This is a genomic window from Variovorax sp. P1_H12_2, from assembly GCF_056405335.1.
This window is the reverse complement of the sequence record NZ_JBFUCI010000007.1, coordinates 1-40,889: the sequence shown is the minus strand read 5'-3', so window position 1 is coordinate 40,889 and position 40,889 is coordinate 1. Positions and strand designations below refer to the sequence as shown.

Genomic DNA, 40,889 nt, shown 5'->3' with positions numbered 1-40,889 from the left:
TGGTCGGCATGGGCGGAGAGCTCGTCATGGCCGAGCACGCCACCGGCAAGGTTGGACACGTGCACGATGTCCGGCGTGTTTCCGCCATAGGGATCGGATCCCAGCACAGGCACGTTGGCCGGCGGATGGAACACGCTGCCGAAGTAGCTCGCGAGCCGCGCGAACGCGTCGTCCTCGAGCAGCTGGTCCTTGATGACCAGCACGTGGTGCTCGAGCAGCGCCTGCTTGAGCGACAGCACCTGGCTCGCAGGCAACGGGCGCGTGGCGTCGAGGCCCGTCACTAGCGCGCCGAGTGCGGCCTGCAACGGCGCGATGCGAAAGGCGGTCGTCGGTTGGGCCGATGGGTCGGAAGCCGGTGGGCCCGGCCGGGAGACGTCGAGCGTCGAAGAGTGAGTCATGGCGGGGTCGAGGTAGGAACGCGACAGGCGCGGGGAGGCCTGAATTGTTCGGCCGATCGGGACTCGGCGATAGAAGCGATTCGAGTCTGCTTATGCGCACAAGGCGCAAGGCCGGCCGGCTGCTTTCAGAACAAGCCGGTGGTCGGTGGTCCCTCGCCCTTGAGATGCCAGGCGCCCGATGCGGCGGCCTTCCACTGGCGCGGATTGTGGTTGGCCACCGTGCGCGCGTTGCGCCAGTGGCGATCCATGTTGTGGCGCCGGTCGGTGGCCGAGGCCCCGCCGACGTCGAAGGCGAGTTCGGAGGCGCGCAGTGCGGCTTCCACCGCAAAGTACTGGGCCTGGGCGACCGCCACCGAGGCCTCGGTCAATGCGGCCTCGCCGAGTCGATCCGCCCAGGCGGCATCGAGCGCATCGGCGGCGCGCAGTACCGTCGCCGAGAGTCGCGAGTCACCGAGGATCACGCCGCCACAGAGACCTGCGCGGGGTGAACCGGGCGTTTCAGCCCCAGGTGCTCGCGCAGGGTACGGCCCTCGTACTCGGTGYGGAACAGGCCGCGACGGCGCAGTTCGGGCAGCACGCCGTCGATGAAATCGTCCAGGCCGCCCGGGAACCACGGCGACATGATGTTGAAGCCATCGGCGCCGCCTTCCTCGAACCACTGCTGCAACTGGTCGGCGATGCGCTCGGGCGTGCCGACCACCTGCTGGTGCCCACGCGCACCGGCGATGTGCAGGTACAGGTCGCGGATGCTGAGCTTGTCGCGCCGCGCGAGATCGACCAGCAGCCGCTGGCGGCTCTTCGGGCCATTGGTCTCGGGCAGTTCGGGCAGCGGCCCATCCACCGGGTAGCCCGAGAGATCGAAACCGCCGACCACGGTGGACAAGAGCTCGAGGCCGACCGTCGGATGGACCAGGTCCTGCAACTGCTGGAACTTCTCCTCGGCCTCGGCCTGCGTGCGGCCGACCACGGGAAATATGCCGGGCATGACCTTCACGTCATCGGGACTGCGGCCATGGCGCCGCACGCGGGCCTTGATGTCGCCGTAGAACGCCTTGGCCTCCTCGAAGGTCTGATGGGCGACGAAGATGACCTCTGCGGTGCGTGCGGCCAGGTCCTTGCCGGCCTCCGACGCGCCGGCCTGCACCACCACCGGCCGGCCCTGCGGCGAGCGCGAAACGTTGAGCGGCCCGCGCACCGAGAAATGCTTGCCCTTGTGGCCGAGCACGTGCAGCTTGTCGGGGTCGAGGTAGAGGCCGCTGTCCGCGTCGCGCGGGAAGCTGTCGTCTTCCCAGCTGTCCCACAGGCCCGTGACGACGTCGTGGAACTCGGCGGCGCGTTCGTAGCGCAGGGCGTGCTCGAGATGCTCGTCGCGGTTGAAGTTCTGCGCCTCGGCGCCGCCGCTGGAGGTCACGAGGTTCCAGCCCGAACGCCCGCCGCTGATCTGGTCGAGCGAAGCAAATTTGCGCGCCACGTTGAAAGGTTCGTTGAACGAGGTGGAGACGGTGGCGATGAGGCCGATGCGATCCGTCACAGCGGCGAGTGCGGACAGCAGCGTGAGCGGCTCGAAGTGGTCGGCGCGCGCGGTGCGCGAGAGCGAGGGAAGGTTGGTGCTGCGCACGCCCACCGCATCGGCGAGGAAGATCGCATCGAACTTGGCGGCTTCGGCCTTTCGTACCAGATCGACATAGTGGCGGAAGTTGCTGCCGGCATCGGCTTGCGCGCAGGGATGGCGCCAGGCGGCGATGTGGTGGCCGGTCTGCATGAGAAAGGCGCCCAGCTTGATCTGGCGCGTGGAAGCGGTCATGGTCTTTGTTCCGGGGAATGGGTCTTGAAATGGGTCTTGAACTGGGTTGCGCCGCTCACCAGGCGAGCTGCAGGCCGGCCGGCCCGATCGCGGCCGGCCAGCGGGGCGAGGCTTGCGCCGGTGCGGGCGGGGGCTCTGTCCGGACGTCGAGGAAGTCGCCGAGCACGTCGTCGCGAAGCCGGATGAAGCGCGGGTCGCTGCGGTTGCGCGGGTGCGGGAGATCGACATCGACGATGCGGCGGATGCGCCCCGGCGAAGGCTGCATCACCACTACCTGGTCGCCGAGGAAGACCGCTTCCTCGACGTCGTGCGTGACCAGCAGCATGGTGATGCGCTCCTTCTGCCAGATCTGCTGCAGCTCGTTCTGCAGACGCGAGCGGGTCAGCGCGTCGAGCGCGCCGAAGGGCTCGTCCAGCAGCAACACGCGCGGTCGGTTGACCAGGCCGCGCGCGATCGCCACGCGCTGTGCCATGCCGCCGGAAATCTGGTGCGGCCAGGACTTCTCGAAGCCCTGCAGGCCGACGAGCGCCACGTGCTCGGCCACCAGCGCCTTCTTCTGCGCGGCCGTGAAGGGCGCATTGCGCAGGCCGACGGCAATGTTCTGCTCGACCGAGAGCCAGGGAAAGAGACGGTGGTCCTGGAACACGATGCCGCGCTCGGGGCCGGTTCCGGAGACAGGCTGGCCGTCGAGCAGGATCTGGCCTTCGTACTGGTCGTCGAGCCCGAGCACGAGCCGCAGCAGCGTGGACTTGCCGCACCCGCTGGCGCCGACGATGCTCACGAAGCGGCCTGCGGGCACGTGCAGGTCGATGCCGTCGAGCACCTGCAGTTCCCCGTGCTCGCTCTGGCTGTTGGCGTAGCGCTTGCCGACGCCACGGATATCGAGTTCGTTGGAGGAGGGCGTCGTGATCTCAGTCATTCCATATGCCTTGCAGAAGTTTCAGGTGCGGCCGGTCCAGCGCGAGAGCCGTCGCTCGAGCCGTCGCGCGAAAGCGTTCATCAGCCAGCCGACCAGGCCGATCACGAACATGCCGAAGATCACCAGGTCCATCCGGAAATGCTCGCTGCCCTCGATCAGCAGGTTGCCGATGCCGCGACCGGCCACCAGCAGGTACTCGGCGCCAATGGTGGCGAGCCACGAATAGATCAGCGCCAGGTAGACGCCCGTGAAGATTGCGGGCATGGCCGCCGGCAGTACCACCTCGAGGACGGTCTGCCGGCGCGTGTAGCCGTAGACCCGTGCCACTTCGAGCAGCGCTGGCGGCGTGGTGCGGATGCCGTCGCAGGTATTCACCACCACCGGCACCAGCGCGGCGAGCGAGAGGAACACCACCTTGGCCACGTCGCCGAGCCCGAACCACACCGAGATCAGCGGGATCCAGGCGAACAGCGAGATCTGCTTGAAGGTGTTGAAGCTCGGCCCGACGATGCGGTTGAACAGCGGCGACAGCCCCAGCAGCGCGCCGAGCAGCAGGCCCAGCACCGTGCCGATCGCGAAGCCGGTCGCCTCGCGCGCCAGGCTCGCGCCCAGGGCACGCCAGAGGCGCCCGCTCGTGATCTGGTCGAGCGCGGTCGCGAGCACCTTGCCGGGCGACACCAGCAGCGCCGAGTTCACGAGGTCGAGCTGCGAGGCCAGCCACCACAGCGCGATGGCGGCGATCGGCAACAGCAGGCCGCGCCAGCGGCTGGTGTCGACCGGGCGCAGCGGCTGGATGGTCGCCAGCTCGGCGGCATCGCGCGAGATCTGAGCCGCCCCGTGCGCACTCATCGCGCCGCCCCCGGCCGGCGGCGGTTGGCCAAGGTCTCGACGGCATCGAGCAGTCGGTCGATCGCATAGCCGATGGCGCCGACCACGATGACCGCGGCCATCACGAGATCGAGCTGGAACAATTGGCGCCCGTAGACGATCAGGTAGCCGAGCCCTTCGCTGGAGGCCACGAGTTCGACCACCACGAGCGACAGCCAGGCCTTGGTGAAACCCAGGCGAAGGCCCGTGAACAGCGTGGGAATCGCGTGCGGCAGCACGATCTCCAGCACCTGCTGGCGGCGGCTGTAGCCATAGGCCTGCCCCACCTCGCGCAGGGCCGTGGGGGTCTGCCGAAATCCCTGCAGGGTGTTGAGCGCCACGGGCACCATCGCGGCCTTGGCGATCAGGATGTACTTGAGCGGCTCGCCAATGCCCACGAGCAGCAGCACGAAGGGCAGCCAGCCGAGCACCGGGATCTGCACCAGTGCGTTGAAGGTCGGCAGCACGTAGGTCTCGAAGCGGCGCGACAGGCCCATGGCCGAGCCCAGCACGAGCCCGAGCAGCGCGCCGCCCGCAAAGCCGACGAGCACGCGCTGCAGGCTGGCACTCACGTGGAGCCAGAGATCGCCGCTGGTCGCGAGGTCGCGCAGCGTCTCGTAGACGAACTGCGGCGAGGGCAAGACCTGCGGCGAGATCCAGCCTCGCTCGGCACCCACGGTCCACAGCGCCAGCAGGGTGGCGGGCAGCAGCCATGGCAGCAGGCCGTCGACCGTGCGCCGCCAGCGCGGCACCGGGCCGGCGAGCGTCGGCTTCCCGCGCCGCGCAACCGGGCGGCCCCGCGCCGCTTCCAGGCCGCCACCGGCAGCGATGGTCGCGTGCTCAGCGGCCATTGACCGCCGCCACCGACTGCTGCGGCCTGGCCTTCGGCTGGCCCTTGGCGTCGTAGGCGGTCCAATAATTCTCCAGGCCCTGCTTCTTGAGCGAGTTCCGCAGATACCGGGTGTCGAACCAGTCGTCCACCGTGACGGCGTGGCGGATCAGCTTGAGCTTGAGCGCGTCGGCCACGACCGCCTTGTAGCGGCCGAGGATGAACTCGTCCACCAGCGGCGAATTGCGGCTGGCGAGCGACTGCTTGTCGAACTCCGCCGCCCAGGAGGCGACGGGCACGCCGCTGCGCGACCAGACCCTGAAGAGTTCGTCGCGGTTCCTTTCTTCCGATGCCCAGTGGGCGGCGCGCACGAACACGTCGACCACCCGCTGCACCTCCGCCTGGTGGGCCTCTTCGAACTCGCTGCGCACCAGCAGCGAGGCCTGGCGGGTCAGCGCCGGGTCCTGGCCCTGGGTCGAGTAGACGATGCTGGCCAGCCCGGCGTCGCGCACCTTGAACCACTCGTAGCCGCCGAAGGCGGCGTCCACGCCATTGGAGACCAGCGCCGCCTGTGCGCTGCCGGCATCGAGGTTGACGACCTTCAGGTCGCGCTCCGTCAAGCCGTTGGCACCCAGCACGTTGATGGCCACGAGGTGGCCGTTGGTGCCGCGGAAGATCGAGACCTTGCGGTCCTTGAGATCCTTGATCGAGCGGATCGGGGAATCCTTCGGCGTCACCACGTAGAGGTTGTTGCGCGCGCCGCTGACCGCCAGCAGCTTGGTCTTCAGGCCGTTGGAGCGCCCGACGATCTGCGGCAGGTCGCCCTGGTAGGCGAAGTCGATCTGCTTGTTGGACAGCGCCTCGTTCACGGCCGGTCCGGCGCCCTTGAAGAACAGCCATTCGACCTGGATGCCGGAGGACTTGAACTCCTCCTCCAGCCAGTTGTTGACCCGCACCAGCCCGCCGGGCGAACCGCCGAAGGTGACCGGGTCGCCGCCGCCCGCGGAGGCCACGCCGATGCGGATCACCTCGGGAGGCGCGGCCTGCACCTGGGCCGCCTCCAGCGACAACAGGACCAGGACGGACAGGGCGGCGGCCCATCGGCGCAGGCGAGGCACAGCGGTATGCATGGAATTCCTTCGGGAGTCTTTGGACAGGGCGCAGGGTCAGGGCGTCGGCTGGCCCAGCTTGCGGCCGACCTCCGTGCCCTCGAAGAAGCGCGGATTGGCCTCGGTATAGAAGCGGTACGGGTTGTCGAACACCAGCGCCTTGAAGTCGCCCGCCGTGATCACGCCCTGCGCGACCAGGTCCCAGCTTTCGGCCAGCGGTTCGGTGAACTCCGGCACGTCCCAGTGGCCGACGTCGGACGACCAGATGGCGTTGATCTTCACGCCGAGCGGATTCACGCGGTCGTTGAAGGCCGCCGCCACGGTGCGGTCGTCGGCCTCGGAGCCGAAGTAGAAGCTGTTCACCCAGCGATCCCGGATGTCTTCCACGCGCTCGATGCCGGCCAGTGCGAAGTCGTCGATCTCGGATTCATCGGGCTCGCGGCTGTGCGGCAGCGCCGAGATGCCGAGACTGTCGCGCAGCAGCGTCGACTTGTCGATCGCGCGGCCCTTGAGCAGGTCGCCGCCGTAGCGCTCGAACAGGGACGCCAGCAGTTCGATATCGGCCTCTGCGGGATCGTAGTTGCGCACCGCGATGCGGTTGCGCTTCTCGAAGCGATCGACCAGGTGCGTGTAGACATGCGAGCCCCAATCGGCCCCGCCTTCGAGCAGCCCGACGCGCAGGCCCGGGAACCGCCGGGTCACCCCGCCGAAGAACAGGGCCTTCGCAAAAGCCTGCGAACCGTCGGCGAAATGGCCGATGTGGTTGTTCATGTAGTTGCTGATCGACTGCCGACCCGTCCAGCCCTGGCTGCCGTAGTGCGTGGTGACCGGCACGCCGAGCTCCACCACCTTGGCCCAGAACGGGTCGTAGTCGTGCTCGCTGTCGATGCCGTAGAAATCGATGTAACCCGCCTGCTTCGCCACCTCGGGGTGTTCCCTGGCCGGGTACTTGTCCGCGATCGCGCGGATCGGCCGCCGCACGCCGCCGGCGATGTTGATCACCTTCAGGCCCAGCGTCTTGACCGCGAACTCCAGTTCCTCGATGCCCTCCTGCGGCGTGTGAAGCGGGATGCCGGCCACGGGGGTGAGGCGGTCCGCATAGGCGCGGTACTGGTCGGCGTGGAAGTGGTTGATGGCGCGATGCAAGGGCTGGCGGAACTCGCTGCCCGCCGCGGCGGGCGACAGCACGTCGTTGGGGAACAGGACCGAGTAGTCGGAGCCCTGCTCGGCCAGACGCTCGTGCAGCAGCGCGGGCAGCGTGTAGGTCGCGAGGTCGTACGTGTTGCGCGTGACGCGCGCCCACCACGGCGCTCGCAGGGTGCGGTGGTACTGGCGCTCGTCGGGCGTCTGCTGGTACCAGTCCTTGCCGCCGCCGTTGCGCGTGACGAAGCGTCCGCCCAAGGCCTTGCGCAGCGCGTCCACCAGGGCATTGCCGCCATAGTGCTGGATGTAGTCCTCCAGCGCCGGTGCGTAGTCGTTGACGTGCACGTCGGTGTCGATCACCGGGTGCCGGAGGCCGGCCTTGACGGCGGCGGATCGCGATGCGCGCACAGGGCTCAATCGGTCGTTCACGGGTGTCTCCTTCGATGTGACTTGGATACGACTCGCAGGTTAGGTGCGAGCGTCGTGTCGCCCAAGGAAGGCTTTCGCGTTTGCTTAGGTGCGCCTCGCATATCAGCCAGGCGATGCTGGCGAGAGCGGCAAGTGGGCTGCGCCCCGACTGGCCACCGCCTGGACACGCGCGCGTCGCACCGCCTTGCAGGAGATCCGCCAGGACAGCGCGGCCTACTACGCCTTCCACGCGGAGGTCAGCGGCTTCCCGCTGGAGGTCGTGAAGGTCTCGCACCCGCTGTCGCAATTCCCTGAAGCGGCCTACCCCGCCGAAGGAGTGGCGCTGCTCGACGAGGTCAAGAAGTTCCTGCTGGCCGAGCACCCCGTGAGCCGCGACTTCGAACTCGCGCAGTGGCGCGTCCACGACGCCTGAGCGACTCACCGGCTCAGGAATGGCAGACCAGCCCGTCCTTGAGCAGCGTGATCTCGAACTGCAGATTGCCCGCGCGCGCAGCGCGAGCCTTGGCCAGGGTGCCATCGGCACGCCACTGGCGCAGCGCCGTGGCCACGTAGTCGCGCGACAGCGCGTCGCCGTCGGCCAGTCGAACCAATGCGTCCGAGCGCGCTTGCAGGCCCTGGACCAGGGGTTTGTAGAAGCGCCACTCCTCGTTGCGCATGAGCCGCTCCAGCACTTCACTGTCTTCGGCCAGTGCCGCGCATTCGCCCGCCATGAAGGCCGAGGCCGCATGCACCGACGACGGGTAGCTGCGCGGCTGTGCGCCATAGCGTTGCGCCACCGCGCCCGCGTAGCCGGAACCTTCGCCAACGCAGACCGATGCGCCGCGCAGGGCGGCCTCGTCCTGCAGCCGGCCGCGCCGCAGGCCCACCACGACGCCGCGGCCCGTGTCGTAGCTGCCTGGCGCCGCAGCGATGCCTTGCTGCGGCGCTTCATCTCTCGCCACGCCGGCGATCAACAAGTCGATGCGCCCGTCGCGCACGGCGGCTTCCCGCTCGTCCGCTGCCAGGCCGACCAGCCTGAGCTTCACGCCGAGCGCGTCCGCGAGCTGGCGCGCGAGCGTGGCGTCGAAGGCATCGGGCTCGGGCGGCGTGGGGGCTTCCGCTGGCGCGGGGCGCGGGTAGCGGCGCACGCCGACGACCAGTTCACCACGTACCACCGCACGCTCCAGCACGGGCCCTTTCGGCCGGTTGGCAAGCGGCGGTGCGGTCTCCAGCAGTCGCCGCAGCCATGTCGGCGATGCGGGCAAGCCCGGGTCGGCAGGGTCCGCGAACGCCGACGAGCCGCCGATGCTGCCGAGCGCCGCCAGGGCGACGGTCACCGCCAATACCGTCCCGGCGGCGGCTCGGCTCGGCGCCGGGGCAGCCTGCCTGCGTTCATTCATCGAGGCTCAACCCCTTGCGCCAGCGCAGCAGCCGGCGCTCCAGCAGCGCAAGCAGATAGTTCAGCAGCAGGCCGAGCACCGCCAGCATCAGGATGCCCGCATACATGGTCGGAATCTGGAAGGTCTCCTGCGAATTCAGCGTGAGGAAGCCCAGGCCCGAGTGCGCGCCGATCATCTCGGCCGCCACCAGCGCGGTGATGCTGTACGCGCCGGCCAGCCGCACGCCCGTGAAGATCGACGGCAGCGAGGCCGGCAGCACCACCTTGAAGAAGATGAAGCGGCGGGACGCGCCCATCGACAACGCGGAGTTCACCAGCAGCCGGTCGATCTGCTTCACGCCACTCACGGTGCTCAGCAGCACGGGCCAGAACGAGGCCCAGAAGATGATCGCCACCTTCGAGAGCTCGCCAATGCCCAGGAACAGGATGAACACCGGGAAGAGCGCGAAGGCCGACGTCTGGCGAAACAGCTGCAGCACCGGATCGACGATGGCGGCCAGGCGCTTGAAGCCGCCGATCAGCAGTCCCAGCACCACGCCCGCGCTGCTGGCGAGCACCAGCCCCCAGAGCGATCGCTGAAGGCTGGCCGCCACGTGCTTCCACAGCTGCCCGTTGTCGAGCAGTTGGCCGATGCTGGCCAGCACCGCCGAAGGCGGGCTCAGGTAGGCGTCGCTCACGATGCCCAGGCGGGGCAGGGCCTCCCACAGCAGCAGGAAGAGCACGATGCCGATGCCGCGCTCGGCCCAGCGGCCCGCGATGCGGAAGATGCGGCTGGGCGGGCGAATCGCCGGCGCGTCGAGCACCGCGCTCACGACGCCGCTCCTTCGAGCGACTTCGGCCGCAGGCCGGGCTGCCCGAGCTGTACCTCGTCCTTGAGCACCTCCCAGGCGCGATGCCGCAAGGCGGCGAACTCCGCCGTGTGGCGCAGTTCGGCGGAGCGCGGCCGCGCGAGCGGAATGTCGATGATGTCCTTGATGCGGCCGGGCCGCTGCGTCATCACCGCCACCCGGTCCGAGAGGTACACCGCCTCTTCCAGGCTGTGGGTGATGAAGACGATGGTCTTGCGGTGCTGCTCCCAGATGCGCAGCAGTTCGCCCTGGAGCACCTCGCGTGTCTGCGCATCGAGCGCGGCGAAGGGCTCGTCCATCAGCAGCACGTCGGGCTCGTAGGCCAGCGAGCGCGCAATGGCCACGCGCTGCTTCATGCCGCCCGAGATCTCGTGCGGGTAGCGCTCGCCGAAGCCGTGCAGGCCGACCAGCTCGAGGTACGCCTGCGCGGTACGGCGTCGCGCCGCCTTGCCCAGGCCGCGGATCTCGAGGCCGATGGCGATGTTGTCGAGCACCGACAGCCATGGGAAGAGCGCGTAGCCCTGGAACACCACGCCCTGGTTGCGGTTGATGCCGGCAATCGGCCGGCCGTCGATGGCGATGCGCCCGCCGGTGCGCTCGGTCAGGCCGGCCAGGATGGCCAGGAAGGTCGACTTTCCGCATCCGGAGGGGCCGAGCACCGACAGGAATTCGCCCTCGCGCACGTCGAGGTCGAAGCCCTCGAGCACGGCCACACGTTCGCTGGCCCCGCGCGCCGCATAGTCCATCCGCACGTCGCGGGCAGAGATCTTGATGCTCATCGCCTCAGGTCTTCGCCGGTTGCTGTGGCTGCTTTTGCGCGAACGGGTTGAACTCGTTCGTGTAGATCTCCTTCACGGCCACCTTGCCGGCCGGAATCTTCCCTTCGGATTGCAGGATGTCGACGTAGTACTGGATCGGCGGCTCGGTCACCACCAGGTCCTCCACATAGGCATAGCGATCGACATTCTTCAGGTCCATGTTGATGCGCTTGGCCACCAGCTTGCGCGCCTCTTCGGGGTTGGCATTGACCCAGTTGCCCGCCTTCGCCAGCGCGGTGACCACGTCGCGCACGGCCTCGGGATGCTCGCGGATGAAGCGGCCATGGGCGCTGTAGGGCGCCATGCCGCCGAGTCCGCCGTCGAGGTCGAAATCGCTCCACAGCCGCAGCAGCTGGTCCGCGTTCTCGGCCCGGCCCGAGAAGGGGGCGTGGATGATGGCCAGATCGGTGTTGCGCGTCACCAGCGTCTGCTCGGCCTGCTCGTCGGGAATGACCACGAAGTTGATCTTGTTCACGTCCACGCCATGCTGGCGCAGGTACTTCTTGGTGACGAACTCGGCGCAGGCGCCGAAGCTGTTGAAGCCGACGGTCTTGCCCTCGAGGTCCTTCGGCGCGCGGATGCCGGAGTCCTTGCGCACGAAGTACTTCATGTGCGGCGCCTCCTGCAGCGTCCTGCCGCCGGCGGCCACCACCTTCAGGTCGGCGCCCGAGGCGATGGCCGAGATCACCAGCGGCACCATGCGGCTGCCGAAGTCGATCTCGCCCGTGCCCACCAGCGGAATGATCTGTGGCGCCGCGATCTTGCCGACGTACTGCGGGCGCGTGTTCGTGCCCTCGAAGTAGCCGAGCTGGTCGGCCAGGTAGATCAAGTCGAACGAGGGGTTGTCAGGGTACTTGAAGGCCACCTTCTCGCCGGCCTTGCCGACCACGGCCGGGCCGCCGGCCGCAGCGCTCTTGCCGTCGCCCGGCGAGCAGCCTGCAAGCAGGAGGCCGCCGAGGCCGCCCGCGGCGGTCAGCGAAGCAAGGGTCTTGAGCGCCAGGCGGCGTGAAGGCAGCGCGCGGGCGCCGAGGCTGGAAGAGGGCGTCTCGATGGGCATGGCGTCGGGCTCCGCGGGCGGAGCGCAGGGACTGGTTGGGAAGCTACCGATCGTAGGAAGCACCACCCCGCGCACCAACGAAGAAAAGCGCGCATGCATATGCGGCCTGCGCTGGCGTGCAAGACGAAAAATTGCGGCGTCTCATTTGCCGATCGAAGGATCGGTGTCGCGTGACAGATGGCTCTGGCCGACCTTTCGGGTCGCCCGGCAGCACTCCGGGAGCGCAGGCCTTGGCCACGCATCTCGCCACTGTCCGCAGGGCGAAATGATGACGCCCTGTCCCCGGCCGGGAAACCCGCTGCGTCAGGCGACGATCACGCGATGGCAGGTCTTGCGCAACAAGGGCAGGGCGGGCAGTTCGCGGGCCTTGGCGTCGGTGACGACGACGTCGATGTCGGCCGTGCGGATGTAGGTCACGCGGCTGGCCTGTCCGATCTTCGCGTGGTCGGCCAGGATGACCACCTGCTGCGCCTGTTCGGCCATGGCACGGGCGACCGCGGCTTCGTGGTGCTCGAAGCTCATGGCGCCAAGCCTGGCATGCAGGCCCACCGGCGACAGCAGGGCGACGTCGGCGCGGTAGCGGTGGATTTTCTCGATCGTGGTGTCGCCGTGCGTCGCCTGCGTCTTCACGTCGATGTGGCCGCCCAGCAAGATGGTCTGGTTGCCCGTGAGGCGCCCTTCGCYGGCGCCTGCGAGCTTGAGCGCAATGCTCAGCGAATTGGTGATGACGGTCATGCCGCTGAGCGTGCCGATCTCCTCCGCGAGCATCGAGGTGGTGCTGCCCGCGTCCAGAAAGACCGTCTGCCCCGGCTGCAGCAGCCGGATCGCAGCCTTGGCGATGGCACGCTTTTCCCGTTGGCGCGCCACCAGCCGCACCGCCAGCGGCGGCTCGGGTTCCGCGCTGGTGGCGATGGCGCCGCCGTGGACACGGCGGAGTTCGCCCAATCCTTCGAGTTCGAGCAGGTCGCGGCGGACTGTCTCGCGCGACACCGCCAGGTCCTGCACGATGCGCTCGACGCTGAGCCGCGAGAACGTGGCGAGAAGGCTGCGGATGCGCAGGAATCGTTCGTCTTGAAGCATGGGGATGCCGGCGTGTGAAAAAGAAGGGTGCAGCGGGACGCCGTGCCGACCCGCAAGCGGACGGGCGCGGGACGGGTGCCATTGTGCCGATCAACGCACCCGTCGGGGCGAAGCCGAGTGTCAGGACAGCACGCCCATCGCCGGGTCGCTGATGCCGTCCGCGCCGGTTTCCACGCGGCCCGCAAAGCGCCGCAGGTAGGTTGTGCCGTCGTCCACATTGGCCGACACGCTGAAGTCGTACCAGTGCTTGCTGTAGGCCAGGTCCCATTGCTGCGTCAGCACCTGACCGGGCGCGAGCGCGAAATTCCACGGCCCGTCGGTGCGGTAGGCGGTGGGCGCGACCGCGACCGTGCAGCTGATGTTGCCGAGGTTGTGCATTTCCAGGTGCACGTCGCCGTTGGCGGTGTCATAGCAGACGCGGATCTCGGGCAGACCGGCACCGCCCGCGAGCGACTTCGGCAGCTTGCCGCGGAAGCGGCGGAAGTAGCCGTTGGGCCCGAACACCGACAGGTCGTAGCTGCCGTCGGAGGTCGGCGTCCAGCTGTCGTTGAGCAGCTTTCCCGGCTCCACGGTGTAGCGGCGCGGCAGGTCGCCCAGCGACAAGTGGTTGTAGACGTGGAAGACCGCGCCCGCCTTGCCGGTGTTGCCGAACACCAGCCAGTACTTCTGCCGGTCGACGTCGGGCCGACCGCTGGTATGCAGCTCGTAGGGCAGCGCGCGCGAGTAGCGCACGCCGGTGGCCTGCAGCGGCATCGTGCCGGTGCCGGGCGTTGGCGCGACCGGCGTAGGCAGCAGCAATTGCATCGCGATGGCGGCATCGGCCGCGGCGCTGTCGATGGTCGGCAGCGCCGGCAGCTCGGCATTGGGCGTCGCGAAGTTGAAGCACGAAGTGAGATCGCCGCTGACAGAGCGTCGCCACGCGCTGATGTTGGGTTCGGTCACGCCGAAGCGCATTTCGAGAAAGCGGATGACCGAGGTGTGCTCGGCGACCTGCGAGTTGACCCAGCCGCCCTTGCTCCACGGGCTCACCACATACATCGGTACGCGCCAGCCCATGCCGTAGGGCGAGCCGATGTACGGCGCCTTCAGCTCGTTGCGTTCGCCGAGCGTGGATACGGTGCTCATGCCCGCGTCGGTGCCGTCGGGGTTGCGCGACGCAATGGCGGGCGGCGGCATGTGGTCGAAGTAGCCGTCGTTCTCGTCGAACATGAGGAAGAGCACCGTCTTGCTCCACACCGCCGGGTCGGACGTGAGCGCGTCCAGCACGCGTTCGGTGTACTCGGCGCCCCACAGCGGCGACGACGGGCCGGGGTGCTCCGAGTACTTGGCGGGCGCCACGATCCAGCTCACCTGCGGCAGCAGGCCGTTCTTCACGTCGTCGGCCAGGTCGGACAGCGAACGCGTCGACAGGCCGCGTGCCTTGAGCGAGCGCTGCGCTTCGGTCGGGGCCGCTGCATAGTAGGCACGGCGGAAGGTGTCGAAGCCTTCGAGCGGGTTGTCCGTGAAGTTGTCCGCCATGTCCTGGTAGATCTGCCAGCTGACGCCGGCCGCTTCCAGCCGCTCGGGGTAGGTCGTCCAGCTGTAGCCGGGGGTGTTGGCCAGGTCGTCGTTGGTGTTGTCGATGGCCGGGCCGCCGCCCTGGCCCAGCGGATCGTTGCTGCCGGTCCAGAGGAACAGCCGGTTCGAGTTGGTGCCGGTGAGCTCGCTGCAGTGGTAGGCGTCGCACACCGTGAAGGCGTCGGCCAGAGCGAACTGGTAGGGCATGTCGCTCTGCTGGTAGTAGCCGAGCGCGCGCGCCGACTTCGCCGCCACCCACTGGTTCATGCGCCCGCCGTTCCAGGCTTGCTGGCCGTCGGCCCATCCGTGCGCCATGCCGGTAGTGCGCTGCGCGCTGGTGCTGGTCGTGTCGTAGTGAAAGGGCAGGCAAGTCCCGCTGCCGGATGTCGGCGGCTGGTTCCAGACCGGCTTGCCGTTGGCCAGCGGCACCGGAAAGCGGTCGCCGAAACCGCGCACGCCGCGCAGCGTGCCGAAGTAGTGGTCGAAGGAGCGGTTCTCCTGCATGAAGATCACGACGTGCTTGACGTCGCTGATGGTGCCGGTGTCCTGTGCGGCCGGAATGGCCAGGGCACGGCGGATGCCCGGCGGCAGCAGGCCGAGTGCGGCAGCGGCACCGGCGGTGGTGGCGGCACCGCGCAGGAAGCCGCGTCGGGAACTGGAGGTGTGCTGGTCTGTCATGTGCGATCTCAGGGGGCACAGCGCACCGACTCGGGACGGCGAGCGGGTGGTTTGTTGTCGGGCGTGGCACCGGGCGGCGTCACGGCTTCGGCGGGAGGCCCGGCGGTGGCCGGGTCGTTCGGGGTGACCACCACGCCGGGTGGCGCGCCCGTGCTCGACGGGTTGCCGGTCGGGGTGAGGGGCGCATTGATGCCGCTTCCTCCGCCGCCACCGCCGCCACCGCCGCACGCGCCCAGCGCGGTGGCGGCGACCAGCGTCGCGAATGCAAAGAGGAGGCGTCGGCCCGCGGTCGGGCGCGCGGTGGGCGTGGGGTCGCTGTGCATGCGCATCTCCGTCAGGGAACCAGCGTGGTCAGCGAGGTGCCCGAGCGGCCGATCGATTCGACCTCCAGGGCGGTCAACACGCGATTCCAGGTGCCGAATTCGCCGAAATCGAAGCGGCCGCCGATGGTGTTGCTCGCATTGCCGTTGCGATAGCCGGGGCCATAGCCGCCATCGCCGTCCTCGTTCAGCGTGAAACCGTTGTTCAGGCCGTTCAGGGCCGCGACGTAGGCGCTGGTCAGGGGTACCGATGCGCTCTGCATGCCGTAGACCGGGTCGTACACATGGAACCTTGCCGCCAGGCCCGGCACATCGACCACCATGGCGGCGTACACCCAGGTGTTGGCGCTGAAGTTCAGGTTCTTGTCGCCCGCCCGGGCGCCGCCGCGACCGATGTTGAAGCGCAGCGTGCTGCCGTATTGGCCGATCGCCAGGCCCGGGTTGTCGCCGCTGCCCCAGTTCTTGTTCGACACCACAGGCATGCCCGAGCGGGTGGCGTCCGAGCGGAACCAGAAACCGAAGCTGAAGGGTGCGCTGGTGCTGCTCACGTTGGCCGTGGGAATGCGATAGCCGCCATCGCAAGCGGCGCAGACGGTCGGCCCGRCATAGTTGGTCGATTGCAGCGCGGTGTCGGTGCCGCCGAACGGACCGCCGCCCGCGGCGGTGTAGATCGGCGTGGCTCCGCTCACCCAGGGTGTGAAGGCCAGCGCGCCGTTGATGCGGTCGGCCAGCGTCGTCTTCAGTGCGAACAGGTGCGTGAGGCCGGTGGCCACGCCGGGCATCAGCGAGATCGGCTTCACGTAGTCGAGCGTGGCACGCAACGAAACGGGCGTCTGGTCGGCGACCACGGTGTAGTTGTAGGTGAAGAAACCGCTGGCTGCAGGCGCCATCGTGGTGTCCTCGAACTCCAGGGCGTTGCCGGGCAGCGTGGCGACGGCGATGCCGTCGCGCATGACGGCGATGGCCGCCGGCGTGGCCGGCAGGGTCCATGTCAGGCGAATGCCGCTTCGCTTCTTGTTCATGTCAGCGGCCAGCTGGCGCACACCGGCGGCGCCGGTCAGCGGGCTGCCGTCCATGGCGTACTTGTCGGCCCCGGGGCGTGCCGAGAGATGCGTCAGCACCGTGGGCGTGATGTCCGTCGCGGCGGCGTAGGCGTACCAGGGCTCGATGGCCACCGGCAGCGTGGCGGGTGCGGCCGCCGCCAGGTTGGCGGGCTTGTCGATGGCGATGACCGTCGCCAGGTTCGACGCGATCGGAATGCCGTCGGCCACGCCGGTGGCACCCAGGCCGTGCGTGGTGGTGACGATCACCATCCAGTCCTCGCCGGGCTGGGCCGCGCGACGCTTGGCGAGCGAAGCCTTGAGCGTCGCGATCTGCCGGTCGACTTGCGCCAGCGCGTTTTGGTAGTCGGTGCCGTAGCCAGCCACGTCCGCCACCTGTGCCGGGCCCTGGTAGTCGGCCACGATCAGGTCGTAGCCGCCGCCCTCGATGGCCGCGGCCGCCTCGGACGACACGCAGCTGTCGTTGCCTTCGCAATCCTTCACCAGGTCCAGGTAGCCGGAGGCCCTGTCGGCGCGCAGCAGTTGCGGCAGGCCGCTCCAGCTGGCAATGGCCGCGGTACGCGCCGAGGCGTGGCTTTGCTTCAGCAGCTTGAAGACGGTGTCGGCCTTGAAGCTCTGGCCCTCGTAGTTGGAGCGGATCTCATGGCGGTCGGCCCAGGCGCCTGTCAGGAGCGTGGCCCACGCCGGGCCGTCGGTCGCCTGCTGTTGCGTGGTCTTGCCCTTGATGCCCCCGGTATAGGCAGGGAGCACCATGCCAAGCCCCTGGAGGGACGGCATGCGAGCGGCGACTAGCGCTTGCTGCAGGGCCTCGTACTGCACGCCGTCGATGCCGATCACCAGCGCCTTGCCTTGCGGCCCTGTGCCGGGAGCAGGCGCTGGCGCCGGTGCGGGAGGCGCGGCGGAAGCGGGTGAGGGCGCTGGTGTGGGCAGGAATGGGAATGCAGGCGCCGAGCCTCCACCGCCGCCACAGGCGACCAGCAGAAGCAACGGGCTCATGCTCAGGGCGGCACGCCCGAGGCGGCCTCTCAGTGTGTTCATCAGGGATCTCCGGCAAGGTGGGACACCGGAGGTCGCGGGGGACCTGTCCGGTCTCGAATGAGAACGTGGTTGCGACAGGCACTTCGCGCAATTGCAGCTACCGGGACCTGTGCGGTTCCAAGAGATATGCAATAAATGCCTCAAACGCAACCAATGCCTCGGATGTTGCGGGAGTCAAATGACAGAGCTTTGACAGCGCCGGCTCATGGCCGGACATGTACGGCTGAACGAAATGGACTGGCGTTTGGGTTCTGTCCCGCACGATTCCTGAGGCGGAAGGGGCCTTCGGACTTGTCAGTCAAGTGGAGAGGCGCCGTGCATCAGTGGCGTGTCGGACGCGCAGGCCCTGTACCGGGGGTCCGGACCGACGCGCCGCGGACGGTGCAGCCGCTCGCGCCAGCCGAGTCCGCACGGCGAGCCACGAATGTCGGAACTTCACCGTCAGCGGTTCGTCAAATTCCTTTTGACCTGCGCCTTCTGGTCGTGGTCGCGCGCAAGCGCATCGGGATGCACGAAGGCGCCTGGCTCTGTCGTTACAAGGAGAGCGCGCGCATGGAAAAAATGCTTCACCTGCTCGAGACTTTTACCGCCCGCGGAAGTGATGGACTGACCTACCGCGTCCAGGCCTATGAACACCTCGCCCGTCTCGACGCGGTTCCCGACACGCAAGGACAATGGGAGCCGACGGGGCTCACCGAATACAAGCTGGCCGATGGTCGGCATGTCGGCGTCGACAAGGATGGCGTGATGACGTTGGCCGGCACGGGGATGAGGCTGAATCGCGACCCTTCCCCGCAGGACTGAGAGTGATGCCCGCGTGAGCGGGAGTCGTGGTGGATTTCTGGGTAACCCCAACCCGAGGAGAGGACCATGCCAACCGAAAAAAAGCGCCTGATCGCCCAGTTCGAGCCCGGCGCCTACCGGGTGAATCCGCCGAAGAATGCGAAGGAGGTGATTGCCCTCGTGCAGGAGCACGGAGTTCAGATCGTCGACCTGAAGTTCACCGATCTGCCCGGACTGTGGCAGCACTTCTCGATCGGGCTGCCGGAACTCAATGACGAACTGTTCAACGACGGCATCGGGTTCGACGGCTCCTCGATCCGCGGTTTCCAGGAGATCCACGAGTCGGACATGCTGCTGCAGCCGGACCCGACCACCGCATTCATCGATCCGATGTGCGAGACCCCGACGCTTTCGATGATCTGCAATGTGGTCGACCCGGTCCGGAAGGGGCCCTACTCGCGCGATCCGCGTTTCGTGGCCCGCAAGGCCGAGCGTCACTTGAAGGACACCGGGGTCGCGCAGACCTGCTACTTCGGCCCGGAGCTCGAGTTCTTCATCTTCGATTCGATCCGGTTCGAGCAGAACACGCATTGCGGCTACTACTACGTCGATTCGGTCGAGGGCGCATGGAACTCGGGCCGGGACGAAGGCGCGTTCGGGGGCGGGAATCTCGGCTACAAGCCGCGCTACAAGGAAGGCTATTTCCCGGTGCCCCCGCACGACACGCTGCAGGACATCCGCTCGGAGATCGTGCTCGGGCTGATGAACGCGGGTGTGCAGGTCGAGATCCACCACCACGAGGTGTCGACCGCGGGCCAGAACGAGATCGACATGAAGTTCGCGCCGCTCGTGCGAATGGCCGACAACGTGATGGTCTACAAGTACTTCGTCAAGAACATCGCGCGCCGGCACGGCAAGGTGGCCACGTTCATGCCGAAGCCGCTCTTCGCCGACAACGCGAGCGGCATGCACTGTCACCAGAGCCTGTGGAGCGAGAAACGCAATCTCTTCTACGACGCCAAGGGTTGGGCACTGACCTCCGAGCTGTGCCGCTGGTACATCGGCGGACTGCTCCAGCATGCCCACGCGCTGATGGCGTTTTGTGCACCGACCACCAACTCCTACCGCCGGCTCGTCCCGGGCTACGAGGCGCCGGTGAACCTGGTGATGTCGCAGCGAAATCGCTCGGCTGCGGCGCGCATTCCGATGTATTCGGAATCGCCGAACGCGAGGCGCGTCGAGTTCCGTTGTCCGGACCCGACGGCGAATGCCTACCTCGCGTTCGCCGCAATGCTCATGGCGGGCCTCGACGGGGTCGCCAACAAGATCGACCCGGGCCCGCCGATCGACAAGAACATCTACGAGCTTCCCCCTGAAGAGGCAAAGGGCATCGCGAAGGTGCCTGGATCGCTCGAGGAGTCTCTCCGGGCGCTGGAGAAGGATCACGACTTCCTGATGCGCGGAGACGTGTTCACCAAGGACGTGATCGAAACCTGGCTCGAATACAAGTGGAAGCACGAGGTCGATCCCGTGAGGCTGCGCCCGCACCCGTGGGAGTTCTATCTCTACTTCGATGCCTGAGACTCGGCGTGGGCCATTGCCAAGGATCACCATCGATCCCGATCGACCTTGCCGCGGAAGGCTCAGTCCGGCACCAACCCCCAGCGGCCCTCGACGAGTTGCCCGGGCTCCATTTTCAAGAGATCGATCCCTGAACGCAGAGCATTCGGTGGGCACGTCATTGGCTCGATCGCAATAGCGCGTCGTCGACGCGAGACGGCCTCGAGCTTGTCGCCCGTGTAAACCATGAGGTATCGGAACAACGAGTCGGCCCAAAGGCTTGCACTTCGGCCGTCGTCGGGCCCTGCCACGGATGCGCGCGCGAGGCCGTCGGCCCCTCGCACGAGGTCCGTATAGCCCGTATCGAGCCGCATGGAACCGATCGACTTCGGTTCGGTGAAATCCCGGTCCGATCCGGCGACCGCTTCGTCTCCGATCGGCAGCCCGCGATCGTCCATCACCAGGCATCGGGTCGCCGGGATCTGCAGGACCGCGTCATCGATGGCGGTACCCACTGTCAGGTAGGGATGGAAACCGATTCCGAAGGGCGCGGGGACGCTCGAGGCGTTGCGCGCCCGGAAGGAAACCGTCAGGCCTGTCTCATCGAGTCGATACCCAACCTGCAGGTCGAGCCGCCACGGGTACCCCGGCTGCGGATGAAGGGCGCAGGTCAACTCGACTTCACCGGATGACCTCGAAACGGTTTTCCATGGGAGCCATCGCACCAGCCCGTGAATCGCGTTCTGCAACTCGGGCTCGTCCAGCGCCGCTCGGCCGCCCCGACCCTCGAACCGGTACTGCCCGCGGTCGAGGCGGTTCGGCCAGGGAGCGAGCACCTGTCCGCGGCCGCTGGGCGACCACTCTTCCATCCCGAATCCATCGATGATGTCCGCGTCCTCCACCGAGTAGTGGCGCAGAGTCGCGCCAACTTCGGTCACGATGGCCCGCTGCGAGCCGTGACGGATTTCGTACTGCGCGCCCGAGTGTGGCGAGGCCGCGTAGACCGAGCTCATCGGTCCCGGGCGGTTGAGCCGCGCGCACCGGTAGCCTTCGAGAGGGTCATGGCGCTGGCGATGAGCGTCAGGTGAGTGAACGCCTGAGGGAAGTTTCCGATCAGTCGCAGGTGCTGCGGGTCGTACTCCTCGGAGAAGAGCCCGAGATCGTTTCGAAGAGAGAGCAACCGGTCGAAAAGCGCCTGGGCCTCTTCGAGTCTCCCGAGCATGGCCAGGTCGTTGACCAGCCAGAAGCTGCACGCGAGGAACGCGCCTTCCCCCGGCGRCAATCCGTCGGCCGCGTCCTTGTCCGGGATGTACCGCATCACGAACCCGTCGTGCACGAGCTCCCGTTGGATGGCTTCCACGGTGCCCACCACACGCGGGTCGGTCGCCGGCAGGAATCCGACCTGCGGGATCAGCAGCAGGGCCGCATCGAGCTGCGTGGACCCGTAGTACTGGGTGAACGTGTTTCGCTCGGCGTCGTAGCCCATCCGGCACACCTCCTCGTGGATGTCGTCCCGCATCTGAAGCAACGCCTCCGGCGCGCCCTCATGACCCGACGTTTCCAGCATCTTCGCGACGCGGTCGGCGGCGACCCAGGCCATCACCTTCGAGTGGACGAATTGACGCCGAGGGCCCCGAACCTCCCAAATGCCATCGTCAGGTTCGCGCCAATGGCGCTCGAGCCACTGGACGAAACTCTGCGTGGGATCCAGCGCTGCGGCGACGGGCGTCATGCCGAGCCGCCGTGCCCGATAGATCGCGTCGGCCAACTCGCCATACACGTCAAGCTGCAGTTGCCCCGAGGCAGCGTTTCCAACCCGCACAGGGGCGGACCCCTCGTAGCCCGCCAGCCAGCCGAGTTCGTACTCGTCGAGGCGGCGCTCTCCGCCGATCCCGTACATGATCTGCAGATCGTCAGGGTCGCCTGCGACGGCGCGGATCACCCAGTCGCGCCATTGGGTCGCCTCCTCCACGTAGCCAGCCGCCATGAGCGCGTCGAGCGCGAGCGCGGCGTCCCGGATCCAGCAGAACCGGTAGTCCCAGTTCCGCACGCCGCCGAGGAACTCGGGAAGCGACGTGGTGGGCGCGGCCACGAGCCCGCCGGTGGGCGCGTGAGTCAGGGCCTTGAGCGTGAGAAGGGAGCGTTCGACCTCGTCCTTCCACGCACCCTTGTAGGTCGAACGACCCGACCAGGCGCGCCACCAAGCCTCGGTCTCGGCCACGGCATCGACAGCATCGATCGGCGGCGGCGTGTCTTCCCAGGAGAGGTGCCACGTGAGAACGAAGCAAGCGCGCTCGCCCGCGCGCACCGAGAAGTCGGCTTCGAGCCGACGCTCCCGCGCCGTGATCGGCACGTCGGCCCGCAACTCCACCGCCTCGGGCCCCGCGCCAGCGCTCACCGCCTGATCCCTGGCGATGATCCACGGCGCGGTCTTGCCGTAGTCGAACCGCGGGTTGRGCCGACTGGACATCGGTACGGTGCCGCGCACGCCCTCCACGATGCGGACGATCCGCGGATGCGATACCCGCAGAGCCATGCAGTCGATGATCCGGACCATGCCGTCGGCCGTCTCGAACTCGGTTTCGAGAACGAGCGTCGAGGGCCGGTACCGTCGCGTCGTGGCGACGATGTCTCCGGCCGGAGCGATGCGCCATCGACCGTTCTCCTGCGTGCCCAGCAGATTCGCAAAACACGCGGAAGAGTCGAAGCGCGGCAGACACAGCCAGTCGATGGAGCCATCGATGCCGACCAGTGCCGCAGTGTGCATGTCGCCGATCAGTCCGTAGTCTTCGATGCGAAGAGCCATTCGACCTCCCGTAGGGCAGCCGGCGCCGAGGCGGATTCGGTGATGGCACCAGATTGTCAGTCTAGTCGGTCGAGCCGTCCGTTGGAAGCCAACTTCCATCCTGATTTCGGCGCGGCGGTTTGCCCGCTCGCGTGCGGTACCGACATCGTCCAGTTACCAACGTAACGATTTTCGACCCTGCCGGAGACGGAAGAGGCGCCCACTCCTGCAGTTGGGTTCCACCGGCAGGGAAGCCTCATGCAAAGCGACGATCACTACGATTTCATCATCATCGGCAGCGGCGCCGGTGGCGGCACGATCGCCCTCAAGCTGGCGCCTTCCGGCAAGCGCATTCTCATTCTCGAACGCGGCGACTATCTGCCGCGCGAGAAGCAGAATTGGGATCCGACCGAAGTCTTCGTGAAGAACCGCTACGTGTCGCAGGACGCGTGGTACGACTCGGAGGGCAAGCCGTTCCAGCCGGGTGTCCATTACTTTGTCGGCGGCGCGACCAAGATGTTCGGCGCCGCGATGTTTCGGTTGCGCGAACGGGATTTCACTGCCCATCGCACTGCCGACGGCTCGACGCCCGACTGGCCGATCCGGTACGAGGAGCTCGAGCCCTACTACACGCAGGCAGAAAAGCTCTACCACGTCCACGGCCAGCGCGGCGACGACCCCACCGATCCACCGGCCAGCACACCCTATGCGTTTCCACCTGTAAGCCATGAGCCGCGCGTCCAGGAGATCGCCGATGGCTTGAAGCGCGCGGGCTATCGACCGGCGTACGCGCCGACGGGCATCATGCTCGAGGAGGCGGACCGTCCCCACAGCCGGTGCATACGCTGCAATTCCTGCGACGGCTATCCCTGCCTCGTCCACGCGAAGGCGGACGCTGAAGTCATCGCCGTCCGGCCCGCGTTGCAGTACCCCAACGTGACGCTGGCAAGAAACGCCCACGTCCAGCGGCTCGAAACCGACGCCAGCGGACGCGCGGTGACCCGCGTGATCGTGCAACGCGACGGCCGGCGCGAGGAATACACCGGCAGCATCGTCGTCGTAGCCTGCGGCGCCGCCAATTCCGCACGGCTGCTTCTCATGTCGGCGGACGAAAAATATCCGCGCGGCCTGGCCAACGGTTCGGACATGGTGGGTCGCCATTACATGTTTCACAACGCCGTCGCGCTGGTCGCCCTTTCCCGGCGCGAGAACCCGACCGAGTTCCAGAAGACGCTCACGGTCAACGATTTCTATTTCGGCGCGCCGGACTATGAGTTTCCGCTCGGCAACATCCAGATGCTCGGCAAATCCCAGGGGCCGATGTTCAAGGAGGATGCGCCGGAGTTCGCGCCCGGCTTCACGTTGGAGCAGATGGCCCGGCACGCGGTGGATTTCTGGCTCACCAGCGAAGACTTGCCGCTTCCGCAGAATCGCGTGACCGTGAATTCCAGAGGCGAAATCCAGCTTCACTACGAGTTCACGAACGTGGAGCCGCTCAATCGCCTGCGAAGGAAACTGCAGGCGATGCTCGAGCACATGGACATGCATCCGCACCTGATCCCGAACACGCTCTACATGGGAAAGCACATTCCCATCGCCGGCGTGGCTCACCAGGCCGGCACCTGCCGCTTCGGCATCGACCCGAGGGCCTCCGTACTCGACGTCAACTGCAAGGCGCATGAGCTCGACAACCTGTACGTCGTGGACACGAGCTTTTTCCCGAGCATTGGGGCGGTGAATCCGTCGTTGACCGCCATTGCGAACGCCTTGCGAGTCGGCGAGCATCTGCTGCAACGCGTTCGATGACAAATCAACCGATCGTCCGGCGCAAAGAGATCGCCGCCGTGTACGGCGCCGGCTTGATACAGGGCGTGGCGCTGGTCACGTTTCCGGCCGCGAGCGCCGTCTTCACGAGCGCGAACGATTTCGGTCTGTCGAGGACGGAGTACGGCGGCATGTTCGTGCCCCAGGCGGTGACGGCAATCGGCTCGGCCCTGCTGGGCGCCGGTTTGGCACGACGCCTCGGCGCCAAGCGCATCTACCTGATCGGACTCGTCGCGAATCTGGCGTCGATGGCGTTGCTCGTTCTGAGCCGGTTCGTGATGAGCGAACACGCAGTCGCTTACGTGGTCCTGCTCGTCGCCACCGGCTGCCTCGGCGTCGGTTTCGGGTTCACCGTGCCGACGCTCAACACGTTCGCCGCCGCGTGCTTTTCACAGAAACCGGACAAGGCGGTGCTGGCGCTGAACGCCCTGCTTGGTTCGGGAACCGCGCTGGCGCCGATCCTGGTCGCGGTGTTCGTCGGCTTGGGCATCTGGTGGGGACTGCCGGTGTTGGTGGGCGCGTTGATCCTGGGATTGCTCATGTTCAGTGCGCGATTGCCGCTCAGTCCGAGTGCTGGGGCTGACAGCACCGGGGTCATGAGCGGGTGGACGAAATTCCCTTCCCGGTTCTGGGTCTTCGCCGGATTCGCGCTCTTGTACGGTGTCTGCGAAACGACGAACGGCAACTGGGCCTCGCTCTACATGACGAAAGAACTGGGCGCAAGCGCCACGCAGGCCTCGCTCGCTCTCACCGTTTTCTGGGGGATGGTGACCGCGGGGCGCATCCTCTTCGCCGTCATCGAGAAGTGGTTTCCCGAGCGTGCCGTCTTCCAGGTCCTGCCGCTGCTCGTGGCTGCTGGCTTTGTCGTCATTGCCTTCCTGCGGCCGACCCAGCCGCTCTTCGGCATCCCGGCCTTTGCCCTGGCAGGCTTCGGTTGTTCGGCGTTGCTGCCGCTGGTGATCAGCTTCGGTCAGACGGAACTCAAAACCATCGCCGCATCGGTGGCGGGCGGCTTGATTGCGTCCTACCAGATCGGCTACGGGATTGCGGCCTTCGGCGTCGGCCCTCTCGAGTCCCGGTTGGGCTTGAGCCTGGGCGCGATCTATGGCGCGACCACCGGCGCCGCGCTGGCACTCGCCATGCTCGCCGTGCTCATCACCCGCCGCCGCCCATCTCCACTCGTCACGGAAGTGCTGCGCGCGCGGAATCAAAGCTCGACCCGGACCTCCACCATCACCCATCAAGGAGATGAACCATGAACCTGAAAGGCAAAGTCGCCGTCGTCACCGGCGGCAACAGCGGCATCGGTCTCGCCATCGTCCTGGAACTCGCCAAGCAAGGGGCCAACATCGTCATCGACTATGTCGTGCACCCCGAAGCGACCGAGGCCACAGAGAAGCAAGTCCTCGCCTTGGGAGACCAGTCGATCGGGGTGGAAGCTGACGTGAGCAAGGTCGCCGACTTGCAAAGGCTGATCGCCACTGCCGTCAAGAGGTTCCGCCGCGTCGACATCATGGTCAACAACGCCGGGATCGAGACACGCACCTCCGTGCTCGACACGGACGAGGCGGGTTACGACAAGGTGCTCGCCATCAATCTCAAGAGCGCGTTTTTCGGCACCCAGCTCGCCGCGCAGCAGATGATCAAACAGGGAGGAGGTGGGCGCATCATCAACGTCAGCTCCGTGCATGAGGACTGGCCGATGCCGGGCAACGCAGCCTACTGCCTGTCGAAGGGCGGGATACGCATGCTCACGCGCACGGCGGGCGTCGAGTTGGCGCCACACAACATCCTCGTTGTCGGCGTCGGTCCTGGTGCCGTGGCCACGCCGATCAACCTGTCGACCATGAACGATCCGGTGTTGCTGAAGAAACTCAATTCGGCCATTCCGCTGGGCCGCATGGCCCGTCCGGAGGAAATTGCGAGCGTGGTGGCGTTCCTCGCGAGCGATGGCGCGAGCTACCTGACGGCCACCACGATCTTCGCGGACGGCGGCATCATGCAAAGCAGTCCTGGACTGTGAGGGGATCGACGTGGCCGACACTTTGGCCCTGCAAATGTCGATTGCCCCGCAAGCGCCCAAGTGCTTCAATATCGGTCTCTTGCTGCGACGAAGGAGACCTCCATGGCCTACGAAGCGCGATATGTCCTGAGACCCAACCCCGGCGCCGATCTCGGGGCCGTCATCGAAGCCGTGAAGGTGGGCGCGGCACTCTGGAAGAAGCATGGCGCGCCCAACCCGCAGTTCTGGAGCGTGGCCGCAGGCGAACTGGGCAACTATGTTCTGACCGTGCAGTTCGAGAACGCGACGGCGTACGCCAAGGTCACCGACCCGTTGTCAGCCGATCCCGAATTCCGCCGCTGGCAAGCGAGCAACGTCCAGTCCGGGGCGTTCACGTGGGTGCGAAGCAACCTCATGCGCGAGCTTCCTCTGCCGTAAGGACATCCGTACTCGGGCAGCGCGTCGGGGGGCGGGGTGACCAAGGGCTTTCTTTCAGCTTCGCGCAATGGGTAGCAGGTCGTCAGGCAATAGCGCCGTGGCAATCCTGACGAACAGGTTCTCCGCTTCGTTGCCGTTCTTGTAGTCACCCGCGTCGTTGAAAGCCTCGGGTGTGTAAGTCACGGCCACAGCAATGGCCAGCCGGCTGCCTTCGTGATAGCCCGCGACCGCCGAATACCCGCCGAACATCGGGGGCTGGAGCACCCAGTTGCCACTCGTGACCACACCGAGCCCGAAGGCGTAGCCCTCCCATTGGCGAAGGCAGGTCACACACCCGGGAACCGGGGTGCTCTTGCCACGCAGCGCGGTGGACACTTGGGCCGCGTGAGATTCGGGGGAGAGGATTGTGCCCCTGCCAAAGGCAATTGCACTGGTGTGCAGGTCGTACAGGTCGGTCACCTGCACCGCACCGTGCGTGATGGTCCACGACGGGTCCCAGAAGGTGGACTCCTCATAGAAGGGTGTACCGGCCGCAACGCCGAGAAATTCTCTGCGCTCTGATGAGAATGCACGCAGCACCGGTTCGGGGATGGAGGCGCTTTCCGGGTCGGAGGTCTGCGTCATGCCGAGGGGGCCGAGCACCTTTTCCTGCATCAGGTCTTTGACCGAACGTCCTGTGAGCTTCTCCAGGGCGAGGCCGAGGATGATGTAGTTCGTGTGGGCATAGGCCCAGTTGGTGCCCGGTTCGAAGAAAAGCGGCTTGTGGATCGCGAAGGCAAGAAGTTCGTCAGTTGTCCAGCGCCGGAACGGGTCCGCAAGGAATGCATTGACGAAATCCGGGTCCCGCACGTAGTCCGCATAGCCGGCGGTCATCTGAGCCAGGTGCCTGAGGGTCACGCGGTCTCCATGCGGGAGCTTCGGCAGCCAGGTGGCAACCTTGTCATCGAGAGCCACCTTCCCCTCGTCCACCAGTCGCAGCAGCAGCATGGCGACCAGTGCGATGGCCACCGCGCCATTGCGGAAATGCATGTCCGTGGTGGCCGGCACCCCGGCGGCGGACTCGCCGAAGGCCTCGGTGATGATTTCCTTGCCATCCACCGTGACGCGCACCAGGACCGCGCGCGCAAAGCGGGTCTTGAGGGTGGCGCGTGCGAGGGCACGCACCGTCTCGGCCTTCACTGGGTCGGTGGAAGCCATCGGCATGCGGCTCGTCAGGGGCGCGCCGGCGCCGCCGATCACCGTACTACCGGAGCCGGCGCCGCCGCCGCCGCAAGCGGGCAGCATCCAACCCAATCCGGCACCGGCGCCTGCACCCAGAAGGCGGCGGCGGGTGAGGGCGGACGACATGGAATCCCACAGGCCGTTCGTGCGGAAGTCCGGTCGCTGGTCAATGTCGTTCATGGTGTGGTGTCGGGACCCGCGAGCGCTGCCGGAACGCGGGATCTTGCGGGCTTGATTGAATCAATAATACGTATTATATTGGCACAATATGTCAGCGTTGCAACAAGGTCAGACGCCGATCCGACGCCAGAGCAGTGGGACACATCCCGCTGGCGGCCGGCACGCGCGCCGTCCTGTCCGATTCAGCCGCCGCTCGTGATCGGCCCCAAAGCCGCTGCTGCCTGCAGCAGTTCGAATCTGCGCGTCGATTCGAAGCGACGGCATCGGCACGTCCTGGCCAATCATCCGCAGCGCGTTGTCACGCGCGGATTCCATGCCCGGTGCCACGTGATCGGCGATCGCGCGGACAGGATCGCCAGCGTGGCGGATGGGCGGGCGAGCGAGCTCCATTCAACCCACACAGACAGCCCTTCAGCATGACCTCTGCACGCACTTCGCTCGAATCCTCCGCCTTCCCTGCATCCCGCCTTTCGCGTCGGCAGTGCCTGGGCCTGGCCACGGCGGGGCTGGCCGCCCCGCTGCTGCAAGCCTGCGGCGGAGGTGGGTCCGGCACGTCCGCCTTTCTTTCGGTCCCGCCCGATGCTGAATCGGTGCGCTGGTGCCGGGAGGCGATCCTCAAGACGCTGAACCGCAGCGACAGCGCCACCACCGCCGTGTCCGTGGCGCTGCTGGCCGACAACCGCGTGGTCTGGCGCGAAGCCTTCGGCCAGGCCAACCGCGAGACCGGGCTTCTGGCGGCCCCTGACACGCGCTTCAACATCGGTTCGGTGGCCAAGGTCGTCGCTGCCCTGGCCGTGATGGTCCTGCGCGACCGGGGGCAGCTCGCCCTCGATCAGCCGGTGGTCGAGCTGCTGCCCGCCTTCGGCATGCGCTCGGGCAACTTCAAGCAGATCACCGTGCGCCACCTGATCTCCCACTCTTCGGGGGTACCGGGCGTCAACTTCCGCAACGTCTTCAATTTCGCCCCGGTACCGGGCTATGCGCAGGACACCCTGCAGTCGCTGGCGTTGTCGCGCATGAAGCACGAACCGGGCGAACTCGCGGTCTACTGCAACGACGGCTTCACGATGGTGGAGCTGCTGGTGCTCCAGCTCAGCGGGCTGTCGTATCCGGCCTTCATCCAGCGCGAGTTCTTCGACCCCCTGGGCATGAGCCTCTCCGGCTTTGCGCTGGCACCCGCCGCCGAAGGCACCTTCGTGCACCCTTGGTACAAGGGCCGGACCTTGTCGCAGGAGATGCCCGCCGCCTACGCGACCGGAGGCGTCATCAGCACACCCGCCGACATGATGAAGCTGGCGCGCCTGTTCCTCGACGCAGGCGTGTACGAAGGCCGCCGGATCGTCTCCGCCGAGTCGATCCGGGACATGGGCGTCAACCAGGTCCTGCGCACGCGCATCAACCTCACGCCCACCTTCAGGGTGGGACTGGGATGGGATACGGTGGGGCAGCTGGGCATGGAGGCGGCAGGGCTGCGGGGCTGGTCGAAGAACGGCGGCACCACCTTCTTCTCGACCGAGTTCTTCGTGCTCCCCGAGGCCCGGCTGGCCATGATGATCACCGGCAACGGCTTCGACTACGGCTCGCTGGCCCTGACGGAGGGCTTGCTGCTGCGCACGGCCGCGGAGCGCGGCGCGATCCAGGCGATGCCTGCCGCGATCGTCCCCATCGTTCCGCCGGCGGTGTCGCCTGGACCGGACCGCGCAGCGCTGGTGGGCATCTACGCCAATCACAACGCACCCGCGCAAGTGCTCGCCGCAGACGATGGTTCGCTGACCGTGCGCAGCTGGGGCGAGGCTGGCTGGACCACCGTGCAGGCGCAGCTGCGCGCACGCACCGATGGCCGCTGGTGGTCCGATGGACAGCCCTCCGTCTGCTATCGCTTCCAGACGATGGAAGGCCGTCGCTACCTGATCCGGCGCAGTCTCTCCGACAACCAGCTGTACTGGAACGAATCACCCGTGGGCGAATGGCTGCCGGCGCTGGACGCGCCACTGCCGCCAGCGTGGCAAGCCCGGCGGCGCAGCCGATGGCTCAGTGTCAACGACGACCCGGCTTCGGTCGAAGCCCGGCTCGGCCCGAGGATCTGGCTCATTGACGAGTTGGCCGAGATGCCGGGCTACGTCCTCTGGGACAACGCGCAGCTGCTGCGGGTGATCGACGACAACGAAGCCGGCATGACCATCAAGGTTCCCGTCAACGCAGGACGCGAGCTGGTCGAGTTGCGCATGGTGATGGTGAACGGGCAGGAAGAAATGCACAGCGGCACGCTGGTGTTCCAGCGAATGGCGACCTAGGCAATCCACGCATGCATGAGCAGAAGCCCGACACACAACGCCCGATGACCACGCCACACGCACCGCTGGATCCCGCTGCACCATCACCCCTTCGACTGTCACGCCGCGATTGCCTGGGCTGGGTGACCGCAGGACTGGCGGCGCCACTGCTGCAGGCCTGCGGCGGTGGAAGCTCCGGTTCGACCGCCGCATCGCTGCTGCCGCAGGCCGATCCCGAATCGGTGCGCTGGTGCCGCGAGACCATTCAAGCGGCACTGAACCGAAGCAACAGCACCACCACGACCGCGGTTTCCGTGGCCCTGCTGGCCGACGACCGGGTGGTCTGGCGCGAGGCCTTCGGTTTCGCCGACCGCGAGCGCGAAGTGCAGGCCACCACCGACACCCGCTTCAACATCGGCTCGGTCTCCAAGGTCGTGACCACCCTGGCCGTGATGATCCTGCGCGACCGCGGCCAATTGACGCTCGACCAGCCGCTGGTCGAGTTGTTGCCCGGCTTTCGCATGCTCTCGCCGGAGTTCAAGCAGGTCACTGTGCGCCACCTGTTGTCTCATGCCTCGGGCTTCCCGGGCAACAACATGCGCAACAACGGGGCCTTCGTGCCCTATCTGGACTATGCCCAGGACACCATGCTGGCGCTGGCGCAGTTGCATCTGAAGCACGAGCCGGGCGAACTCGCGGTCTACTGCAACGACGGCTTCACCATGGTGGAGCCGCTGGTCCGCGCGCTGACCGGGCTGCCTTTCCACGAATTCGTCCAGCGGGAAATCTTCGGCCCCCTGGGCATGACCCTGTCCGGCTATCCGGTGACGCCTGCCGCCGAAGGCACCTACGTGCACCCCTATTTCAAGGGTCGCAGCCTGTCACAGGAAATGTCCACGCCCTTCGCGTCCGGCGGAGTGTTCAGCACACMCACCGACATGCTGAAGCTGGCGCAGATGTTCCTGGACCAGGGCGTCTACCAGAGCCGGCGGATCGTCTCGGCCGAGGCAGTGCGCGAAATGGGCATCGACCAGAGCGCCCGCACACGCCTCAATCCCGCTGCATCGTCATGGCGCTGGGGGCTGGGATGGGACTCGATGCAGCAGGCAGGGCTGGACGCGGCCGGGCTGCGGGCCTGGGCCAAGAACGGTGGCACCTTCTTCTTCGCCTCCGATTTCTTCGTGCTCCCCGAAGCCCGGCTGGCCATGCTGATCAGCGGCAGCGGGCACGACTACGAGCCGCGCGCGCTGGCCGAGGGGCTACTGCTGCGCGCCGCGGCGGAACGCGGCGCGATCCGGGCGCTGCCCCCCGCCATCGTCTCCACGGTGCCGCCTTTGGTGTCTCCTGCTCCAGACCGCAGCGCCCTGGTGGGCGTCTATGCCAACTCCATCGCCCCCGTGCAGGTCTCGAGCGCAGCCGACGGTTCGCTGACGCTGCGCCGCTGGAGCAAGGACGAACGCCAGTGGGACACCGCGAAGCAGGAGCAGCTTCGCGCGCGAGGCGATGGGAACTGGTGGCCCGATGGTCAAACCACCGTGTACTACCGCTTCCAGACCATGCTGGGGCACCGCTACCTGATCGGGCGCACRCTCTCGGCCAACGCGCTGTACTGGGGCGAGAACCCCATGGGCGAATGGCTGCCGCCGCTGGAAACACCGCTGCCGGCCGCGTGGAAAGCGCGCGTAGGGAGTCAATGGCTCTATGTCGGCGACTCCCCCGATTCGCTCGTGAGCCGCCTGCTCCCGCCGATGATCTGGCGCATCGACGAATTGGCGGAGATGCCGGGCTACATCTTGCTGGACAACGAACAGTTGCTGCGCGTGGTCAACGACAACGAGGCCGGCATGACCGTCAAGGTCCCCGGCAACGACGGCCGCGACCTGGCCGAGCTTCGCATGGTGATGGGGAAGGACCCGGAGGAAATGCACATCGGCGGCCTGGTGTTCCAGCGGGTTGGGGCGCAACCTCCCGTTCGAGCGCCTTGACCTGACGCGGCGCCTCTATCCGAAGAACGTCAATGTCGTTCGTGCGGCGCAGGCCGCGTCGACCGATCGCGCTGCGTCGCGCTCACCAGCGCACCTTCATCCCCACGCTAGCCTGAGTCGCCCGATAGCATCCTTGACCACCATTGCGCTTGATCTCACGGCTGACGGTAGACGGCGCTCGCGCGAGGGTCATGGAGATCGTGCGGATCGAAAAGCCAGCCACCAATGCACGCGAGATCTCCTCTCGTTCGGCCAAAGTCAGCGCCACTTGGGAAAGGTGTCGCTCCGGCGGTCGTATTCCGCCTGTCTCGGCCAGAATCCGCTGGATCGACGGGTGGGATCGATCAAACAACTTGGCAATCTCATGGAGAGTTGCGCCTTCATTCCAGCGCTCCCACATCAAGGCCTTCTGACTTTCAGATCCGAGGTCTCCGCTTCATCTGCAACACTCCTTCTGCCTACGCAGTTCTCAGTGTGTTGCATCGACCGGTTGAATCCGCAGCGGATTGCATCGGAGCGGGCTCTATGCCGAACCGRGAGCGAGCAATCCAAGTTCTCTCAGATGCTCCACCGCACGGCCCGCAACCCGCTCCCTGTACTTGAAGTCAACCGATCGCATGCCGTCAATGGCGTCTGTGAACTCGTGCGTTCGCGGATGCAGTTGGTTCGAGCACGAACCTCGATGTCGACGAAGAGCCGTCCGGAACTTTCTGCCGGTCGTTCAATTCCAGGAGCCTGAGGTCCGGGGGGCTCCGCATCAGGAGCCCCTCGTGTCCACAAGACGAGTCGCCGCCAATTTTTCATGCTTCTCTCCCTATGTAGTCGGTCGTTCACATACCGGCAATGGGAAGTTGCTGTTGCCTCTTCAATTCGCGGCCCAGTTGCTGGAGGAACAGATAGAGCGCGCCAGGGCCTCAGAGGCTGAATTCCAAGCGAAAGAGGAACGGCGCCGCGAAGTGGCCTCGGCGCGCATCAGCTCTGTCACGCCCTCCCCACAACGAACCCGCTTGATCGGGTCGCGTTCGTCAAAGCGTTCGAACTCGAAGTGGCGCATCGCAACCACAGCCGCCGGCACTCAGTACTTCGAGCCGAGGAGCGCTACGCGTCATCGCTCGGGCCAGCACGTGTTGCACGACAAGGACTATCAGAAGCGCGAGCTGGACCTCACAAAGAAGATGGAGCGGATTGGCGCCCTGCGCGACATCGCGAACCCCGCATTCCGACCCGCGAAATGGGCGAAGGTGAGCACGCTTGAACTGCTGCCTGAACGTCACGGTGCCATGCATCATCGATGCCATGAGCCTGAAAGACGTTCTTGGCCAGGTCAATGCCGACTCGAACTGTTGCCATGTGGAACTCCTGGATGGTGAGGCAGCCCGCTGCTTCTTCCATTCCCGCTCCCCTGTCACAAAGAGGGGGTTGGTCATCCCATTGCTCCAGCGGTGGCTCAGTTTTACTTCGGCGCGGACACTCGCATTTCGATTCTCCATACAGCTGAGGTTCCCAACTTCTTGCTGTACGTAAAATCGAAACGGGATCAGCCACTAGTTGGCGGCTTCTGGCCGCTTGTCACCGACCACAGCGATTGCCTGGATCTCCACGAGCAGGCCCGGCTTGGCCAGATTGGCCACGGTGATCAGAGCACTTCCGGGATAGTTACCATCTCTCCAGATCTGCCTGCGTGACTCGACCACCTTGTCGCCGAGACGCGAATCAGTGATGAAGACGGTAATGGTCACGATGTCCTTGAGCGTGCCCCCTTGTCTGTGGAGCACCTCGTCGATCTGCTCCCAGACACGCTTCAATTGCGCATCGAAATCCCATGCGATATCTTTGCCGCTGGCATCTTTCAACGCAGAGGATCCGGCCAACCAGATGGTCTTCCCGCCTTCGGTCACGACTGCTGGCGAGAAGGCGCGCTCGGTCTGATACGCGTTCTTGGTCATATGTTCCGCGGCCGCGGCCGGAATGCTGCACAACACGCCGACGCTGCCCAGCAGGGCCGCAATCTTGACACTGTTGAAGGTCGTCATCTTTCGATCTCCTTGGTTTAAAAAAGTTGTCGTTCGGTCTTCATGCAAACCTCGATGCAGCCTGCCTAGAACGCCTGCCAATCGGCGCGCGCTTGTGCACGCTGCAAGTAGGTGAGGTCGATCAGCGGCTTGGCGCTGATGGGCATCGGCACGCTCGTGTGTTTGGCGCGGAGGCGCTTCACGGTGGCGAACTCTTCCGCGTCGATCTCAAGTGTCGGTATCAGTCCGTACGCGGGATCGCGCAGGTCTTCATAGACCTTGCGAGCATCTTCTGCGCGAAGCTCGGGAAAGTTCGCGAAGAGCAATGCGAGCACGGCCTCTCGGTTGTCGGCGCGCGCGAACCAGTTCAGTGCTTGCCGGTACGCCGTCAGAAATCCTTCGAGTTCCTCTGCATGTTCCTTGGCCCATTGGCTCCGAACCGCTCCGACGGTTCCCAGGTATTTCGGGAGGACAGACTGCGCGYGCATCAACACGCGAAACCCCTTTTGCCCTGCCAGATACTCGAACGGCGAGCGCAGTAAGGTTGCATCAAACTTCCCGGCGACGAGCGCTCGATAGCGGCTCCCAGTGCCTCCGGCGGTCAGCCACTCGACCGAGTTAGTCTGCAGTCCCTCCGATGCCAGCAGTTCTTGCGCAACAAAGGAAAATCCAGTGGTCATCGCGTCCACTGCCACAGAGCGGTGCTCCAATCCGGCTACGGTTCGCACATCCGCGCGAGCGACGAGGGACAGCAAGCCACGGTCACCGCCCATGACCGCGACGAGGTCCGCGGCCAAACCGGAGGTTGTTTCGCCTTGCCCGTTGGCATACGCGATCACGTTGTCTACGCTCGTGAGCGCCAGCTGACCGGTGTTCGCCTGCAACCGTTCGACGACCTCGACGGAACCCTTTGGATACTCGAGCTTGACGCTGAGACCCTGACGTTCGAAATAGCCGTTCCGCTGTGCGATCCATACCGGCAGGTTGAAGGCCCCTTCAAATCCGAGCACCGTCAAAGCCTTCAAAGGCCGCTGGCTCTGTGCAATAGCAGAACTGTGAAACGTGACCATCAGCAGGCACACGCCCCAGGCCAGTCGAAGCGCGGGTCGAACGCATGCATGGAACCTCCTACAGCGCATCGGTCAAGCCACCGTCAGTCAGGATGGTGCGTCCCGTGATCCAACGCGAATCTTCCGAAGTCAGGAAGACGACGACGTCAGCGATATCTGCCGGCTCCCCAATGCGGCCTGCAGGCGTGGCCGCAATGACCGCCTGACGACGGGCTTCAGGGGTGGCAGCGGTCATGTCCGTGCTGGTCATGGATGGCGCCACGGCATTGACGGTGATCCCGCGTGCGCCAAGCTCCTTGGCAAAGGCGTTGGTCAAGACGGAAACGGCAGCTTTGCTTGCCGAATAGATCGCTGTCCCGGGACGTGGCGCGTAGATGAGGTTGCTGGAAACGTTGACGATGCGCCCGCCCGCAGCGGGGAAATGAGGTACAGCAACCTGGGTCATATTCAGGACGCCGCCGATGTTGACGCTGAACACGCGACTTACGTGCTCGGCGTCGATGTCGCCAAAGGTGCGCGCTTCAAACACACCGGCGTTGTTGACCAGAATGTCGATATGGCCGAATTGGGCCACGATCGCGTCTATCACGCTCTGCGCCGCTGCTTGATCAGCCACATCGGCCGCGAACGCTGCGGCCGTGCCGCCTGCAGCCGTGATGGCGTCGATGAGCGAATGCGCCTGCGCGCGATTGCCGCGGTACACAATGGCAACGGCCGTGCCTTGCGCAGCGAGTTTCTTGGCAATCGCTGCGCCGATTCCGCGTGAGCCGCCAGTAACAACGGCGACTTTGTTCGTGGTCATGATCTGCACTCCATTTGGTCAGGGGTTATGGACTTCGATGCCCCGTGAGAAATGACGGGCTCATTGATCCGCTCGGCTGCCAGCACGACGCAGTGCGCCCCTTCGCCAGTGCGCAGACCGACGATGCCGCCAGTGCCGTCGGCACTGGCACAGATGGCCTGATCGGTCTGCAGTTCGGTACTGCCGTCCACGACAACGCTCCCCTGGACCACATGCACCCATGCATTCCATTCGCCCGGCAAAGGCACTTCGATGGACGCGCCGGCCTTTTCAAGCTGCACATCGAGCATCAGGATGGGACAGGGCGCCCGGGTTGGGGAGGACCGACCTTGGAAATCTCCAGCAACGACGCGCACACGCGTACCCTTCTCTGTTTCGACGATAGGCATCCGGTCGTGGCCGATGTGGAACGAATCCGGCGGCAGATGCTTCAGGGATGCTGGCAGATTCACGAAAATCTGCAGCGCATGGATGTGCGCCAATGCCATCGGAAGCTGGGTGTGCAGGATCCCGCGACCCGCCATCGTCCAATGCAGGTCACCTGCACCGAACGTCGCATTGTTGCCAATCGAGTCGCGGCTCACCATGGAACCCTTCGTGTCCTCGAAAACGAGCGTGACCGCAGAAAACCCTGCGTGGGGGTGCACGTCGAAAGTGGGCTGCCACATATGAAAGTGATCCACCATCACGAAGGGTGACATCGCCGTACCCCCGAACGCGTCGTGCCGGAAGTGAGCGATGGTGCATCCGGCGCCTACCGGCTGCGCCGTCGCAGTCGCCACTTTTGATAATCGGGTGCCCACGGCTGTCCTCACTGGTTCTTGGATTGCGGGGCGTTTTTCAACTGCCAGACCAGCGTCGCGAAGGGAATGTCCAGCGCGTTGTAAACGTCATGGGCCTTCGGGTCCGCGTTGTCCCCCAGCAGTTCGACCCCTGCGGTGGCGTAGTCCGTCACCGGCACCCCCGCGAGCGTGAGTCGCTGCAGGCCGCCCACCCGCTTGGCTTCGTTGAACGTGCCAGAAGCATCGAGCACCACGCGCGCGTCGTAGCCGGCCGCCTTAGCGGACATGGCGGGGAACGCTGCGCAGACCTCCAGCGAGACGCCGGCAACCAGGATCTGCTTGCGGCCGGTCTTTTCGATGGCGGCCCGCACCTTCAGGTCGTCCCAGGCATTGATCACCGTACGGGTGATGACCGGCACTCCGGGCAGGGCCGCAGTCAGTTCGGGGATGATCGGGCCCCACAGGCCATCTGGCATGGTGGCCGTCAGCACGACCGGGATGCCCAGCGCTTTGGCGGCCTTGGCCAGTGCAGCAACGTTGTGTTTGAGGTCCGCCACGGGGATGTCGCGCACGCCGGTGTACAAGCCAAGCTGCTGATCGACCAGAAGCAGCACGGTGTTCTGGCGCGACAGCATTTCCAATTGTCTTGGCATAGGCTGGGCCATGTCAGCTCCGGTGGTTTGGCCGGCTTGTGCCGCCTTGGTGTCGGCCGCCATGGCACCGGTTCCAAGTGCCATGAGCAGTGCACTGACGGCCAATTGAACAACTGCCCTTTTAGAGAAAGACCTCGACATCTCCGACTCCATAAAGTTGAGAACTGAACTGTATGGATTCATTCATCGTTCGAGAAGCCAGAGAAAGTCTGACGCATCGTTTTAAAAAATGGGATGATGCCGGGATGTTGAGCCTGACAGATGTCTTCTATTTCGTGCAGGTGGTGAACCATGGCGGATTTACCGCTGCCGCGCGGGTGCTGCGCGCGTCAAAGTCGACATTGAGCCTGCGTGTTCAACAGCTCGAGACGGATCTCGGGGTCCAGTTGCTCAATCGGAGCTCCCGAAAACTTGGATTGACGAACGTGGGCGGCGAGTTCTACCGCCATGCGCAATCCTTGCTTCGGGCTGCCGAGGCTGCGGAGAATGTCGGCCGCCAGCGGCAGAGCGAACCGAGTGGGACGATCCGCATCACGTCGTCCGTGACGGTTGCGCAGTTTGCGTTGCGGGACATCCTCCCCGCCTTCATGCGCATGTATCCGAAGGTCAGTATCGAGCATCACGCCTCCGACGTGATGACGGACATTGTTGGAGAAGGGTACGACCTGGCCATTCGCGCACACGCCGACCCTCTGCCTGATTCGTCACTCGTGCAGCGTCGGCTGGCAGCGGTTCCCTGGTATCTGTTCGCCTCTGCGACGTATCTCCATGACAAAGGTGTTCCGCACCACCCCGATGATCTAGTGACCCACAGTGCCATCGCGCTCGGCCGGGGAACGACGAATAGCTGGTCTCTTCGATTCGAGGAGGAACCCGCTGCCATAGTGCCAATTACCGCCCGCTTCGTGAGCAACGACATGGTTGCATTGAAGCAGGCTGCCTGTGCCGGCCTGGGCGTGGTTATGCTTCCCGGCTACGTGTGCCGAGAGGAAGAGGCAACGGGAAGGCTGGTCCGGGTGTTGCCGCATTGGCGCGCAGTCGACTCGCGTCTGACGGCCGTACTGCCCGCTCGGCAGGGTTGGCTGCCTTCGGTGCGAGCCTTCCTGGATTACCTGGTAGACGAACTGCCGCGCGCGGTCGAGTGCTCCTCACACGCGAGCGAATGAACCAAGCGGCGAACCCCGGAGAGAGATGAGTTCCTCCAAGATTGGCACACTCACCCCACCGGTCTAGCGCGGACAGTTCGCTTCGCCTCACGTGGCTGGGTGCGCGGCACTCGGCGCGGATGTCGGCATCGCTGCGTGGACGGCGTGCATCACCATGGAATGCGGCCGGCCCAGATGTCGCGGTACATCACCCAGTCGCCCGCCAGGCTATACAGAGGGCGCTTGAAAGTGGCCGGCCGATTCTTCTCGAACACGTAGTGGCCGACCCACGCGAAACCGTAGCCGCACAGCAGCGCGTAGAGGATGTACTGCAGCCGCCCAGTTGCTGCGAGCATTGCCAGGCAAACCAGGGCAAGGGTCGAGCCGACAAAGTGCAAGCGGCGGCAAGTGCGGTTGCTGTGCTCCCCGAGGTAGAAGGGGTAGAACTCGGCGAAGGTCTTGCAGGCCTTCGGGTCCGTCGTGGTCGTCATTTTCTCGCTCCTTCACGCCAAGACCTGGCGCAACGTGTACAGCGTCTCGGCTCCGTACCAGCACCGCGCAAGCGGCTAACCCCCAGGCTGGATTCTCTGCGGCACCGTCCGATTTGTCACTGGTGATGGCATCTGGGTGTCCGGGGGGCACAGACAAGGCTGCACGCGGCCAAGACCATCCTCTCAATCAAATGCTCCTGCACCGGCGCTGCCCTTGTGGTGCGTCGCTACGCCTCTCCGTTGACGAGAATGACAGAGCCGACAGCCCTCCATCCCATGGCCAACATCAGGAACGAGTGCAACGGAAAGCAAGCGTCCCAAGCTGGGAGCGATGACTACTTCTCAAAGAAAAACACCAATCCCAGCGCGAGCAAAATGAATGGCCAGTACTTCACTGGAATGAAGAAGAGGTCGTGCTTGGTCACTAGGACCATCTCCCTCCCGGTCTTCTTGTCAATAACAGCGCGCGGCTCGGAAGCCCTTTGCAAGAGGAGGTGCAGTCCGTAAACCAAGGCTGCGGCAAGGCACATGCCTATCAGTTCAGACCATTGTCTTTTGTCGACTGGAATCGGGGCCCCCCACAAACTCTCCGCACCAATCTTGCCGACAACCAGGCCGACGACCGCGAATACCACAACCACAATTCCATACCCTCTCCAAATCAGCACGTGCTCTCTCCTCGTAGTGACCAACAAAATGCACCATCGTGTCGCAGCCAACTTTCCTTCTGCGCTTCTGGCGAGAGTGAGGTGGCTGCCGCCTACCATCCAACCATATGCAGAGGAATCTTGGTCTTTGGCGACCGCCTTGAGCGATATCGGCAGAATCTGGTAATTCTTTAGGCGCCAGCCGTGCGTCGAAGAACTCGAACATGGTCATGAACCGCTACGGTCGGCCAGGAGCTGCTGTTGAGCGTAGGCTTCCAGTGGAGGTGATTTCGGATTTTTTCGATGTTGCGGTCAAGCGTCGGCGGCTTACATCAGCGCAAGCCCGTGGAGCCAGAATTCCGCCGGGATACCAGCGAACGCACATGACGATGATCTCTCGCTCGAAGTGCAGGCCCTTTAACAGTTCGTCCATGCTCTGAAGCGATTCAATTGAAAGTTCTTGACACTTTCCGAAAGAAACTGAGGTTGACGCCATCCGCCTGAGCGCTGACAGTCGTGGCTCCTGCATCCGGATGTCGCTTGTGTTTCTCGATGCGTCCGAGAGCGTTTCAAAACCAGGTGGAGTCGATTGGAGTGAACAGGTCTTGTCGATCGGTGTGGGATGGCGCGCTGGGCGCTGGTAGGCCGGTCTCGATCACCGGAGTGCCCCGGTAAGCCGGCGCGAACCTCGCTCTCCAGCCAGGTCAAGCGTGGCGCCGCCCGCGCACTGGCGCCGCACACCGCGCTGTCGGCTCACTCCATCAGCTGATAGAAGAAGTACTCAAAAAAGGGATAGATTCTGGCTTGGCTATCCTTCTTTCGTCGACTCAACTCTCGCCAGATACGGACGGTGCAACCTGTCTCGAGCCTTGCAGCAGCCGGCGACCGTCCGCCAGAACGCTC

General features: G+C 65.7%; 37 protein-coding genes and 1 pseudogene. 11 read left to right on the top strand and 27 right to left on the bottom strand.

Annotated features, from left to right (window positions below):
• From AC1D2K_RS01930 to AC1D2K_RS01895, 8 genes are all read right to left on the bottom strand, one after another.
• The coding region (locus AC1D2K_RS01930) for a TauD/TfdA dioxygenase family protein (protein ID WP_478085873.1) at positions 1–398 on the bottom strand (398 nt) is incomplete at its 3' end.
• 125 nt (positions 399–523) lie between these two features.
• Positions 524–859 carry an acyl-CoA dehydrogenase family protein gene (locus tag AC1D2K_RS01925; protein ID WP_478085872.1) on the bottom strand — a complete coding sequence of 112 codons (336 nt, stop codon included), beginning with the start codon at positions 857–859 and terminating at the stop codon, positions 524–526.
• On the bottom strand, positions 856–2,202 hold the full coding sequence (locus tag AC1D2K_RS01920; protein WP_478085871.1) for an LLM class flavin-dependent oxidoreductase: 1,347 nt from the start codon (positions 2,200–2,202) through the stop codon (positions 856–858). Before AC1D2K_RS01920 ends, AC1D2K_RS01925 begins: the two co-directional genes overlap by 4 nt.
• A gap of 55 nt (positions 2,203–2,257) precedes the next feature.
• Positions 2,258–3,121 carry an ABC transporter ATP-binding protein gene (locus AC1D2K_RS01915; protein ID WP_478085870.1) on the bottom strand — a complete coding sequence of 288 codons (864 nt, stop codon included), beginning with the start codon at positions 3,119–3,121 and terminating at the stop codon, positions 2,258–2,260.
• A gap of 21 nt (positions 3,122–3,142) precedes the next feature.
• Positions 3,143–3,970, bottom strand: coding sequence for an ABC transporter permease (locus tag AC1D2K_RS01910; protein ID WP_478085868.1), 828 nt, complete (start codon positions 3,968–3,970; stop codon positions 3,143–3,145).
• The gene (locus AC1D2K_RS01905; RefSeq protein ID WP_478085867.1) at positions 3,967–4,839 is read right to left on the bottom strand and encodes an ABC transporter permease; all 873 of its coding nucleotides are present in this window, start codon (positions 4,837–4,839) and stop codon (positions 3,967–3,969) included. The genes AC1D2K_RS01910 and AC1D2K_RS01905 overlap by 4 nt, the downstream gene beginning before the upstream one ends.
• Positions 4,829–5,947 carry an ABC transporter substrate-binding protein gene (locus tag AC1D2K_RS01900; protein ID WP_478085866.1) on the bottom strand — a complete coding sequence of 373 codons (1,119 nt, stop codon included), beginning with the start codon at positions 5,945–5,947 and terminating at the stop codon, positions 4,829–4,831. Before AC1D2K_RS01900 ends, AC1D2K_RS01905 begins: the two co-directional genes overlap by 11 nt.
• A 36-nt stretch (positions 5,948–5,983) precedes the next feature.
• Positions 5,984–7,498 (bottom strand): amidohydrolase family protein, encoded by a 1,515-nt coding sequence (locus AC1D2K_RS01895; protein WP_478085864.1) that lies wholly within the window; start codon positions 7,496–7,498, stop codon positions 5,984–5,986.
• A 184-nt stretch (positions 7,499–7,682) separates the two neighbouring features.
• Between AC1D2K_RS01895 and AC1D2K_RS01890 the strand changes: the two genes are divergently transcribed.
• Positions 7,683–7,910: a hypothetical protein gene (locus AC1D2K_RS01890; protein WP_478085863.1), complete on the top strand. Its 228-nt coding sequence runs from the start codon at positions 7,683–7,685 to the stop codon at positions 7,908–7,910.
• Between the two features lie 13 nt (positions 7,911–7,923).
• Here the strand turns inward: AC1D2K_RS01890 and AC1D2K_RS01885 are convergent, their stop codons facing one another.
• The 8 genes from AC1D2K_RS01885 to AC1D2K_RS01850 all read right to left on the bottom strand — a co-directional run bounded on the left by AC1D2K_RS01885 (position 7,924) and on the right by AC1D2K_RS01850 (position 17,333).
• A complete protein-coding gene (locus AC1D2K_RS01885) occupies positions 7,924–8,877 on the bottom strand; it encodes a substrate-binding periplasmic protein (RefSeq protein ID WP_478085861.1) in 954 nt (317 codons plus the stop codon).
• Positions 8,870–9,688: an ABC transporter permease gene (locus AC1D2K_RS01880; protein ID WP_478085859.1), complete on the bottom strand. Its 819-nt coding sequence runs from the start codon at positions 9,686–9,688 to the stop codon at positions 8,870–8,872. Before AC1D2K_RS01880 ends, AC1D2K_RS01885 begins: the two co-directional genes overlap by 8 nt.
• On the bottom strand, positions 9,685–10,503 hold the full coding sequence (locus AC1D2K_RS01875; protein WP_478085857.1) for an ABC transporter ATP-binding protein: 819 nt from the start codon (positions 10,501–10,503) through the stop codon (positions 9,685–9,687). Before AC1D2K_RS01875 ends, AC1D2K_RS01880 begins: the two co-directional genes overlap by 4 nt.
• A 4-nt stretch (positions 10,504–10,507) precedes the next feature.
• Entirely contained in the window at positions 10,508–11,599 is a 1,092-nt protein-coding gene (locus tag AC1D2K_RS01870) for an ABC transporter substrate-binding protein (protein WP_478085855.1), read from the bottom strand.
• A gap of 303 nt (positions 11,600–11,902) precedes the next feature.
• Positions 11,903–12,679 (bottom strand): DeoR/GlpR family DNA-binding transcription regulator, encoded by a 777-nt coding sequence (locus AC1D2K_RS01865; RefSeq protein WP_478085853.1) that lies wholly within the window; start codon positions 12,677–12,679, stop codon positions 11,903–11,905.
• A 120-nt stretch (positions 12,680–12,799) separates the two neighbouring features.
• Complete coding sequence (locus tag AC1D2K_RS01860) at positions 12,800–14,914, bottom strand: phosphocholine-specific phospholipase C (protein ID WP_478085851.1); 2,115 nt, start codon at positions 14,912–14,914, stop codon at positions 12,800–12,802.
• Positions 14,915–14,922: 8 nt separating this feature from the next.
• Positions 14,923–15,237: a hypothetical protein gene (locus AC1D2K_RS01855; RefSeq protein WP_478085849.1), complete on the bottom strand. Its 315-nt coding sequence runs from the start codon at positions 15,235–15,237 to the stop codon at positions 14,923–14,925.
• Between the two features lie 11 nt (positions 15,238–15,248).
• On the bottom strand, positions 15,249–17,333 hold the full coding sequence (locus AC1D2K_RS01850; protein ID WP_478085848.1) for a hypothetical protein: 2,085 nt from the start codon (positions 17,331–17,333) through the stop codon (positions 15,249–15,251).
• 552 nt (positions 17,334–17,885) lie between these two features.
• On the opposite strand from AC1D2K_RS01850, the gene AC1D2K_RS01845 reads away from it, so the two are divergent.
• Both AC1D2K_RS01845 and glnA read left to right on the top strand, forming a co-directional pair.
• On the top strand, positions 17,886–18,137 hold the full coding sequence (locus AC1D2K_RS01845) for a hypothetical protein (RefSeq protein WP_478085847.1): 252 nt from the start codon (positions 17,886–17,888) through the stop codon (positions 18,135–18,137).
• A 66-nt stretch (positions 18,138–18,203) separates the two neighbouring features.
• On the top strand, positions 18,204–19,697 hold the full coding sequence (glnA, locus tag AC1D2K_RS01840) for a type I glutamate--ammonia ligase (protein WP_478085845.1): 1,494 nt from the start codon (positions 18,204–18,206) through the stop codon (positions 19,695–19,697).
• Between the two features lie 62 nt (positions 19,698–19,759).
• Here glnA and AC1D2K_RS01835 read toward each other — a convergent pair whose 3' ends face one another.
• Both AC1D2K_RS01835 and AC1D2K_RS01830 read right to left on the bottom strand, forming a co-directional pair.
• Positions 19,760–20,689, bottom strand: coding sequence for an aldose 1-epimerase family protein (locus tag AC1D2K_RS01835; RefSeq protein WP_478085844.1), 930 nt, complete (start codon positions 20,687–20,689; stop codon positions 19,760–19,762).
• Entirely contained in the window at positions 20,686–22,482 is a 1,797-nt protein-coding gene (locus AC1D2K_RS01830) for a glycoside hydrolase family 15 protein (protein WP_478085842.1), read from the bottom strand. Before AC1D2K_RS01830 ends, AC1D2K_RS01835 begins: the two co-directional genes overlap by 4 nt.
• A gap of 399 nt (positions 22,483–22,881) precedes the next feature.
• On the opposite strand from AC1D2K_RS01830, the gene AC1D2K_RS01825 reads away from it, so the two are divergent.
• From AC1D2K_RS01825 to AC1D2K_RS01810, 4 genes are all read left to right on the top strand, one after another.
• Positions 22,882–24,267, top strand: a complete 1,386-nt coding sequence (locus tag AC1D2K_RS01825) for a GMC oxidoreductase (RefSeq protein ID WP_478085840.1) — start codon at positions 22,882–22,884, stop codon at positions 24,265–24,267.
• The gene (locus AC1D2K_RS01820; RefSeq protein ID WP_478085838.1) at positions 24,264–25,544 is read left to right on the top strand and encodes an MFS transporter; all 1,281 of its coding nucleotides are present in this window, start codon (positions 24,264–24,266) and stop codon (positions 25,542–25,544) included. The genes AC1D2K_RS01825 and AC1D2K_RS01820 overlap by 4 nt, the downstream gene beginning before the upstream one ends.
• Positions 25,541–26,308, top strand: coding sequence for an SDR family NAD(P)-dependent oxidoreductase (locus AC1D2K_RS01815; protein ID WP_478085836.1), 768 nt, complete (start codon positions 25,541–25,543; stop codon positions 26,306–26,308). Before AC1D2K_RS01820 ends, AC1D2K_RS01815 begins: the two co-directional genes overlap by 4 nt.
• A gap of 102 nt (positions 26,309–26,410) precedes the next feature.
• Positions 26,411–26,725 (top strand): NIPSNAP family protein, encoded by a 315-nt coding sequence (locus AC1D2K_RS01810; protein ID WP_478085834.1) that lies wholly within the window; start codon positions 26,411–26,413, stop codon positions 26,723–26,725.
• Between the two features lie 54 nt (positions 26,726–26,779).
• On the opposite strand, the gene AC1D2K_RS01805 is transcribed toward AC1D2K_RS01810, so the two are convergent.
• Positions 26,780–28,126, bottom strand: coding sequence for a serine hydrolase domain-containing protein (locus AC1D2K_RS01805; RefSeq protein WP_478085832.1), 1,347 nt, complete (start codon positions 28,124–28,126; stop codon positions 26,780–26,782).
• 416 nt (positions 28,127–28,542) lie between these two features.
• Between AC1D2K_RS01805 and AC1D2K_RS01800 the strand changes: the two genes are divergently transcribed.
• Both AC1D2K_RS01800 and AC1D2K_RS01795 read left to right on the top strand, forming a co-directional pair.
• A complete protein-coding gene (locus AC1D2K_RS01800; RefSeq protein ID WP_478085831.1) occupies positions 28,543–30,420 on the top strand; it encodes a serine hydrolase domain-containing protein in 1,878 nt (625 codons plus the stop codon).
• A gap of 44 nt (positions 30,421–30,464) precedes the next feature.
• A complete protein-coding gene (locus AC1D2K_RS01795) occupies positions 30,465–32,384 on the top strand; it encodes a serine hydrolase domain-containing protein (protein WP_478085829.1) in 1,920 nt (639 codons plus the stop codon).
• A 109-nt stretch (positions 32,385–32,493) separates the two neighbouring features.
• On the opposite strand, the pseudogene AC1D2K_RS01790 reads toward AC1D2K_RS01795, so the two are convergent.
• Positions 32,494–32,784: pseudogene (locus AC1D2K_RS01790) on the bottom strand (helix-turn-helix domain-containing protein); the annotation flags it as partial.
• 370 nt (positions 32,785–33,154) lie between these two features.
• On the opposite strand from AC1D2K_RS01790, the gene AC1D2K_RS01785 reads away from it, so the two are divergent.
• Positions 33,155–33,754, top strand: coding sequence for a hypothetical protein (locus AC1D2K_RS01785; protein WP_478085828.1), 600 nt, complete (start codon positions 33,155–33,157; stop codon positions 33,752–33,754).
• Between the two features lie 174 nt (positions 33,755–33,928).
• On the opposite strand, the gene AC1D2K_RS01780 is transcribed toward AC1D2K_RS01785, so the two are convergent.
• The 5 genes from AC1D2K_RS01780 to AC1D2K_RS01760 all read right to left on the bottom strand — a co-directional run bounded on the left by AC1D2K_RS01780 (position 33,929) and on the right by AC1D2K_RS01760 (position 37,766).
• The gene (locus AC1D2K_RS01780) at positions 33,929–34,417 is read right to left on the bottom strand and encodes a RidA family protein (protein WP_478085827.1); all 489 of its coding nucleotides are present in this window, start codon (positions 34,415–34,417) and stop codon (positions 33,929–33,931) included.
• A 65-nt stretch (positions 34,418–34,482) separates the two neighbouring features.
• Positions 34,483–35,466, bottom strand: a complete 984-nt coding sequence (locus AC1D2K_RS01775) for an ABC transporter substrate-binding protein (RefSeq protein ID WP_478085825.1) — start codon at positions 35,464–35,466, stop codon at positions 34,483–34,485.
• A 58-nt stretch (positions 35,467–35,524) separates the two neighbouring features.
• Positions 35,525–36,268, bottom strand: a complete 744-nt coding sequence (locus AC1D2K_RS01770) for an SDR family NAD(P)-dependent oxidoreductase (protein WP_478085823.1) — start codon at positions 36,266–36,268, stop codon at positions 35,525–35,527.
• Positions 36,265–37,071 carry a pirin family protein gene (locus AC1D2K_RS01765; protein WP_478085822.1) on the bottom strand — a complete coding sequence of 269 codons (807 nt, stop codon included), beginning with the start codon at positions 37,069–37,071 and terminating at the stop codon, positions 36,265–36,267. Before AC1D2K_RS01765 ends, AC1D2K_RS01770 begins: the two co-directional genes overlap by 4 nt.
• An 8-nt stretch (positions 37,072–37,079) precedes the next feature.
• Positions 37,080–37,766 (bottom strand): isochorismatase family protein, encoded by a 687-nt coding sequence (locus AC1D2K_RS01760; RefSeq protein ID WP_478085821.1) that lies wholly within the window; start codon positions 37,764–37,766, stop codon positions 37,080–37,082.
• Positions 37,767–37,876: 110 nt separating this feature from the next.
• Between AC1D2K_RS01760 and AC1D2K_RS01755 the strand changes: the two genes are divergently transcribed.
• Positions 37,877–38,869: a LysR substrate-binding domain-containing protein gene (locus AC1D2K_RS01755; protein ID WP_478085819.1), complete on the top strand. Its 993-nt coding sequence runs from the start codon at positions 37,877–37,879 to the stop codon at positions 38,867–38,869.
• 149 nt (positions 38,870–39,018) lie between these two features.
• Here AC1D2K_RS01755 and AC1D2K_RS01750 read toward each other — a convergent pair whose 3' ends face one another.
• Both AC1D2K_RS01750 and AC1D2K_RS01745 read right to left on the bottom strand, forming a co-directional pair.
• Positions 39,019–39,339 (bottom strand): Mpo1-like protein, encoded by a 321-nt coding sequence (locus AC1D2K_RS01750; RefSeq protein ID WP_478085817.1) that lies wholly within the window; start codon positions 39,337–39,339, stop codon positions 39,019–39,021.
• A 335-nt stretch (positions 39,340–39,674) separates the two neighbouring features.
• Positions 39,675–40,007, bottom strand: a complete 333-nt coding sequence (locus AC1D2K_RS01745; RefSeq protein ID WP_478085815.1) for a hypothetical protein — start codon at positions 40,005–40,007, stop codon at positions 39,675–39,677.
• Between the last annotated feature and the right edge of the window lie 882 nt (positions 40,008–40,889).

Coding starts and splice junctions, on each gene's coding strand:
- AC1D2K_RS01885 (WP_478085861.1), bottom strand. CDS start 8,877: ATGAATGAACGCAGGCAGGCTGCCCCGGCGCCGAGCCGAGCCGCCGCC.
- AC1D2K_RS01905 (WP_478085867.1), bottom strand. CDS start 4,839: ATGGCCGCTGAGCACGCGACCATCGCTGCCGGTGGCGGCCTGGAAGCG.
- AC1D2K_RS01810 (WP_478085834.1), top strand. CDS start 26,411: ATGGCCTACGAAGCGCGATATGTCCTGAGACCCAACCCCGGCGCCGAT.
- AC1D2K_RS01910 (WP_478085868.1), bottom strand. CDS start 3,970: ATGAGTGCGCACGGGGCGGCTCAGATCTCGCGCGATGCCGCCGAGCTG.
- AC1D2K_RS01900 (WP_478085866.1), bottom strand. CDS start 5,947: ATGCATACCGCTGTGCCTCGCCTGCGCCGATGGGCCGCCGCCCTGTCC.
- AC1D2K_RS01855 (WP_478085849.1), bottom strand. CDS start 15,237: ATGCACAGCGACCCCACGCCCACCGCGCGCCCGACCGCGGGCCGACGC.
- AC1D2K_RS01800 (WP_478085831.1), top strand. CDS start 28,543: ATGACCTCTGCACGCACTTCGCTCGAATCCTCCGCCTTCCCTGCATCC.
- AC1D2K_RS01820 (WP_478085838.1), top strand. CDS start 24,264: ATGACAAATCAACCGATCGTCCGGCGCAAAGAGATCGCCGCCGTGTAC.
- AC1D2K_RS01750 (WP_478085817.1), bottom strand. CDS start 39,339: ATGACGACCACGACGGACCCGAAGGCCTGCAAGACCTTCGCCGAGTTC.
- AC1D2K_RS01805 (WP_478085832.1), bottom strand. CDS start 28,126: ATGAACGACATTGACCAGCGACCGGACTTCCGCACGAACGGCCTGTGG.
- AC1D2K_RS01870 (WP_478085855.1), bottom strand. CDS start 11,599: ATGCCCATCGAGACGCCCTCTTCCAGCCTCGGCGCCCGCGCGCTGCCT.
- AC1D2K_RS01770 (WP_478085823.1), bottom strand. CDS start 36,268: ATGACCACGAACAAAGTCGCCGTTGTTACTGGCGGCTCACGCGGAATC.
- AC1D2K_RS01780 (WP_478085827.1), bottom strand. CDS start 34,417: ATGACGACCTTCAACAGTGTCAAGATTGCGGCCCTGCTGGGCAGCGTC.
- AC1D2K_RS01835 (WP_478085844.1), bottom strand. CDS start 20,689: ATGAGCTCGGTCTACGCGGCCTCGCCACACTCGGGCGCGCAGTACGAA.
- glnA (WP_478085845.1), top strand. CDS start 18,204: ATGCCAACCGAAAAAAAGCGCCTGATCGCCCAGTTCGAGCCCGGCGCC.
- AC1D2K_RS01860 (WP_478085851.1), bottom strand. CDS start 14,914: ATGACAGACCAGCACACCTCCAGTTCCCGACGCGGCTTCCTGCGCGGT.
- AC1D2K_RS01815 (WP_478085836.1), top strand. CDS start 25,541: ATGAACCTGAAAGGCAAAGTCGCCGTCGTCACCGGCGGCAACAGCGGC.
- AC1D2K_RS01875 (WP_478085857.1), bottom strand. CDS start 10,503: ATGAGCATCAAGATCTCTGCCCGCGACGTGCGGATGGACTATGCGGCG.
- AC1D2K_RS01755 (WP_478085819.1), top strand. CDS start 37,877: ATGGATTCATTCATCGTTCGAGAAGCCAGAGAAAGTCTGACGCATCGT.
- AC1D2K_RS01845 (WP_478085847.1), top strand. CDS start 17,886: ATGGAAAAAATGCTTCACCTGCTCGAGACTTTTACCGCCCGCGGAAGT.
- AC1D2K_RS01915 (WP_478085870.1), bottom strand. CDS start 3,121: ATGACTGAGATCACGACGCCCTCCTCCAACGAACTCGATATCCGTGGC.
- AC1D2K_RS01760 (WP_478085821.1), bottom strand. CDS start 37,766: ATGGCGGCCGACACCAAGGCGGCACAAGCCGGCCAAACCACCGGAGCT.